This window comes from Agrobacterium salinitolerans, from assembly GCF_002008225.1.
Taxonomy (GTDB): Bacteria; Pseudomonadota; Alphaproteobacteria; order Rhizobiales; family Rhizobiaceae; genus Agrobacterium; species Agrobacterium salinitolerans.
Genome location: NZ_MRDH01000022.1, coordinates 1 through 57,671, shown reverse-complemented (window position 1 = coordinate 57,671; position 57,671 = coordinate 1). Strand labels below are relative to the sequence as shown.

The window sequence follows — 57,671 nt, the reverse complement described above, 5'->3', positions numbered from 1 at the left end:
AGCCGTCCCGGTCCACCTTGGCAAAATAAGGCGCGTCATCGGCAAGCAGGGCGACCGGCACGCGCGCCTTTGCCAGACGAATGCGCTCGGGTCTCGCCAAACGGGCGGCAAGGTTGGGAAACAGGGAAATATCGTTCATGGCGGGTCTCTATCGGGTGGGTGCCGGGCAGTCAGCTCTCGTCGAACGAGGCAAGCAAACGCTCCTGCGCAAATTGCATGAAATGGCTGCCGGCAGGCGAGAGTGAGCCGCGGGCGCGGTGGAGGATATTGAGCCGTTGCAACGAGCCGGTTCCGGTCAGCGGGATGAAAACCAGTTCGCCGGTCGCAGTCTCGCGATCCACATCGAGTCTGTTGAGGAACGTGATGTGAGGCGCTGTCCGGGCAAGGCGTTTCATCAGCTCCATCGAATTGGTCTCTACAACGGGAACGAGGGTGGCCCGCGCCGGTGCTGTCGCCTCAACGACCTCGCGCAGCGACAGTGACCGATCCGCCAGAACCAGCGGATAGAGCAGGCAATCGGACATGCGCACGCTGCTGCGGGTTGCGAGCGGATGGGTGGGAGCGACGACCGCGCCCAGCGCGTGACGGAATTCCGCGGCGCGTTGCAGCCGGGTGTCGTCGGGCAGGTTGTAGGCGATGGCGAGATCGGCCTGGCCGAGTGCCACCATCTCTGCGACGGTCGTCCGATCGCCCACCATGATCCGCAGACTGACCTGCGGATGTTTTTCACGGTAGGCTGCAACGATCTCGGCGATCCGGCCGGCAGCAAGTGTTGCCATCGTCGCAATCACCACCTCACCGCGATTCAATCCCTTGAGCGACTGGATTTGAGCACGCATTCGCTGATGAGCCTGCAGGGTTTCGCGAATATGCTGGATCAGGATTTCACCGGAGCTGGTCAATTTCAGTCCGCGGGGCAGACGCTCGAAAATGGGCGCTTGCAGCTCTTCTTCAAGTTCCAGGATGTAGCGGTTCACCGCAGAGGCGGCGACATGCAATGTCTTTGCCGCCTTGCGGATAGAGCCCTGTCGGGCAACCTCGTCGATATAGCGCAGCGCGCGTCCATGAAGCATGATGGGTCCGTTGCCTGACGGGAGTCGGATTGACTGTTCCACGATGTCACCGCAACGGACCATCTTCAACGTCACTTCTTGGCGAAATTGGCGTTGATGCGGCGGGTCAGGTACTCGCCGGCGGTGATCGGCTCGTATTTACCGAGCGGACCCTGCATGACCGCATCGCGGTTTGCCTGGCAGAAGAAAGGCAGCGACAGGCGCCGCCCCATGTATTCGCCCTCGCGCGGCATGCGTACCCGATGCAACGTCGATTGCAGTTGGTCGTCCGACCAGCGCATCAGCATGTCGCCGATGTTGCAGGTGATATAACCCTTGCGCGGCGGAACATCCGTCCATTCCTTGAGGGCCGCATCTTTGCCCGGGCATACCTGAAGCCCGCCTTCGCCTTCCTTTTGATGAAGGATGGTCAGGCAATCGAAGTCGGAATGGGCGCCGGCACGCCATGAGGTAAAGTCTTCCGGCTTGGCACCTTCCATCGACATGTAATGGATGAGCCGCAGCGTCGACTGGTACTGATCCGAAGATGGGTCATGCGCCACGGTGAAGAAATCCTCGGCAAAGCCCATCTTCAGCGCGAAGCAGGAGAGGATGCGCATGCCGAGTTCCCAGTTCTGACGCTCGAAGCGGAGCATCTTTTCCCGAAAGCCTGGAAGATCCTCTTCGCTCGGCCAGAGATTGAGGCGGATCATGTCCGGCCGGGTGAGCTGGAAACTCTCCTTGTTGTCCGGCGTGCCGGTGGAGGGACGAACCTGCGCCTTGAATTCCCAGCCGGCATTGATGCCCTTCGGCATCGGGGTTTTTGCCTTCACCTCTGCCGGCAGTTCAAAGAACGTCCATGCCGTGTCGAAGGCCGCGTCGATGTCTTCCTGGGCGATGCCGTGGTTGTATACCTGGAAGAAGCCGATATCGATCGAGGCCTGCCAGAGTGCATCGGCGATCTCATGCTTGCGGTTATCGAAGTCGGAAAGGTCGATGACGGGGATTTCCCGGTCAACGGTCGTGCCCATGCCGCCGATGGTTGCTTCCTTGGCGAGTTCTGCAAGCGTGTCGGTCTGGATATTCATACGATTCTCCTTAGGTGGATGCCGGCGCGCCGGCGGTTGAGGAGCAATGTCCGGGCAAGGCCCGACTGCTTCTACTCCGGATGGGCTCAGCTGCTCTTCGGCAGGCTCCAGGGAAAGAAAAGTTTCTGCGTCAGCACCACGGCCTGAAACAGCAGCAGCGACATAGTGGCCAGCACCAACAGACCGGCCCAGGCCTGCGGCAGCTTGAACAGCGAGGTCGAAAGCTGGATGAAGTAACCGACGCCTGCTTCCGAGGCGCAGAATTCCGCGACGACGGCACCTATGACGGCGAGCGTGATCGAGATTTTCAAGGCCGAGAAGATGTAAGGCACCGCAAAGGGCAGACGGATCTGGGTGATTTCGCGAAAGCCGGAGGCGCGCAGGCTTCGCGATAGTTCAATCAGCTCGGGCGGGGTCGCGGCAAGGCCCGTTGCGGTTGAGACGACAAGCGGAAAAAAGGTGATGAGACAGGTGATGACGATGCGTGGTGCATCGCCGGCCCCGAGCACCACGATGATGATCGGCGCGATCGCCACCACCGGCGTCGATTGCACGACGACGAGCAGCGGATAGAGCGTTCGCGACAGGAAGGGCGAGCGCATCATGACGACCGCGAGCGGAATGGCGATGACGATGGACATCGCGTAGCCGATCAGCGCCACCCGCAGCGTTGCGAGGATGTGGCCCATCCAGCGTTCGAAGCCAATAGAAGAGAACGAGCCGAGGATCGCACTCGGTGGTGGAAGCAGATAGGTGGGGAGAGACAGGAGCCGCGCCGCCGCTTCCCACAGAAGCACGGCACCGATAAGAGCCGCAGCGGTCGTGATGCCCGGCCATGCGAGCACCTGCTTGAGGAAAGCAACTGGTGACGTGCGGGTCTGCATGGCCTCAAGCCGCGTGGCGGGTGAGGAGGAGATCGCGGAGGTGGTTGGAGAGGTCATGGATCGCCTTGTCCTTTGTAGTTTCAGGGCCACGCGGCCGGCCCACGGGTACGGTAACTTCGGTCAGGATCGAACCCGGTCGGCCGGTCATCACCAATACCCGGTCGGACAGAAGCGCAGCCTCGCTGACCGAATGCGTAATGAAGACCACGGTCTTCGGGCGCTCGGAGAAAATACGCAGAAGGTCGAAGCCCATCACCTCGCGCGTCAGCGCATCCAGGGCCGAGAAGGGTTCGTCCATGAGCAGGATATCTGGATCCATGAGCAGCGCGCGGGCGATACCGACGCGCTGCTGCATGCCGCCAGACAACTCGTCCGGCAGGCGTTTCTCGAAGCCGGACAGCCCGACCATCTTCAGGAGTTCACCCGCGCGCTCGCGCTCCTGTGCGGTCACCCGGCCGGTCTTGTGGCGGGCGGGAAATACGACATTGTCTTCGACGGTGGCCCAGGGAAGCAAAGTCGGTTTCTGAAAAACGATGCCGATGTCATCACGCGGGGCCGTCACCGGCAGGCCGAAAACCTCCACCGAGCCGGATGTCGGCTTCAGCAGGCCGGCGATCATGCGCAGCAGGGTCGATTTCCCGCACCCTGAAGGACCGAGGATCGAGACGAACTCATGCCGTGCCACATCGAAACTGACGTCGCGTAGGGCTTCCGTGCGTCCGGATCGGGTCTCGAAAACCTGTCCCAGCCTCTCGAAGCGAATAGCGGGCATCGCCATGAGCGTTACTCCGTTACCATGAAGGTGCGGTTGACCATGGTTTCCGGATCGAGCTTGTCCGGGTCAATGTTCTGCGCTTGGGAAACACGGCGCCAGGTTTCAGCGAGGCGAGCTGTTTCAAAGGCGCCGAGGCCGTCCTTGTCCGTCACCTCGTTGAAAATGAGCGGCAGCGTGTCCTTGAGCGAACCTTGAACATCTTCAGAGCCGAGCTCCGGCACGATGGCGGTGACGGCCGAAGCCGCCTTCTCCGGATTTTCCTTGGCGAACTCGACTGACTTCTTGTAGGCCGCGACGAAGCGCGCGGCGACCTGCGGGCGCTTGGCGAGGAAATCATCGCTGGCGATGAGAGATGCGGAATAGAGCTCGAGACCGGCGGCCGACCACGGCAGGGCAATGATTTCCTTCCCGGCTTCCTTGCCCTGATTGCTGTAGCGCGTGAGGTCGGTCATCCAGGCGATGATGCCGTCGGCATTGCCGGTCATCAGCATGGGTCCGAGCGCGCCGGGATCAGCCTTGATGAGTTTAACATCCGCCATGTCGATGCCGGCATCCTTAAGCACCAGTGGCAGATAAACATTCGACGATGTGAACGGCGACGTCGCGATCGTCTTGCCCTTGACGTCGGCGACACTTGTAATCGCGCCGCCCTTGGTGACGTAGAATGCATGCGGCCCCTTGTTGAACAGCGACATGACGGCGGTCACCTTCACGCCCTCATTGGCGCGGGCGGCCATCAGGGCACCGATATCCGAAACGCCGATGTCGGAGGATGCAGCGGCGAGGCGCGAGATGGCGTCGGTCGAGCCGCGACCGGAAGCGATCTCCACCTCAAGGCCGGCTTCCGAACAGAAACCTTCCTGGAGGCAGACATAGATCGGCGCCTTGTCGCCGCCCGGCAACCAGTCAAGCTGAAAGATCACCTTGTCAGCGGCGGATGCCGCGCCGGCGGCAAGGGTGGCGGCAAGTGCATAGGAGGCAAGCTTGGTGCGGCACATAGGGCGACCTTTCACATCTAGTGTTCGGTTTTTAAGGACGGATAGGGCGTGGTGATGCGGTCCGGATGGAATCCATCCGCAAGGAACCTGGCAATGGCGCAATTGCGTTTTTCAGGACGCTCGCTGCTCAGGCATGCAAAACACCGATGCGCATGAAGATGATAAGCTCCATCATCGATTTCTGCGGAATTTGGAATAAGGTTACTGACTTTACACGGCATTTAGACATCTCCCCGACAGATTTATCCGTCGAGCAATGTCCAGAACCCAAGCTCAGACCGCTTCTACTCGCAGGTCATTTGTCTCACGAGGAAGCCGACTTTAGCAAGAGCTTCGATGAAATCTTATGCCTGCAAAAAATTTAGGCAAAAAGCGCTTTTGCCTGATGGAGCATTGATCGAAGATTTCGTAAGATTCTGAATTCAAGACGAAATTCTTATTGAGAGGTGTTCCGTCGTTGCCCAAGAAATTCGCGTCCTAATAATTAGAACGAATAGAGCGGAAATCTCTTCCTGGCGGTTGGCGAAATCGACCGCCTGTCGCGGTGGTAACAATGCCGTGTCGGTCAGTTAGCCCGGGAGAGATATCCGCAAATTCATATTTGGGGCTGTGTAGCATGGCGGAGTTCATGCCATTGCCCAGGCGCAGGAACCTGCTTGGCTTCTTATCGAGAAAATAGGAAAAGTCTTCGCTGCCAGGGATGAGAGGGCAGGTGGCGACTTTGTCGCTGCCGATCCCCTTTCTTCTTCTTCACCATGTGCCGGAATGCGAAACGGTCGTGAACGGCTGCTCTCCGATGTTGACGGTACTGCCTGCAACCGTTGCGGCATTAACCGGGGAAATTCCATTCTCCGGTCAGAGCGCGGTGGATTTCTCGTGCGGGCGAGCCCTTATAGATCAAGTGATCGCGGTTTGACGTCGGAAGCAACACGGCGAAAGGTTGTTTCCTAACGGCCCGCTGTCCGCATCATAGCGACGAGGACTGCTCGACAAAAATGGCTATCTTCGTGCCGGAAGTTTCTCGCGGTCTCCCAATTGAAGGACCGCGGCCGACGTCGCTCAGATGCATGGTTAATATTCACTCCACATGGTTAATTCTTTGTTAACCGCGTGTGCCTAGTCCTGATCCACGCCGAATTTATATCGGCAAATCAAATGGCCACGATCTTGTTCCTCGTACTGGCAGCTTGCTCATTCTTCTCTTTAGAAGGTGGAACATTGAATGCCGTTTCGTTGGCTTCCAGCGCTTGCTTGCATCGTTACTGTGGGGATGTTGACGACCGGTTGCGCCAACCGCCCCGGTGCCAGCATCCGGCAGGTGGGCACAGGCTCTTCCAGTACTGAGATGGGAAAGGTGAGCGAGAGCCTTCCAGGCGTAGCCGATACCATGACTGGTCAGCTACGGTCGCCGAAGCTCGAAAAAAGCGAACACAAGGGCCCGCTTTCACTCGAGGCTGCCGTCAGGAAGGCCGTCGACTGGCATCCCGCAATTACAGAAACGATCGGTCGGCTTCATCAGCAGACCGAATCCGTCAACGAAGCCCGCGCAGGTTATCTTCCTAACCTAAGTTGGGGGCTGGATTCCTCCTACAATAACGACAGATCAGATCGGTACAGCCCGGACCTCAACTTCAGCGTTTCGCAGATGCTGTATGACTTCGGTAAGGTCGACAACCGGGTGAAGATTGCAACAGCAGGGATTGCGGGCCGGAAGTCGCAGGTTTTTATGGCGGTCGATGATCTGGCACGCGAGACGGCATACTCGGTTATCGAAATCCAGCGCAATCGAGCCCTGCGAAAAGTTGCGCTTGATCAGATCGAGGATGTGAAAGCAATTCTGGAACTGGTCAAGGCACGTACTGACAAGGGTGCGAGCACGCGTTCCGACCTTCTGCAGGCGGAGGCCCGTGTTCAGGCCGCGGAGGCGACGCGGCTGGAAATCGAAGGGCAACTTTCCCGCTGGGAAGCGACCCTGTCAAATTTGAGCGGCATTAACGGACGGGTTGATGTGATCGATGCGGTGCCCGCATGGCTTCCGAAGGCCTGCAGTTCCACAAATCTCGACTGGTCCCGCGTTCCGGCGGTCATGCAAGCGGAAGCCGATCGCAAAGCCGCAGCCGCACAGATCGATCTGGCCAAAGCCGAGGGGCTACCGACACTGTCCGTTGATGCGGGAATCGGTGTCGATGTCACAGAACTGAGCTCTTTCGACCCCGATTATACTATCGGCTTAAAAGTTTCGGGCAGCCTCTATAATGGGGGCGCAACGAGCGCCAGACGGAATATGGCGGTTCAGGCGCTCGGCGCATCACAGGCCGCGGAAGCGCGTGTGCGGGTCGACATTGTGCGCAACCTTACCGAGGCCAGCAGCCAGATATCGAGCAAGGAAAGTCTGCGCCGATCGCTCTCGACACGCCAGTCAACGATGAGGCAGACACGTGATCTTTACCGAACACAATATGTTGAACTGGGTACGCGAACCCTTCTCGACCTGCTCAACGCCGACCAGGAACTACATGCTGCAAGGTTCGATATCAGCAACATTCAGTATGACCTGCACAGATTGAACCTAGACTGCACGTTTAATGCCGGACGGATGCGCGAAGCCTTCGCGCTTCAAGGCCAGACAATTCAAGGTATATCCCTTTAGGAATGGCGGATTGCGTCGCTGGGGAGCGCATTTATCTAATTGATTTTGATATCTTTTTTAAATTTGATTGCGCCTGGTAGAAAGCCGTGTATCGCATTGTCGTCCGATCGCGTATCAGCCTCTTTTTTTGGCTTCCAGGGAAAGAGCCGGGACAGTGCCGCATATAGTCGGAGAGAAAACTGCTCGAGCAAAAGAATAGCCTGTTTTGCGGTTGCAAGCGGGCTTCGTCCCCCCGCGTTTCTGTAGAGACGGTTGCGCGTTAGCTCGAGCCCCAAGGCTCTTACCCCTCATTTTTGAGATGCCCTCATCGGTTGTTTTTTCTTGCGGGATCTCTTTTTTCTGCAATTATAACGATGGGAGAGGGGTCTCGTGAGGAAAACAACCCCTTATGCAAGAGACCAGAGCCGATAGAATTGAGGCTCTGCACTTTGCAGCGGTCAGCCGTTCGCAAAATCAAATTTCTTGAATGTTGCTTGGTGTTCCAGGCGGCAGTGGATTTCTGTCGCCGATGTTCCCGTGTCGCAGGAGGACAATTTTATGGTTGCAACGGTAACCGACAAAGTCTCAGGAAATTCCCGGACTGTATCATTCGACGAATTGGACATGGACAAACCCAGCATCGTCCAGATTCGCGCGGCCCGTAACGAGGTCTCCGATTTCGTTCGCGACGGCGATGATCTCCTCCTCCGCATGCGTTCTGGCGAGACGATCCGGATCGGACACTTCTACCGAGAGCTTGAGGGTGAGCACAGCGAGCTCGTTCTGGAGGACGAAGATGGAAATCTGTGGCTCGGCGAGCATAGCGATGGTTTGGCGGATTTTCGTTTTTCGCAGATTGAAGGCGTAGACGAACTGGTCGGCGCTTCAGCAAGTGACGGTTCCATTCTCGGCCTTGCCGCTTTGGGTCTGCTCGCCGGCGGGGGAGCTATCGGTCTTGGAGGGTCCTCTAGCGACGACAGTGACGCCGATGCCGACGCGGATGCTGATGCTGATGCTGATGCAGATGCAGATGCAGATGCGGATGCTGATGCCGATGCTGACGCAGACGCAGATGCCGACGCGGACGCGGATGCTGACGCAGACGCTGATGCGGACGCAGACGCAGACGCAGACGCAGACGCGGATGCTGACGCCGATGCGGATGCAGATGCTGATGCCGACGCTGATGCTGATGCTGATGCGGACGCCGATGCGGATGCTGATGCTGATGCAGATGCCGATGCCGATGCGGATGCCGACGCGGATGCTGATGCGGATGCGGATGCTGATGCTGATGCGGACGCAGATGCTGATGCTGATGCAGACGCTGATGCTGATGCGGATGCAGATGCTGATGCGGACGCCGATGCCGATGCGGATGCTGATGCGGACGCCGATGCGGATGCGGATGCAGATGCAGATGCCGATGCGGATGCCGACGCGGATGCTGATGCTGATGCGGATGCTGACGCAGACGCAGACGCAGATGCAGATGCTGACGCAGATGCGGATGCTGATGCGGACGCTGACGCCGATGCCGATGCCGATGCGGATGCAGATGCTGATGCGGACGCAGANGATGCAGATGCAGATGCCGATGCGGATGCCGACGCGGATGCTGATGCTGATGCGGATGCTGACGCAGACGCAGACGCAGATGCAGATGCTGACGCAGATGCGGATGCTGATGCGGACGCTGACGCCGATGCCGATGCCGATGCCGATGCAGATGCTGATGCGGACGCAGACGCTGACGCTGATGCGGATGCCGATGCAGATGCTGATGCGGACGCCGATGCAGATGCAGATGCTGATGCTGATGCGGATGCGGATGCCGATGCTGATGCTGATGCTGATGCTGACGCTGACGCCGATGCCGATGCCGATGCCGATGCCGATGCGGATGCGGATGCTGATGCCGATGCGGATGCAGATGCCGACGCGGATGCGGATGCTGATGCGGATGCTGATGCTGACGCAGATGCGGATGCGGATGCCGACGCTGATGCTGATGCAGATGCCGACGCTGATGCTGATGCTGATGCAGATGCCGACGCTGACGCTGACGCCGATGCGGACGCAGACGCAGATGCAGACGCTGATGCTGATGCTGATGCTGATGCGGATGCCGATGCGGATGCTGACGCAGACGCAGATGCTGACGCAGATGCCGACGCCGACGCCGATGCGGATGCTGACGCTGATGCGGACGCAGACGCAGACGCGGATGCTGACGCCGATGCGGATGCAGATGCTGATGCCGACGCTGATGCTGATGCGGACGCGGATGCTGATGCGGACGCGGATGCTGATGCGGATGCAGATGCTGATGCGGATGCTGATGCTGATGCGGACGCAGATGCTGATGCTGATGCAGACGCTGATGCTGATGCGGATGCAGATGCTGATGCGGACGCAGACGCTGACGCTGATGCGGATGCAGATGCCGATGCGGATGCCGACGCGGATGCTGATGCTGATGCGGATGCTGACGCAGACGCAGACGCAGATGCTGATGCTGACGCCGATGCGGATGCTGATGCGGACGCTGACGCCGATGCCGATGCCGATGCGGATGCCGACGCGGATGCTGATGCTGATGCGGATGCTGACGCAGACGCAGACGCAGATGCTGATGCTGACGCCGATGCGGATGCTGATGCGGACGCTGACGCCGATGCCGATGCCGATGCGGATGCTGATGCCGACGCTGATGCTGATGCAGATGCTGATGCGGACGCAGACGCTGATGCGGACGCAGACGCAGATGCGGATGCGGATGCAGATGCTGATGCTGATGCCGATGCGGATGCAGATGCCGATGCGGATGCAGATGCCGACGCGGATGCGGATGCTGATGCTGATGCTGACGCAGATGCCGACGCTGATGCTGATGCGGATGCAGATGCCGACGCTGATGCAGATGCCGACGCTGACGCCGATGCGGACGCAGATGCAGACGCTGATGCTGATGCAGATGCGGATGCTGATGCTGATGCGGACGCAGACGCTGATCTCGAACCAACGGACGATGTGGCCACGGCCGAAGTGACGCTTTTACCCACCGTGACGGAAGACGTTCCGCTTGGGAGCGATACCTATCTCGCTGTCGTCAGTCTTGCGGGTCTCGATCTGCAGTTATTTGCGGATACAATCGAATTTGATGTGGAGACCGGCCATACACAGGATCTCAACTTCGATTTCAGCGGGCTGATCGGTGCAGACGTGCTGGGCGACTACAGTCTTGTGGTGCAAAAGTGGGATCCCTCGACACAGCAATGGACCAGCATCGAAGGGGGAGGTCCCGCCACGATCCTGTCCTTGTCGCTTTTTGGCGGAACCAGCGGCACCGTGCCGGGCCTCGAACCGGGGGAATACCGTGCCTTCATGGGATTCAATGGTCTGCTCGGCGTGGGTGTCGGCGGCACGCTGACGCTTGATGGCACGGACTACGACTTTACCGAAATCGGCGGTTACGACCCTGTTGCTGTGAGCGGCAATGTCATCGACAATGATGTAGTCCCGGCTGGAACGACGGTACAGAGTGTCGATGGCCAAGCTGTCGATGAGGACGGAGTGACCATACAGGGTGATTTCGGCGAGCTTCTCATCCGTTCCGATGGATCCTACACCTACACGCCTTTCGCCAATGGAGCGGGGATCGGCCAGGTCGACCGGTTTGATTATGTCGTAACGGATGCCGACGGCAATACCGGTACCGCGACGCTTTACGTCCAGATCGGCAGCGACAATGTGACGATGACCTGGAGCGACACCGACCCGGGCCTTCCGGCGACGTTAGAGTTTGCCACAACGGGAGACAGCGCAGATGCGTCCGTCATCTGGAGCAATGTGACGGACGACGATTTCTTTACCGCCACCGGTTCCACGTTGCTTTCCGGTGGGCTGGGACAAACAAGCACCTATACCAGCAACAGCTTCGTAATCACCGACAGCATGGAGGTTTCCGGCAGCATCAACGTATCTGTTCTGCTGGCGGCTCTGTCGAATGGTGTACTTTATCTCGAGCAAGAAACAACACCAGGCAACTGGCAGCAGGTAGCAAGCGACTCCTTCAACATTATCGTTGGCGGGCTCGGCACCGTGGCGTCGATAGACCTGGCTGAACTCGATCTCCTTGCTGGCACCTACCGTGTCCGCTCAACATTGAGTGGTACTTTGGTGAATGTCTCGGCGACCATAACAACCGATATTGATGTGACATACACCGACCAGTATGAGGTCGGGACCACGACCGGTGACAGCGGCAATCTGCTTACCAATGATGATCTGGGTTCCACATTTACACAGTTCCAGATATTTGACGGAACAAGCTTCGTGGATGTGACGGGCACCAGAACGATCGACGGCGAATACGGTACGCTGACCATCAACGCCGATGGCAGTTACAGTTACGAACTGCACCCTGATCTCACGCATTTCACCACGTCGCAAACCGAGACTTTCGAGTATCAGCTGATCCATCCGTCCGGCGCGGTCGAGCAATCCTCTTTGGTCGTGACCGTCGAGCCCTCCGGTGCAGGCGTGCCGGATCAGGCCATGATGTTCGTTGCCGAGGACATAACCGGTCTCGACAGCATTGATGTGGCGGCAAGCGATGATCCATTCACCTCAAGTCAGGACAGTGACGACGAGCTTTCTCGCCTGATCGAGGAAGATACGGAGGAATTGACCGTCCCGCTTGATGGACTTGCGGCTCTCAGTGAGCCTGAGGATGGTGACGCTGATCTGGGTTCGACCGACGACAGTGCAGGTCTTGTCGAGGCGCCCGATCCGGTGGAACTGCCTGTTGATCCCTTCGGCCATCTGGTGGCCGAAGACGAATTGAATTCGATGCATTCGACTGTAATCTGAACGATCCAAGGGCGACATTGGGGCATGAACGCCCCCATGTCGTCACAAAGGAATACCCATGCCCCTTTCCGACATGACGACGGAACAATGGCCCGATCCTGACGCTGCTGGCGGCGACTTTGAGAGCTGGAGCGAGGCCCTTCAATATGTGGCGCGTCACTACGGTGTGCCTTTTTCGGCGGGTGGAGCACGACAGCTCGCCCAAGCCATGCAGGCGATCGAGACAGATGATTGTCTCGCGCGCCTGGCAAACAAGCTGGGCTTGCAGATCAAACGTGCAGCCCCGTCGCCGCGCCTCCTCACAAGCTGGCGCTTGCCGGTAATCGTGAAGCTCTCTGACGGTGCAGTTGGCGTCGTCACAGCCCTAGCCGCCAATAGGGACGTATCCATCGTCCTCAGCGGAGAGGCCGGCGTTGCCACGGTGCTGGCGCTTGATGTACTGCTGCAGCAGACCGAATTCGTCATTCTCGCGCGTCCGCAGCGCGGAACCGTCGATGAACGGGTCGATGGCTATATTGCCCCTTACCGGGAACATTGGTTCCGGTCGATCGCGTTTCGCGACATCGGATCTTATGGCCATGTCATGCTGGCATCACTTGTTGCCAACATCCTGGCACTGGCTGGCGTCATGTTCTCGATGCAGGTTTATGACCGGGTGGTTCCGGCCAAGTCCTATAACACCCTGTATGTCTTGTTCATCGGCGTGCTGCTGGCGGTGTTCTTCGACTTCATCATGCGTCGTCTGCGCACCCGCATTATCGACATTGTCGGCAAACGTACGGACATACGCATCTCCGATCTCGTTTTCGGCCATGCGATGCGCGTGAAGAACCAGGAACGGCCCACCTCCACCGGCACATTCATCGCCCAGTTGCGGGACTTAGAGCAGGTTCGCGAACTTTTGACGTCCACCACCGTTGCCGCCGTTGCCGACCTTCCCTTCTTTATCCTGTTCCTGTTCATATTCTGGCTGATTGGGGGGCCAATCGTCATCGTTCCGGTTGCGGCTCTTTTGCTTCTGGTATTGCCCGGCCTGATGGCGCAGCGCCGGCTGCGCGCTGCCGCCAGTGAAGCCATGCGCGAATCGTCGCTGCGCAACGCGATGCTCGTGGAGGCCGTTCAGGGCATAGAGGACATCAAGACGCTTCAGGCTGAAGACCATTTTCAGCAGCGGTGGAACCACTATAATGCCGTCTCAGCCGACGGGCAGCTGCGGCTGCGTGCCATAACCAATGGCCTCGCAGCCTGGAGCCATACCGTGCAGACGGGCACTTTTGCTGCGGTCGTCGTTATCGGTGCGCCACTCGTCATGGAAGGAGACATGACAACGGGCTCACTCGTTGCCTGTTCCATCCTGGGCTCCCGCATGATGGCACCCATGGCGCAACTGACACAGATACTGGGCCGGTATCAGCAGGCTAAGGTTGGGTTGAAAAGCATCGACGCCATTTTGCGCATGCCTTCCGATCACCCTGACAGCGAAACGCGCGTGAGTGTTCCCACCCTGCGTGGTGCTTACAGTATAAAGGGTGCAGCCTTTCATTACGGCAATGGTGCAGGGCGGCCGGCGCTTGCGATCGGGGAGCTGTCCATTACTGCGGGAGAAAAAATCGCCGTTCTCGGCAAGAATGGTGCGGGAAAATCTACCCTTCTGTCGGCCATGGCGGGCATGGTTGAACCGGCAGCCGGCGAAGTACTGATCGACGAGCTAGCGCTTTCACAGGTGGATCCCGCCGACCTGCGCAGGAATGTCGGCCTGTTGACGCAGGACTCACGCCTGTTTCATGGAACCATCCGCGAAAACGTCACTCTGGGTGCATTGCATGCGCCCGAGACATTGCTGCTCGAGGCGCTTTCCATGACAGGAGCAGACGAATTCGTGCGCAAGTTCCCGCGTGGCCTCGACCATCCGATTCTTGAGGGCGGACGAGGCCTCTCAGGCGGGCAGAAACAGGCATTGCTTCTGACACGGCTTCTCATTCGGGATCCAGCCGTCGTTTTACTTGACGAGCCAACGGCAGCAATGGACGAAGCAAGCGAGCGCCAGTTCATCGCGCGTTTCCGGGCCTGGAGTGCCGAACGAACAGTTATTGTTGCCACGCACCGCATGCGCGTTCTGGAACTGGTTCAACGCGTCATCGTCGTCGAAAACGGACAGATCGTGCTTGATGGCAAAAAGGAGGAGATTCTAAACACCTTGCGCGGTGTCAACAAGGTCGTGCCGCCGAGCAACGTGCGCGGAAAAATGCCGGAAAGGAAACCCGCAGCGACGGCGGCTGGCTTCCCCTTCAAGACGACGCAGGAGGTATAAATGGCAGCATTCAGCGAACGCGATTTCTCCGGACGTGGCGGATGGGCATTCGGCGACGATGAGGGACGGTATCTCACGCGTTCCGCGCGCGTTGTTCAGCTTTTCGTCGCTCTTCTGGTTGCAATGCTGGTCTGGGCCTATTTTGCCAGGCTCGACGAGGTCTCAACAGGGGACGGTCGTGTCATCCCGACGAGCCGCGAACAGGTCATCCAGTCGCTGGAGGGCGGTATTGTCGCGACGCTGCACGTGCGTGAAGACCAGGTGGTCGAGCCCGGCCAAATTCTCGCACAACTTGATCCCACCAGAAGTGAGTCTGATGTGGAGGAAAGTGCGGCGAAGTATAGGGCGGCGCTTGCGGCCGCTGCCCGACTTGAAGCAGAAGTCACCGGCACTTCCCTGCGTTTTCCGACGACGCTTCATGCATATCCCGTGTTGATCACCTCGGAGACGGAGCTGTACACCGCCCGTCGGCGGGCGCTCGAAGATTCGCTACGCTGGATCGAGGAATCGCTTTCGCTTGTCAGCAGCGAATTGAAGCTTAATGAAGAATTGAGGTCTGTCGGGGCGGCCAGCAATGTCGAGGTCATTCGCTTGCGTCGGCAGATCGTGGAACTTGAGCTCAAGAAGGTGGAGATCAAGTCGGAATACGTCGTAAAGGCGCGTGAGGAGCTGACCAAGGCGAATGCCGAAGTTAATTCGCTCTCACCCGTGGTAACCGGGCGGGCGGACAGTCTTGCCCGCCTCACGCATCGTTCGCCGGTCCGTGGCATCGTCAAGAATATAGAGGTTTCGACCATCGGTGGCGTCGTGCCGCCAAACGGCAAGCTCATGGACATCATTCCTTTGGGTGATGAACTTCTAATCGAGGCGCGGATTTCACCACGGGACATCGCTTATATTCATCCCGGCCAGCGCGCGAGCGTCAAGATCAGTGCCTATGACTATGCTGTCTATGGCAGCCTTGACGGCAAAGTGACAACAATTTCACCGGACACGATACAGGACGAGGTCGATCGGGAGATTTATTACTATCGCGTGTTTATCAAGACGGAGAAGGATGCCTTGGTCAATTCGGCTGGTCGGGAGTTCCCGATCGTTCCCGGCATGGTCGCGAATGTCGATATTCATACGGGTGAGAAGACCGTGCTGGAATATCTCATCAAGCCCTTCAACAAGGCCCAGGAGGCGTTGCGTGAACGTTGAGGCGAGAGTGTCTCCGGCAAACAAACCGCAGGATATACAAGAACGGCTTTCCAGCATACGAAGCCTCCTGGAAGACCGGATTCAACTTTTGGCATATCCGTTGCCTCAGGTGGCATTGTTCTTTTCGGTTTCCGATGGGGACAGGCGGGCACGGGTCGTCAATGTCTCGGGGCCGTCTCTTGATGCAGCTTGGCAACAGGGTGTGAGTCAGCTCCTTTCCATCATGGGTGCCGAAAACATTCAAGGGCGTTGGGTTCGCGTCGATTGGGTGGATATTGCTGAAAAGACCACGTGGGCTCGGCTGCGGTCACTGCTGGGCAAGGTGAAGCGCAATTATTTCCGCTTCGGAATCGCGCTTGATCCGGCATTCCGCCATGCCTTTACCGAACAGGAGTTGAACGCGAACGCGATGCTCTATGGCGGAAACACGCTGACCAATGCCGTATTGAACGAAAAGAATTTCAACCTCTACGCACGCGGGCGCTATCAAGATCTGCCTTCATTGAGCTTTCCGCAAAACAGCACGATCTTTCTCTTTTCGACGAAAGGCATCTTTTGCGACGAGGCGGGCGGGCTTCACCTGATTGAGGGAAGGGGACTTGATGCAGGGCGCCGGACATTGGGTCGGCTGGATGGCGGCGTGGTCCTGCAGTTGCTTCGTGATTCCTCCGCCTATCTTGCGCGGCAGGTCAATGCAGATGGTTCCTTCGTTTACGGGTATCACGCCTGCTTCGACCGACGTATTGAGGCTTACAATGCGTTACGCCACGCAAGCACGACCTACGCCATGATCGAGGCCTGGGAAGTCACACATGACGTGCGGTTGAAAAATGCTATTGAACGCGCACTTGTCTTTCTGGAGACTACGCTGATCAGGTCTGTCACCCTTCCCGACGGCACGGAGGCTGCCTTTCTGGTCGAGGCGGATGGCGAAAGCAAGCTTGGCGGCAATGCTGTCGCGATTCTCGCACTAACGAAATATATGGCAGTCACAGGGTTGATGGAACGGAGGGGGCTCGCCGAACGACTTGCATGCGGCATCCGTCACATGCAGGATGCGAAGACGGGCGCTTTCGTGCATGTCCTTCAATTTCCCGATCTTTCGATAAAGCAGCGATACCGCACCATTTATTACGAAGGCGAAGCGGCTTTCGGCCTCATGCGCCTCTATGATCTCACGGGGGATCGGCGGTGGCTCGAAATCGTGGAAAGGGCGTTCGGGCACTTCATTGCCAAGGAACACTGGAAACATCACGACCACTGGCTTGGCTATTGCGTCAACGAACTCACGCGTCACAGGCCTGATGAGCGATATTTCCGTTTCGCCATTCGCAACATCGCCAATTACCTGGACTTCGTGGAAAACCGGATCACTACTTTTCCGACGTTGCTCGAACTGATGATGGCGGCGCGCCAGACCCTGTCGCGGATTGCCGCCGAGCCGAAACTGCATGGTCTGTTGAACGAGATCGATCTGGCGCATTTCGAAAGGGCGCTTGAGAAACGCGCGCACCATTTGCTGAATGGCCACTTCTGGCCGGAATTGGCGATGTATTACCGCAAACCCGACCGAATCGCAGGTTCCTTCTTCATCCGTCATCATGCATTCCGCGTCCGGATTGATGATGTCGAGCACTATCTCTCCGGATTTGTCGCCTATCGCAGCTACCTTAAGGAGAGGGCGGCTTTCCGTGAAGTGATCCGCCAACACGCCGCGCTCGCCGGTCATCGCCGCCCTGGTATATCGAAGCACGCGGTTTGCCCCGATGCAAGACAGTGGGATGCGGCTCATGTTGCGGCGGCAACTGGGGGATCCTGGGTTCAGTCACCGCCAGAAGGCTGGACGGCAAAAGGGCTCTGTACATATGCGCCGGCCATGCAGCCCAACGATATTGTCGTCCTGCGCGGCGAGAAAGACACGATGGGGGTGCCGCTGCATACGCTCATCGATCGCGGAAAGCCGGCAGGTTCCATCACCACAGACCCGGAACTGGCTTCCGGTCTGGAGGGGCCGGTACTCCGGGTAGCGGATAATATGCAGGCCGTTTTGGCAATGGGCGATTACGCACGCACCCGGATGAGCGGTAATGTCCTTGCGGTAACTGGCAGTGCCGGCAAGACAACAGTTGTCGCCATGTTGGCCCACGCGCTTTCTGCCTGGGGCGATGTCGGCAAAAGCCACCATAATGCGAACCTGCCCGCGGGTGTGGCCTGGAACCTCGCCTCCATTCCGTGGGATACCCCGCACGTGGTGTTGGAACTGGCCATCGGTAAAATGGCGATCAGTGCCCGAATGGCGCGGCCGAAGGTCGCAATCTTCACCAATGTTCTGCCAGCCCACCTCGGCGAGAGGAGTACGGTCACGGATATTGCCCGGACCAAAAGCGCGATCTTTCTGGGCATGGCGCCGGGCGACAAGGCCGTCCTCAACCGCGATATGCTCGAGTGGGACACGGTGCATGATGCGGCGCGCAGGCGAAAGCTCGACGTTGTCACCTACGGAGCCTCGGAAGAATGCATTTGCCGGCTTCTGCGCTATGACGCGGCAAACCGGCAGGCTCAGGCGCGGATCGGAAACCGGGAAATCAGTTTCCGGATGGCCGCCGCCGGCTATCACATGGCACTGAATGGTCTTGCGGTCCTTGCCGCTGTTTCCGCACTGGGTCATCCACTTGAGCCAGCGATCGCACAGCTGGAACGGTTTGCGGCTCTGCCAGGGCGCGGCGAGGAAATTCATCTTTCGCTCGATGGACGCAAATTGACAGTGATTGACGACGCCTATAACGCCAATCCGGGTTCGATGCGCGCTGCTCTGGCCCGATTGGGTGATCACCAAGGCGCGCGGCGACGGGTTGCTGTCCTGGGAGAGATGGCGGAGCTGGGCCCCAACGCGGTCGCTTACCACACCGAGCTTGCAACCTTCATGCAGAATCGTTCGATCGATGAAGTCCATGTTTTCGGTGAGCTTTACTCCGACTTCTGGGAAGCAATTCCGCCTGCCTTGCGTGGTTTCCACGCCAGATCGCGGCAGGCCCTGAGGGATGTTCTGCGGGAGCAGCTGGCGGACGGGGACGTGGTTCTTTTCAAGGGCTCGCACAGCACGGGAATGCACGAACTTGTCGAGTGGCTAAAGAAAAGTGCTGAAGACAGCACTGCTGCGTAGGTCAATTTCCACGCAAGCGAGCAGAAATATTATCTGAGTTGTTCAAGTTCCATTTCGTGGACAGCGCGGCGGATGTCGACCGGCGAACGGCCCTGGGCGATCAGGGCGGCAGCAAGACGGCCGTGATAGGCAAGTAAGTGGCGCTGACGGTCTGTTGCCTGAACATAGATGTGGTGCGGTTCAAAGCCTGCGACGCGCAGGCGTCTGACATAAGAGAGCTGGCTGAAAAACGGAACGGTGCGGTCCTCCGGATCGGACAGCACGTAAATCTCCGGTCGATGATCGGTCGGAATCCGGTCAATTTCATCGATGGGATCGTAAAACTTCGCTGAATTGTAGAGTAGCTTGCCGGGAAGACGGCGCCGCCGTTCCCAAAAGGCCGATACCTGCTTTACCGAGACCAGGCCGGACGTGATGACCGCTGCCGAAATATCCCTGCGCCGGTTCATGAGACCGGCAACGATCTGTCCACCAGCCGAATGGCCGGTCAGAATAAACGATGACACGTTGTGTTTTTCTTTGATCAGATCGAGCGCGCGGTCCATAAGTGCGATTTCGCGGGGGTGACGACGTTGGTTGTGATCGCCAGAGGAGCCATAGATGCCGGGGCGCGCCATGAAGATGACGGGATGGCCAGCTTGTTGAGCCCAGTCGGCCATTTCTGATGCGATTGTGGCAGGCGACTGGCGGATATAGGAATCGGTTATAAAACGTACGCCTTTCGAATTGCGCAGCATCACGTCCCCGCCGAAATAAACCAGCACCGTTCGATTCTCACCATTGGCGAGCGCCTGCGGATAATAACGAATACAGTCGCCCTTGCCCTCTATTTCGACCCACAGCCCGTGGGGGATGGCAGCGCAGGACGCTCTGGATGTATAAGATCCGTTCAGCGCCTCATAGGGGCTGAAGGCGTGGTCAGTCTGAAAGGCGGTCAGTTCGCGCGGTCGCGGCAGTTCGAACGGACCCAGCCGGGGGGCATCGGCCAGTGCAGATTGCGACGCACCGGGAACAGCAAGGGCAAGCAAAATCCAGCGCGCGATCCACCAGGCGAACCTCGGCTCCTCCTTGCTCATGGTGTCACTCCGTCGGTCATCATATCCGTTTTACGAGAAACAGTAAGAAAAACAGTACTCCGCCAGCAGTCATAAATTTACTCTGCCAAATACGGACCGATACGTCACCTCATTACTTTTGCGACGCCCCGTCGCAGCAAACGCTGTCTTGGTCTCCTGGGGACGCGGCGTGCCGTCGCCGCCGTTTTTCGTGACCGATCAACCAAGCGGAAGGTCGTGCTGGAACGCCGTATTCCACCACCATCTGCGCCATGGTCGAAGGAACGCTCGGCATTGGCCTTGTCATGGGCGGTTACAAAAAAACCAAGAGAAATCAATTCCGCATTTACGGATGATGCTGTAGTCTTTTGCAGACTAGAGAGCAGCAAACAGGCACGGGTAATCTTCAGATCGACTGCGAGAGGCAGGCTTTCTGCCCGCACCGTCTGAAGAAGAGTGGTTGAATTTTCCCTATATGAAAGCGGATAGGAAAACGACGCTTAAGGACGTGGCGCGGGAGGCGAATGTTTCGCTGAGTACGGCTTCGCACGCCATCAACGGCACCGCACCCTTGACCACGCAGGTTCGCGACCGGGTGCTGGAGGCGGCCCGGGCGCTCGGTTATCTCGAGAACCGCAGACAGAAGGCGACGATCGCCACCCTGCGCGTGGTGCTTCTGGCCATGACCAATGATGCCGCACCGCAGAGCGATCTCAACATGGTCAGCTGGACCATGCTGAACGGTTTCCGGCGTGAATGCGAGCGGCGCGGCATTCGCATCGTTCCCTATGTCAGCGCAACGAGCCGGCTCGACCCGGTTGCGGTGGCGGCGGCGGCGGATGCTGAAAAGGTCGACGGTATCGTCATCCTGAACGATGACAGGCCGCAACTGGTCGAGGCGCTGTCTGCGCGTGCGCGGCCGGTGGTGCTGATCAATGGCGAGGACCCGGCCATGATCGTCGATACGGTAACGGCCGAGAACCGTTTTGGTGCGCGGCTCGGCATCGAACATCTGCTGTCTCTCGGGCATCGCAATATTCTTCACATCACCTGGAAGGGCCGCACGACGATCCGCCGCCGTTACGATGGCTATAGCGACGCGTATCTAGCGGCAGGTCTCGCTGTTCCCGCCGATATGGTCATCGAGGTGGAGAGCTATGAGCCTGAATGGGGCGAGGCTGCCATCCGTCGTCTGCTGGCCCAAGACAAGCCGCTCAGAAACGCCACCGCGATTTTCTGCGCCGCCGACAATCTGGCGCTCGGCTGTCTGAAGGCCCTGACGGAGGCAGGAATCCGGGTGCCGGACGATGTTTCGGTGCTGGGGTTTGACGATATCATGCCGGCGGCCTTCAGTGCGCCGCCGCTCAGCACCATCCAGTTGCCCGCCGACCGGTTGGGCGGTGCGGCGCTTTCGCTGCTGGAGCAGCGCCTTATGGCGGCCGATCCGACACGTCCAGCGCACCGGCTGGAACTCGGTTGTCGGCTGGTGTTGAGGGGCAGCATTGCGCCGCCCCCCAAATGATTTGTCGTTTTATTTCATGCCCGTGCCCGCAATGCCTGTCGTGATGTAGCGCTGCAGGAACAGGAATACGACGGTGACGGGTGCGAGGCTGAGGAAGGTCATGGCCAGAATATAGTGCCATTGCACCGAGAACTCCCCCTGGAAGGCGTTCAGCCCCACCTGCAGCGTGAAGTTTTCACGGCTGCTGAGAACGATCAGCGGCCAGAGGAAGTCGTTCCAGCGCCAGAGCACCGAGAAGATGGCGAGGACCGCAAGCGCCGGGGCCGTCAGCGGCAGGATGATGCGCCAGAATATGCGGAATTCGCTTGCCGCATCGACGCGAGCCGCCTCGATCAGTTCGTCGGGAATGGTCAGCATATATTGCCTGAGCAGGAACACGCCGGTCGGCGTCGCGACCGTCGGGATGATGACGCCCCAGAGATTGTCGACGAGGCCGACGCCGACGATCACGAGATAGGCCGGCACCATGACGACGGTGAGCGGGATCATGAGCGTCGAGATGATCAGCACGAAGATCGCCTTCTCACCGCGGAAACGGTATTTCGACAGCGCAAAGGCGGCCATGGCGTTGACGATCAGCGTCAGGACGGTTGCGACGAAGGTGACGAAGACCGAGTTCTTGAGGAAGGTCAAAAAGCTGAACCGGGTGAGCGGATCGGTAAAGTTCTCCGTCGCAACAGTCAGTTTCTGGACGGGCGCTATTTCGCGGGTATCGACGCTGACGGGCGGGCCGGGATTGGCAGGGTCGACCATCTGGGCTTTCAGGCCGATGCGGCGGATCATGGCCATTTCCCGCTCCATACCGTCGATGGGGGCTTTCCACAGGCTGAGAGGTTTGTCGTAACCCTGGACTTCCACCTGCACGGCGGCGCGCGGCAGAAGGCTCGGCGGAAACCGGGTGATTTCGGCTTCCGGTTTCAGCGATGACATGGCGGCCCAGACGACCGGGATGAGGACGGCAAGCGTGCCGCCGATGAGCCAGACCCAAGAGAGGATATCGGTGAGGCCGATCCGGCCGGGGCGGCGGGTGCGTGTGAGGAAAGAGACGGCGTTGGACATGGTCAGGACTCCATCTTTTTGCCGAGGCGCAACTGCACGAGGGTGAGTGCAAGAAGCACAAGGCCCATCAGAACCGATGCGGCGGATGCCAGGCCGAAGAGCCTCAGATCGCTGCCGAAGGCCATCTGGTAGATATATTGCACCACGAATGTATTGGCCGTGCCCGGTCCGCCGCCATTGGTCAGAACCCATGCTTCATCAAAGATCTGCACGGAGCGGATCATCAAGAGGATGAGCACGACGAGCAGGTTGGGGCCGAGAAGCGGGAGGGTGATGCGCAGGAGGGTGCGCCGGGGTGAGGCGGCGTCGATGGCGGCGGCTTCATAGAGGTCCTTCGGGATGGCCTGAAGGCCGGCGAGCAGGATCAGCGTATAAAAGCCCATGTGGAACCAGACCGAGACCACAACGACGAAGAACCGCGACCAGCCGACATCGAGCAGGAAGATTTCCGGCGGCACGCCCAGCATCTGGAAGAAGGCGTTGAGGAGGCCGTTGCGGTCCAGAAACCATTTCCAGATGAGGCCGATGACGACGGGCGACAGCAGGACCGGGTAAAAGAACATGGCGCGAAAGAAACCGCGCGCGGCAATCGCCCTGTTGAGGATGAGCGCGGTGATGAGCGCGACCAGCAACGTGGCGATGACGTTGAAGCCGACGAACCACAGCGTGTTCCAGATTGCCGTCCAGAACAGCGATTCCCGGCAGCTGCCGGGGTCCATATAGCTCTGGCAATCCAGCAGCTTGCCGAAATTCTCCAAACCGACGAAGGGGCGGTCGGTGATCAAAAGTTCAGTGCCGCCGGTGAAAGCGTAACCGACGGCAATGGCAATCGGCAGGAAGGTGAAGATGCCGAAAAGAACGAGGTTCGGCATCAGGAAGATATAGGGCATGCGCCTTTTGCCGATCAGCCGCTCGATGAAATTGAGCGGCACTTCGGCAATCGCCATCACGGCATCGAGCGCGCGGTCGGACAGTCTCGCAAGCTTCGGATTGGCCATGCTAACCTCTCCCTTCGCTCGCGATGCGCGGAAGTGCCAGTTCGGTGGCCGGATCGAAGACGTGCACCTTTTCCTGCGCTGGCATGATCTTCAGCACCGAGCCGGAAGCGGGGGCGAAATGGCCTGCCTGGTGCACGATGATCTGTTCTTTCTCGCCCTTGATATTGCCGTAGAGATACGTTTCGGTGCCGAGGCTTTCATGATACTGAACCTCGAACGGCAGGCCGGTATCCGCGATGGTGAAATGCGAGGGGCGGATGCCCGCAAGAACCGCCTGCCCTGGACTGACGGCCGCCGGATCGACAAGGCAGGGCAGGGACACGCCGTAACCGGCATCGATGGCGATGCCGCCGTCTTCGCCCTTGGTGATGGTGCCCTTCAGCATGTTCATGCGCGGCGAGCCGAGGAAACCGGCGACGAAGAGATTGCGCGGATTGTCGAAAAGCTCAAGCGGGCTGCCCACCTGCTCGATGCGCCCGGCGCGCAGCACCACGATCTTGTCGGCCATGGTCATGGCTTCCACCTGATCGTGGGTGACATAGATCATCGTTGTCTTGATATCGCGGTGCAGCCGCGTGATTTCGGCGCGTGTCTGCACGCGCAGCGCCGCATCGAGGTTGGAAAGAGGTTCGTCGAACAGGAAGATGTCAGGCTCGCGCACGATAGCGCGGCCGATGGCGACGCGCTGGCGCTGGCCGCCGGAAAGCTGTTTCGGCTTGCGGTCGAGATAGGGCTCGATGGCGAGCATACGCGCCGCCTCGTTAATGCGGCTTTCGATCTCCGCCCGCTTGAAACGCAGGTTCTCCAGCCCGAATGCAAGGTTCTTGCGCACGCTCATATGTGGATAAAGCGCATAGGACTGGAAGACCATGGCGATCTTGCGCTCGGCCGGCGACAGCGCGCTGACATCGCGATTTCCGATGGCGATGCTGCCCGACGTCACGTCTTCCAAACCGGCGATGATGCGCAGCAGCGTCGATTTTCCGCAGCCCGAGGGTCCGACGAAAACGACGAATTCGCCGTTTTCGATCTGAAGATCGATATCATGCAGTACATGAACGGCGCCGAACGCCTTGTTGAGGTTTTCGAGTTGCAGACTTCCCATCATATGCTCCCTTCAACCGAGCTCGCCGTCGCGACGATCTCCTGACCGTTCCATCCCTCGGGCAAGGGCATCGCTCTCTTGATGGCGACATCATCAGCCGAAAAGTCGTGAACGCCTTCCAGATAGATCGCGGGCATGCCGCCCGGATAATCCTCCATGCCGACAATCCGGCCCTCAGCATCCTGCGTCCAGGCATTGGCGCGACCGGCCGCATCGGCGCTTGGCGCTATATCGGCATTGGTGGGGCGCAGATCGTATTGCAGGCCGGTGCCGAGCATGCCTGGCTGCTGCGCAAGTGTGATGCGCTCGAGCCTGACATTGTGAATGCCGGCCGCCGAGGTGGAGACAAGATTGATTGCTCCTTCCATCGAACCGCTTAAGTCTTCCACGATCAGATTGTCGACTCTGCCAGCCTGACGCTCCGGGCGGCGGTCGACAACGGTGACGGTGACCGCTTCGCCAGAACCCCAGAAACCGCCCGGCGTTTCATGGCACTCGGCCTCGATCCTTGAAAAGCGGATGTTCCGCATCGTGCCGCCATCACGGGAGAAAAGACCCATGCCGCGGTTTGACTGCACGACCTTGCAATCCTCGAACACCACATCGGTAAAATCGCCGAAGGATTCCGTGCCGAGCTTCAGTGCGCAGCTCATGCTGGAAACGGTGCAGCGGCGAACGGTAATATCGGCGCACATGCCCACTGCCTTGCCATCCGGCCCGGCGCTGGTCTTCAGGCAGATGCCGTCATCGGCGGTCGAGATGAAGCAATCCTCGATCAGCGCGCGCCGGCAGGCGTCAAGCACGATGCCGTCCGTATTGGGCAGCCGGCGGTCGTTTTCGATGCGCAGATTGCGGAAATGAAGGTCTTCGCAATCGACCATATGCAGCGTCCACATGGGGGAGCCACTAACGTTCAGGTTTTCAAGACGGACGTTGCGGCAGCTTTCAAGCACCATGACGCGCGGGCGCTTTTTCGCCGGGATATAGGTGCCCATGGCCTTGTCGTCGCCGATGATGAAGTTTTCACCGCCGGCCTCGATGCGGCCGTGACCGGTGACGGCGATGTCATGGGCGCCGTTCGCGATGATCATGCCGCGATCGGAGTCTTCGGCAATCACCGAAACCCGGGTCAGGCCATAGGCGTCGTAATCGGAAACGGGGGTAAGCACCGCATCTTCGGCAAGGTGCAGTTCTACGCCACTTTTGAGATGGAGGCCGGCGCTGACGTGACGCCCGGCCGAGAGAGACACGCGCCCGCCGCCTGCGGCTGACGCGGTGTCGATAGCCTGCTGGATGGCTGCCGTGGCATCGAGGCCACTGGCCGCAACTGTGATGTCCTGACTGATGTTCATGATGCTCACGATGCCTTTGGCCTTTTCAGAAAAACGTCGATAAGAAGCAGCATGGTCAGTGCCTGCCCATAGGGCGTGGGCAGGTTGGGAATGCGGCGGTAGAAATCGAGATCATGGCCCATCGGCGTGCCGTCGGAGACGCCGTGAACGACGCCTTCGTCATCGATATTGCCGAGCACGGCTTTCAGCGCACGTTCCGCATGGGGACGGTTCTCTTCACCGAGAATGCCGGCCTCGATGCCGCGCAAAATGCCATAGGCGATGCCGGCCGTCGCCGATGTCTCGACCGGTGAGGTCGGGTCATCGAGCAACGTATGGAACATGCCGTCTTCGCGCTGATATTTTCTTAGCGACCGCACCTGGCTTGCCAGCACATTGGCGAGGAAACGTTTGTCTTTCCCCGCAAGCGTCGGCACCAGTTCGAAGAGTTCGGGAATGGCGACAGTGATCCATGAATTGCCGCGCGCCCAGAAGGCGTCCGCGAAATTATGGCGCCCGTTGAAGGTCCAGCCGTGATACCAGAGCCCGGTGACGGGGTCGGAGAGATACCGCGCATGGATCATGAACTGGTAGACGGCTTCATCAATCCAGTCCTGACGTTTGCAGACGATCCCGGCGCGGGCGAGAAACAGACAGGCCATGAACAGCGTGTCGTCCCAGAGCTCCCCGTCATTCAGCCGTTCCTTCACGACATGCTGGAAGCCGCCATCTTCGGTTTTTGGCAATTGATGCACCAGCCAGTCGGCCCAGTCCTCCACCAGCGCCCGGAAATCCGGCCGGTCGACATGTTCGGTCAGAATGACGAGCGGCAGCATCGGCGCGGAACTGTTGATCTGGCGCGGCGGCAGGCCACGGTCGATCTGCCAGCCATACCATGTCACGAGGTCGTCCAGTGCCTTCCGGTCGTTGGCGGCGAGCGCCCGCCGCAGGAAGCCGTAAAGACCGACACCCACTTCCCAGTCCCATTCATCGAACTGGATCTTGCCGTCGGAACTGCCGCTGACCAGACCTTCCTGAATGCCTTTGAGGCGGCTGAAGGCGGCGGCGACATTGTCGATGGTCGTCCTGAGAGTGTCTTTTTCCATGCTTGGCTGGTTCATTTGTCAATTCCGCTTAGGAGTAGAAGGGTTTTGCAGCGCTGCCCGAAGCTGGGTCGGCACTGTTGAAGGTGATTTTCGGTTGTGGCTGGTCATGGTCGAACGCCATGGCCTGTCCGCCGATGGTGAATGCGCCGTCCCAGTTGAGAGTGAGTTCCGGTCCGCCGGGTGGCGTGACTGAGAGCAGCCTGCTTTCGGCATCGAAGGTGATCTTCGTGGCGAGAATTTTCTCGCGGAAACGGGCGAAAGCTTGCGTTTCGCCGCAGCCGATGACACCGACCCAGCCGGCGCGGCGGCCGGGTGATCTGATCTCGCGGTTGGCGGTGGCGCCAGAGGTGACGGGTTCAAGGCCGTTCGTGGCGTAAAGGGCGGCAAAGCCGCGGCCGGAACGGGTGATGAGCCAGTTGCCTTCCACAAGCACCTCCTCCAGCCCGTCGCGGCCGAGATAGGCGTGGGTCCAGTCGTTGCGGTGATCCTCAGTGTCGAAGATCAGCATCGCCAGATCGCGATGTTGCGCCACGCGCGGCAGGATGCCGCTTCCCGCCCAATAGGAGGGGCGCTGGCTGCCCCACGGATCGTCCTCACCGGGATGATTGACCCACAGCCGCGCCATGGGGTGGCCGGAAAGCTTGATGTCCATGACGTGCTGCTGGTGACCCTTGCGGCCGGTCTTGTGATCGACAACGGTGGAAAGCTGGGCGGCCTCGTTCTTGAACAGTACGAGCTTGCCGGGCTCCAGCCCCTGCGCATAACGCGCTTCGACAGCACGGCCGCTTTCCAGCTGGGAGAGGGCGGCAAGATGCGCCGGCGGCAGGTAGTTGCCGCAGCAGAACATCGGTAGCGAGGCGACGCCATTGTTAAGCCAGCCCTGACCGAAGGCGACCTGCGCAAACGGCGCCAGTTCCGTCAGCGGCCCGGCGCGCAGCTCCTTGTCATAAGCCCGCCCTTGCGAACCGGAGGGAACGCCGCCAAGCGTGTGCAGCGCGATCATTTCGAAAATGAGATCGATCTGATAGCGCGCGCGGGCGGCAAGCTCCGGTCCTGCCCAATGTTCGATGGCGAGAAGGCCGATGAAATCTACCGGATAATAGGCAGCGGAGTTCCATTCGGCCAGCCCATGGGCCTCGACGCTGTCGAACCAGCGCTCCAGCCGGTCGGCCGCCAGCGCCGCCTGTTCTTTGCCGGTGCGGCCCGACGCGGCGAAGACGGCATCCGGCAGATATTCGCCGGCCAGCAACTGGCTGGTGTGGAAGCACAGAACATGGTTCTCGCTCCAGAACCACATGACGTCATTGCCCGGTTCGTCCACCCAGTAGCGATAGCCGAGGATCGAGGCATCGATCCGCGCCCGCATCTCTGCCGGCAGGCGATCACCATAGGCGCGCACCAGCCACAGAAGCGGGATCATGACGAAATCGGAGCAGTCTTCCCGCCGATCAATGGAATGCAGCGTCGCATCGACGATGCCGCCGATCTTCTCGATGTCATCGCTGCCGGTGGCGACCATCGCCAGCGCGCGGCCGATGCGCCAGGCGCCGAAGCGGGCGCTGAAGGAAAGCGCTGCCTTTTTTCGCTCGATGATATCGGCCTTGGATGCTTCCGGCGCGATATCATGCATGAAAGCGGCGTCGATGACGCGCGTTACCGTTCCCGTTTCCGAACCCATGGTGATTTTGACACCGTGATACCCATCCGAAATGCCTGTCGTTTCGGGGATCGTCAGCGAGGATTGCCCCGCCTTCAGCACCATATTCACCTCCGCAAGCGTGGCGCGCTCATGGCCATGGCTTTTGACGGCGATATGCACCGGCAGATCGTGCGAAGGCGGCGCCCCGAAGACCAGTTCGAGGGCCGAGCCGGAAAACACGTCCCGCGCCGGGTGAACATCGCGCACCAGCGCAGCAAGGCGCTTCGTCTCCTCGCGGTCGAGCGGCACGGGCAGCACGACGGTCAGCGGCACGGCGTCGACGACCTCAAGCTCGAAGAACCAGATGATGTCGCGCTCCGCCAGATCCTCGCAGAGCAGCAGCACCTCGTTATCGCCGGCCGAAAGATCGAGCGTGATGTCACGGCAGCTTTCGACATTGCGGATGAAGGGTTCGAAACGGACCTGCTCGACGCCGCCGACCCAGATGCGGACGCCACCGCATGTGCGCAGCCGAAAATGCGCCTGTCTTGCAGCTTCGCTGCGGAATGTGCCCTTCAGCCAGCGCTGCACGTGGGTGGGAACATGCCAGAAGCCGGTGAATTCGACGCGGCGGTTGGAGCCCGGCAGGTTGAGGTGCGAAACCGCAAAGCCATTCTCGGGTGCGATATCGCGGTCGATCATGGTCTGCTGGAAGGCCTTGCGGCAGGGCAGGTCGCCCACATCCACGAAACCGTTGATGAAGCGATAGTTCACGCGGTCTTCGGCGGGGGCCGCGGTCCCGGGAAAAGACGTCTCTATCAGATCGGAGACGATCCATGCGGTCACCGTTTCGCCGTTTGCAACGGTATATGTCGGCTGCGACGCGTTCGCCGCAAATGGCCCATCCGTCATAATGGATCGCCTCCCGTCGATCTTTATGAAATTATTTTCACAAACCTGTTTTCGCTCTTTCGCTTCGATTTGTGCGATTTCGCCAAAACAAACAGCTTGACGTTTATTCTGTCAAGCCGCAAAACATTATAAATCGAATTAAGAAGAGGAGCTTCCGTTCGATTTATGAAAATATTTTCATTGGGAGGATGAGCATGATGAAATTGTTTTCGGGCGTCAGCGCCCTCGTAGTGGCCTCAGTCGCCGGTCTTGCGACGGCCCAAGCCGAGACCCGAACGATTACTTTCCTTTTTACGGATGACGACCAGGGGTACGTGCAGCGCATGGCCGATCTCAGCAAGGAGTTCGAGGCTGCCAATCCAGGTGTGAAGATCAATTTCGTGTCTTCGGGTTATGATGCGGTTTCCAAGCAGCTGCCGGTGCAGCTTGCGGTCGGCGAAGGTCCTGATATCGCCAAGATCACCGATTGGCAGCTTGCACCCTATTATCTCGACATGCGCCCTTACATGAAGGATGCGGATGCATTCGCCAAGCTGCACGGTTCGAGCCTCGATCAACTTCGTCTGCCGAATGTCAACGATCCGCAGTCGATCAATGGTTATATGGCGTCGCAGACGCTGAACTTGCCCTTCGTCAACAAGACGCTGTTCGAGCAGGCGGGCGAACCCTTGCCGGGCCCGACCGCCAAATTCAGCGAGATCGTCGAGGCTTCCGCCCGGGTCGCCAAGGCGACCGGCGTGCAGATCCCCTTCACCATGGATCGGTCCGGCCACCGTTTTTCTGGCGGCGCCTTTTCTTACGGTTCGACCTATGTGAAGGACGGCAAGTTCAGCTTCCCGGATGAGGCGGCCAGGAAATACATCGCCGATATCTATTCTTGGACGCAGAATGGCAGCTTCCCCAAGGAAATGTGGGGTGCGGCTGGCGGTTCGCAGTACAAGAACATGGGCGACGAATTCGTCAACGGCAATGTCGTGACCTATCTGGCCGGTAACTGGATGGTCAATCCGTTCCAGAACAAGATCGGCGACAATTTCGAATGGACGGCGATCAATGCGCCCTGCGGCGATGCCGGATGCTACGCCATGCCCGGCGGCACCGCCATTGTCGGCTTCAAGCGCACCAAATATCCGGAAGATGTGGCGCACTTCATCGAATTTCTCGGCTCCGAAAAGGTGCAGCGGGAAATCGCCGAGAACTACGTCATCCTGACTGGCGCAGAGATCGTCGATCCGCAATACAAGCTGAAGAGCGAAGACGCCAAGGCGGCGATGAGGGTGTTCCTCGACAACAAGAAGAACGTGCCGCAGGCGGCCCGCGATTTCGAACGCGTCAAGGGCGGCAGCGCCATGTATCAGCAGATCGTGCAGCGCATGAGCCAGCTCATCGTCGGCGAATTGACGCTCGACCAGACCTACAAGGTTCTGGAAGACGACGTCGCAAAGATCAACGAGGCGGTTGCGGTCAAGAAATAAGAGCGTCGCTTCGAGATAAAAAGTCGATCTGCCCGGAGCGAGCTTCGGGCAGATCGCGCCGCCATCTGCCGGCCGTTCTCTTACATGCGATCTATGTTGATCAGCATATCGAAAAAAAACTGCAATATGCCCGGCTTAAAGCTGACGGCGCGGTGCGCCGAACCTTTGCGCGCGCCTGCTTTCGTCACGCGTCAAATCACAGGATCCTCCGTCATGGCCAAACTGAAGATGTCGTCCATTCCCTCCGCACGCTCGGCCCTGCTTGCCTCCGTTGCATTGCTGGTACTCGTTTCGAGCGCCGAAGCATACGATAGCAATGCACTGGCAGGTCAGGGTTATACCATCGCGGTGCCTGAGCCGGTCGCCCCCTATCCGCTGCCGCTTGCCGACAATTACCGCAACCAGACCGGCAAGAATGAGAAGGGTGAGGCGGTTCGCGCCTATGACGACCGGGACAATCCGATCATCGAAATCCTCTCCGGTTTCAACCGCATCTGGACGCTTGGCGATGAAAAATGGGCGGATGGCGGTGCCAATGGCGATGGCCCGGCGGATTTCAGCCATGTGCAGATCGTCGATCCCGCTATCTGGCAGGAAAACATGCGTTACGTGCTGTCCGTCACCGGCGAGAACCGCACGCGCGCCGCCGCTTTCGAAGCCTATATGAACGACCGGCGTTCGCAGGGGTACAGCGTCATCGACGGCATGGGGCCGCTTGCCGCCTGGTATCGGGAAGGGGCGGGCGCAACGACGACGATCAATCATACGCGGGCGGATTTCGATCCGAACGAGGTCATCGCTCTCAAGGAAGACGACAAGGGCACCGAGGCGGGTGCTGCCGATAGCGAACTGAAGGATTTCGTCGCCTTCATGAAGGTGATCCGCGGCCCGGAGGGCACGACCTCGCCGGCAAAATATTTCTATTCCTCGCCACGGCCCTGGCGCATGAACGACAAAGGCGAGGTGATCGAGACCGGCAAGGAAACGATTGGTGACCGCAGCTTTGAAGGCTATGAAAGCGATCGTGGCGTCATCGTGCCGGCGCTGAAATACGTGCGTGAAACCCGCGGTCGCGGCAAGGATGGCGGTTTTCCGAGCGGGCACACCAATGCCGCCTATCTGGCCGCCATCGCTTACGCCTATGCGGTGCCGGAGCGCTTTTCCGAATTGCTGACGGCGGCCTCCGAACTCGGCGAGAGCCGCATCGTCGCCGGCATGCATTCGCCGCTCGACGTGATCGGCGGCCGCATCACCGCAACCGCCATGGCCGCCGCCATGTTGCAGGACCCGAAAAATGCCGAGGTGAAGAAAGCCGCGCATGCGGCCTTGCACGCCTATTTCACTAAGCGCCTGCCGCAGGGTCAGTCGCTCATCGATTTCGCCCATGGCGCAAAGCCGGATGTCGACCAATTTGGCGATGCGGCGAAGAACGGGGCGGATTATCGCCGGCGCATGACCTATTCCTTCAGCCGCGACAAGGCCGCAGGCGATGCGCCGATGGTGGTGCCGAAGGGGGCGGAGGTCCTGCTGGAGACACGTCTGCCCTATCTCGATGCCGCCCAGCGCCGCGCCGTGCTGTTTTCCACCGGCATTGAGGCGGGTTATCCGCTGCTGGATGACAGCAATGGCTGGGGCCGTATCAATCTTGTGGCCGCTGCCGGTGGCTACGGCGCGTTTGACGGCGATGTCGAGGTGACGATGGATGCTGCCGCCGGCGGGTTCAATGCGGCGGACACATGGGCGAACGATATTGCCGGGGCAGGGCGTCTCGTCAAATCCGGCAGTGGAGCGCTGACGCTTGGCGGCCATAACAGCTATGGCGGCGGCACGATCGTCCGGGAGGGAACGCTGGTGGCGTCCTCCGCCAATGCGCTGGGAGCCGGCGGCGTGCTGGTGAGCGGCGGCAGGCTTTCGCTCGGGGGAGAGAAGCAGGTCGTCATCGGCGGTGACTATCACCAGTCTGGCGGCACGCTGGCGATCGACCCACAGAAGACTAAGCTTCGGATCAAGGGCAATGCGGTGCTGGATGGCGCAACGCTGAAGCTCGTTTTCGATGACGGCGCGCCAGTCACGGGCACGCGGCTTGACGTGATCTCCGCCAACGGTCTGACCGGGACATTCGCCACGATAGATGCGGGCAATGTGAAGGTGCGGCCGGTTTATACCGGCTCGGCACTGTCGGTGGTGGTCGAATAAGCCTACGCAAAATATGGTTGGGCGCGGCATGCGCAGCCGCGCCGCTCGCTCTTGACTTTAGGTGCCGTAGGCTAATTGGCCTCCCTACAGGAAATAGCAAACCCGGAGCGGCTGCAGAGCGGTTCCAAATTGCGGACGGATCGCCCGAACGCGAAGCTATCAAGCTTTGGCCGGGGTCACCCCTACCTCTGCAATCGGGGATGAGGAGACCTCGTGCCAGATTTCGGCATCGATCTTCCCGGAGAGTTCCGGATACTTATGTGGATCAAAGACCGGGTTCTTGGACTGTTTCTGTTCGAAGTAGTCGCGTGTCAATTTGACGACCAGTGGCGACAGAAGACAAATCGCGACGAGGTTGATGGATGCCATCAGGCCCATCGATGCGTCGGCAGCGTCAAAGACCGTGATGGCACTTTCGTAAGACCCCCAGAGTACCATCAACAGCAGGCCGATACGCGCTGACGTCAAACCGATCTTGTTGTCCAATCCAAGATAGACCAGAGCATTCTCGGCATAGGAATAGTTGCCGAGCACCGAAGTCCAGGCGAAGAAGAAGATCGCGATCGCAATGAAGTAATGCCCTGCACCGCCGATATGGGCAGTCAAGGCAGCCTGGGTTAGTGGCGTACCGGTCAACTCGCCGCCCGGCACAAGCACCCCGGACAACACGATCATCAGCCCTGTTGCGGTGCAGATCAATAGCGTATCGATGAAGACGCCAAGCGCCTGCACCATGCCTTGCGAGGAGGGGTGATGTGGATTGGGTGTGGCAGCTGCGGCAATGTTCGGCGCCGAGCCCATGCCGGCCTCGTTTGAGAAGAGGCCACGCTTGACGCCGTTCAGCATTGCGCCGGCAATGCCGCCAACTGCCTGTTCGAAGCCGAACGCGCTCTTAATGATAAGCATGAATGCCGCGGGCACATCCGCGATGTTGACGATCAGAACGTACAAAGCAACGCCGAGATAGGCGACCGCCATGAAGGGGACTACATATTCTGCGCAACGTGCGATCTGCTTGATCCCGCCAAAAATGACCACACCGGAAATGATGGCAATCACGACACCAACGGCAAGCTTGGGTACCCCAAATGCGCCATTCATCGCCTCGGCGATCGAATTTGCCTGCACCGCGTTGAACACGAGGCCAAAAACCAGGAGCAGGCATACCGCGAAGATTGTCGCTGCCCAGGGGGCGTTCAGGCCGCGAGCGATATAAAATGCTGGGCCGCCGCGATACTCGCCGCTTTGCCCGCGAACCTTGAACAATTGCGCCAGCGTGCTTTCGGCGTAGGCTGTTGCCATGCCCAGTGCTGCCACCAACCACATCCAGAAAAGAGCGCCTGGCCCGCCCAGCGTCATTGCAACCGCAACGCCCGCCAGATTACCTGTGCCGACCCGCGAGGCGAGGCTGGTGCAAAGCGCCTGGAACGGCGTGATGCCAGCTGAATCCGTCTCAGGCGCACGCATGACGACGCGGATAAACTCCGGAAAATGACGTATCTGCAGGAAGCCCAGGCGAAATGTGAAGAACACGCCTACAGCCAGCAATCCGTAGATGAGAACATAGCCCCAAAAAAACGTATTGAGAAATCCTATGATCGACGTCATGCCAGTCTCTCCTGTTCTCGCGGTTGCACTAAAGTTGTCTGCTATGCCTTAGCCGTCGCTTTCGTCCGGCCGATGACGTCAGGTTTTCGGGGGCGTATCTGGAATGCCTCCCGAAGATGGAGTTGCGGCGTGTGCTTGATGCGCGACGTCATCTGGGTTTCGATATCGCTGATGTGGGTGATCATGACGCACGCGCGTGCCGCGTCGCGCCGTAACCAGGCCGCGGGACTGCAGTCGTGTCAGAGATTGCCGGACGACCGTGCGTGACACATTAAACAAGGTCGTCGGTTTCTGTTCGCCGAGCCGCATTTCAGGTCGCAACCGACCGCAGAAGATCGCGTCGATAATTGTCCGGTCGATGTGCAAGGACAACGGCTCCAATGCTGCTCTTCAGAATGTCTGCCTATAGTTTATACATCCAAACTGAACTATCACCTTGGAGACAAGAAAGAGCAATAGTTGCGCCAACCGAATTGATTCCGAACAAACGATTTACATTCAAGTTTGGCGTGCGCGAGGAGCGGCCGTGCCGGTATAGGCGCGTTCGCTCCAGAGCAGGGATTTGCGCAAGGGACCGGACATTGCTTCGGTTATGGCGCCCACGAACAGGATGTGGTCTGCGGCATCGATGGAACCGACAAGTTCGCAATCCATTGACAGAAGCGCATCGGCAAGTCTGGGGCTTCCTGACGGCCAGACATCCCAGTCTCCGATGCTGAACCGGTCCGGGTGATTTCCCTTGCCCGCAAACACGTCGGCAATCTCCTCCTGCCCTCTGGCGAGCGCCGCAACGGAGAAGCGTCGGCTCGCTGCGATGAGATCGACCATGCGGCTGCTGGCGTCGATGGAGATGATCAAAAGCGGCGGTTCTGCGCTGAGCGGCATGAAGGATGTGATTGTGCGCCCGATCCGTTCACCGGCCTTGGAAGCCGCAGCCACCGCCACGGTGAAGGCGAGGCCGGCCATTACATCCTTGAATTCACGCGGGGAGATCGTCGGAGAAGAGCACGACTTCAGCGGAATATGCGCATGATTAACCGCACCGCCATCGATCAGCCTGAGATTGTGAGACATGATGTGCCGGGCTACCCGCCCGCTCCTGGATTTTTCGAAAAGATGGACATTTTCGCGGCTGCGCCATTCATGATGTCGGCATTGTCTGGCGGTGACTTTTTCTGGTGTACTCTTGGCCAGATGCCGGAATAATGGCGATTGAGGTCGAGCCATGCATGCAGTCCGGCTTCGGTATCCGGCCGGATCGCTGCGGCGGGACATTCGCGCTCACATATCCCGCAGTCGATACATTGGTCCGGGTGAATGACGAGCATGTTCTCGCCTTCATAGAAACATTCGACAGGACAGACTTCCACGCAGTCCATGTATTTGCAGGCGATGCAGTTTTCGGTGACGACATAGGGCATGGGAATGCTCGAAGAGAGTTGCAGCCGGACGGCGGCTGTCCGGCTGCGCCTGATCCGGCGGGCCGCTCAAGGGCAGCGGGACCGGCCGGATCGGTGGGGCTCAAATTAAAGGCGGGCCGCGACCGCCTGCCAGTTCACCAGTTTGTCGAGGAAGTTTTCAAGGTAAGCGGGGCGTTTGTTGCGGAAATCGATATAATAGCTGTGTTCCCACACATCGCAGCCAAGAAGGGCCTTTTGCCCGAAGCAGAGCGGATTGACCCCGTTTTCGGTACGTGTGATCTTCAGCGAACCGTCGGTATCCACCACCAGCCACGCCCAGCCCGAACCGAATTGCGAGGCGCCGGCAAGGGCGAAATTCTGCTTGAACAGCGCGACCGAGCCGAAGGACTGCGTCAAGGCCTCTTCCAGTTCCTTGGGGATCGCATGGTTTTCCGGGCCCATGATTTCCCAGAACAGATTGTGGTTCCAGTGCTGGGAGGCATTGTTGAAGATGCCGGATTGTGCCACCGCACCCTTCTCATAGGTGCCACGGACGATCTCTTCGAGGCTGCTGTTTTCCCATTCGGTGCCTGATATCGCCTTGTTGAGATTATCGACATAAGCCTTGTGGTGAAGATCGTGATGGAACTTCAGCGTCTCCTCGGACATGCCCGCGTGGGCAAGCGCATCATGGGCGTAGGGGAGGTCGGGAAGCTGGAAAGCCATGGGTGTTCCTTTGTCACTGTTTGCTCAAGAGCATGTAAAAAGCCTTGCGAAAACAAGGTGACAATATGTCTAGAACTTCAACCATGGTTGAGGTCAAGCAGTTTTTTGGCGCTGCCGAGAGAGGTGCGCCGTCGGGAAGGTTTCGTCATTCCAGCCCGCGGGCGGCGGCTTTGGTTTGCCTTGGGTTTCGCGGCCTAGAACTTTTTGCTGACTCCAAGTTTTGCGCCGGCCGATGTTTCCCCATCACCCTCGAAGTTGATAAGCAGTGCTGCATCAACTGACCAATTTTCCACCGTCTCCATGGAAACGCCGGTTGTGATGGAGCCAAACGCGCCGGTTCCGTCGAGACCTGAAACACCGACCGTACCGCCGAATTTCGGCGTGACGATCGAGCCGTTCTCAAGCGCCACCTGACGGGCGACCTCCGCGCCGAGGCTGACGCGCAGCTGTTCTTCCCGGAAACCCTCGAGATCTATCCTATCGCCGGCGCCATTGGCCACGGCGTAATCGTCAACTGTCTCGGAAAAATAGACACCGCGGAGTTTTGGCGTGAAGGTCGTGACGTCATCGATATCAAAGCGTCCGGAAATCGATGTGTCGAACAGCCAGCGTGTGGTGTCGAAAGAGCCGTCCCAGAAGGGCGTATCAATGTCATTCGCGGAGCCACCGTAGAGAAGGCTGCTGTTCCAGAAGATTCCCTTTGCGATTTCCAGTGACGCATTGGGTCCGGCGAGCCATCCGTTGCCGGTCAGTTCGTTGTCGCCATCAGTGGGGTCGGTCATCCGGTCGAAATGGAAGGAAAAACCAAGCAGGGCTTTGTCGGAAATCAGATAGTCCGCGCCGGCCGAAATCATGGCGAAACTGCCCCACTTGCTGCCGGATTCCTCGCGATTGTGGACGAGGAACGTGCCGTCGAGCCAGATATTGAATTCCGGCAGTTTGCTCTCCGTCACGCCGTCGGCCTTGTTGCGCGCAGCTTCGATCTGGGCGAGGCTGGTCGAGAAACCAAACACCATTCCCTCACCGGACGGTGTCGCACTGGAGGTCACGGCCTCCGTTGCATTGGCCATCTGTCGGCGCTCCAGAAGGCCGGGTATCTTGACGGTTGAGGCGATGAGGTTCTGTCTCGTGCTGACGAAACCATGCACTAGGTCGTTGATCTCATTTGCTACCTGAGCGGCGTCATAACCCAACTTGTAGGTGATGGTGCCTTGATTGGATGAACCAAGGGCGCTTGTGAGGCGAAAACCAACCCGGGCCTGACCGGAAAACGCCGGGTTCGGAATGAATTTCAGATAAAATCCGGTTGCCTGCGGGCCGCTTGCCTGTGCGAACTCGCCATTGACGATGCTTGCCCTGCCCGCATTTGGCGGACTTACGAAGGTCAGGTCCGCTGCGGTAAACGGGCCGCCGGTTGCGCCTGCGGCCAGATTGACATTGGGCGGCGTGGCGCCGGGGGCAACGGAAATTTCCCTGTCTGCCACATTAACCTCGCGTGGGGTCACCTTCAGCGTATAGGCGGCTGAGAGGGTGCTGCCGCGGGTGTCGCGAACCTGGACCGTGAAGCTGTAATCGCCTTCAGTCTCGGTTTCGAGCGGTCCTGTCAGTTCGCCGGTCGAGAGGTTCAGCACCATGCCGCGCGGCAATGTTCCGCCAGCAAGACTGTATATCAGCGGCGCGGTGCCGCCGGAGGCCGTAATCGCCTGGCTGTAGGCTTCACCGGCCATTGCGTCTTTGAGCGCGCCGCCGGAAGGCGACAGGGAAAGCGCGCCCGGCGGCGGCGTTACCGTAACAGTAATCGTTGCAGTGGAACTGCCGGTAGAGTTGCTCGCCGTATAGGTGATGCTGTCGGGACCGGAATAGCCGCCGGCGGGGCTGTAGGTAAGCGCGACACCGGTAACCGTTGCCGTCCCGTGCGATGGGCCTGCAACAACGATGATCGTGTCAGCCTGACCACCGGACAGGTTCAGCGGGACAGGATTGCCGCTGCTGTCGGCTGCCACGGTCACTGCGCCGTCAGTTGCGACCGGCGCCGGCGCCAGCACTGCAATGTTGTAGACTGCTGATGCCGTGACATTATCTGCGTCTCGCGCTGTGACACTGAAGCTTGAGACGCCTGGCGTCGTTGCCGTCCCGGTGATTTCACCCGTCGCCGTATTGAAGTTCAGGCCGTTCGGGAGCGTACCGCTAATCGTATATTGATAGGGAGCGCGCCCCCCTGAAATCGAAATGGTCTCGTGGTAGGGCACCGCTGTGAAAGCATCTGCAAGCCGACCCGGGGCAGGGGAGAAAACCAGTGTCGTTGCAGTCACCTGAATGTTGACCGTTGCCGGCGCGGACGTGCCGCTGACGTTGGTTGCGGTATAGGTGAAGCTGTCCTGGCCACTATAACCCTGCGCCGGCGTATAGCTGATCGTGGTTCCGTTTGCGATTGCCGTACCGTGTGTCGGTGCAGTCGCCACCGCGACAGCCGTCGCTGCGCCTCCCGTCACATCAAGAGGAAGAATGTTGCTGGCCGAATCAGGAAGGATCGTGACCGAGACATTGTTTGCGATAGGCGCCGCTGGATTGACCGTAAAAGATCGTGAGACCTGAGTGGCTGCAAGGTAGTCGTCGTTACCTGGCTGGTCCGCGTTGATCGTGCACGTTCCGGTCGACACGAATGCAAGGAGGCCGGTCGTTGTAACCGTGCATACGGTCGTGGTGCTGGATGTGAAGACAGGCGTAAGGCCGGAATCGCTTGTCGCTAAAAGCGTGGGCGTTGTACCGAATGTCTGCGTGCCGGGATTGGGAAAGGTGATTGTCTGGGTTGCACGCGGCGTAACGCTGTTTGATGCCGCTGAGGGAGAGCCCGAGCCCACACTGTTTTCGGCTGTCACCGTAAACGTGTAGCTTTGGCCGTTTGTCAGGCCGTTAACAATGATTGGACTGCTCTGGCCCGTTACAGGTGCGACATCCGGAGGGCTCGTGGTTAGTGTGTAGGACGTAATAGAGGTACCGCCAGTTCTCTGCGGAGGCTGAAACGATACCGAGGCCTGCGTATCGCCAGCGGTAGCGGAGATGCCTGTCGGTGCATCGGGAATGGTCGGGGTCACGCCGATGGAATAGGCCCGGCTGCCTGTTTCGCCATTTGCATCTGTCGCGGTGATGGTGAAGCTCGTATTCTCTGCTACTATAGGTGTGCCGGAGAGAACGCCAGAGGTCGACAGTGTCAAGCCATGTGGGAGAGAGCCGGTGGTCACCGAAAAGACGAGGGGGAGCGCGCCGCCTGAGGCAGTCAACGTCTGATTATAGCCGACATCGTATGTGGCCGCAGGAAGACTGGTTGGATTTATCTCGATGGCAGGCGCCGCGATCGCCAGAGTATAGGATTGCTCCCCGGTGCTGCCGGCCGAATCTGTTGCCGTCACCGTGAAGGCGAACGTCCCGCTCCGGGTAGCGGTACCGCTCAAGTCTCCGCTGCTCGTCAGCGACAATCCTGTCGGCAAGGAGCCAGCCGATACCGCAAAACTGTGCGGCCCTGTACCGCCAGCAGCGGTCAGCGTAATCGGTCCGTAGGGCTGATCGTAAACAGGCGTCGAGAGCGTGACAGGCGTGACTTTTATCGGGTCATATGTGACGGTGTTGTCTGTGCTCGTAGACGCCTCGTTCGCGAGTCCCGCCGGTGTGGTTACTCGCCCCGCCGGGATTGTTGCCGTGACGGTTCCTGCCCCGCTCATGCCAGAGACCGCAATACTGTAACTGGGGCCGGATCCCGTTATCGCGACGCTAGTGGCGCCGGCTGTACCGGCCAGCTGAACGTCTGCAGAAGAAAAGCCCACAATGGGTTTGTCAAAAATGACGTCGAACATGATTGGAGAACGGGACGTCGGGTCAGCCTGGCTTGCAGCCTGGTTGATCGTGACGGTCGGTTTCGTCTCCACCGTGTGGTTGGAGCCGGAACCGGTTCCCGTGCTGCAACCGCTGCCGCCCGAATAGGATGCGCTTATCGGATAGGTGCCGGATGCGAGGCTGGAGGTGCGAAACGTTGCTGAAGACGCCGCACTGACCGGGGCCGTGGGTGACAGACCGAAACTTTCCGATTGCGACCCGATCGAAATGGTGACACTTCCTGGAGGCGACTGGCCGGCGTTACAGCCCATTGAGGAAACCGTCGCGGTGACCGCTACTTCCTCTCCGGGCTGGGAAGGGTTTGGTGACGATGTCACCGAAATGATAACAGGTCCCCCCGCGGCAGCACGGACCACCACAGTGTTGCTTGTCATGGTCACGCTGTTGTTGCCGCCAATTCGTGAACCGGTGAAAGTCGCAAAATCAGAGAATTGCCCCGACATGACGTCCAGGGAATCCACAGAGTAGGTTGCGGTGCATGTCAACTTGTTCGGGGACTCGAGACCACCGCCAAGGCTCGGACAGGACACACTTGCACCCTTGATCGAGGTTGAGGTGGGATTAATGCTCGTAATAGTGTAAGAACCGGGGTCGATAACGTAATCAAAACGGATCACGTCCCCTTCGGCGTTAAATGTCGCTGGCGAGGCCGTAACCGATACAGACTGGGCCAGGCTTGCTGTTACCGAAAGAGTGACGAGCGCCAAAGAGAGCGATGCGGTCTTCAGGATCGCGTGAAAACTCGACGCCGCACCACGGGCAACATCATTCCACCAACTATGCCCGCTGCCCATATGCCCCCCAGCATTAGAATATTCGAATATGCAGGCATTGTGCTAAGGATGATTGGGAGTGAGAGTCAACCTGTGCGTGAAAAAATCACAGGCGTTTTTTGATATTTGCGGATAGCGTGTCGTTTTTGCCCCATCTGAAAGCGAGAAAGTCAATGAACCCTGCGCAAGACGGTTTTGTTTGCTTCTCGTGGACTGAGCTGAAACGATTGCGACTTTCGCGTTCTCACAAGTCGGGAGGTGCTCATGGCCAGAGTCGTTGGAATTGGTGGCGTATTCTTCAGAGCAGCAGATGCTGCCGGTCTGGCCGAATGGTATGAAGAACATCTCGGCATCGATGATCTACATAAATCCGTGTGGCATCAGGAGGCTGGGATGACGATTTTTGGGCCTTTCGCCAGAAATAGCGAATATTTCGGTCGTGCTGAACAGCAATGGATGATCAATTTCCGGGTGGATGATCTCGATGCTCTTATCGCGAAGCTGACGGCAGACGGCGTCGAGGTTGAAACCCGCGCCGAATGGGATTCGGAGGTGGGGAGCTTCGCAAGGATACATGATCCGGAAGGTAATCCGGTGGAATTGTGGGAGCCCGCTCGGAGCTGATGATATTTGTGCCGCGCACGGATATGACTGGAAGGTGAGTGATTTCTCTCGCGCCAGGGTTGATGCCGGATCGATGGCCGCGCTGTTTCGACATGGGCTTTCCGAGGAGAACGGTCGCTCAGATTGGGATAAACACAATTCTGACCGACAGATTCTGATCTCTGTCCGGCGCGTCATTCCTTCTCAATCAATTGCTCATATGCCTTGCGGCACGATCGGCGCCCTCAAAGCCCAAGGAACTTGAAGGGTTTGGTGTCCTTCAGGCTCTCATTCGCCATACCCGAATAAATATGGATCTGATTGGGGCCGAGATCGAGTTTCTTGACCGCACCGGTTTCTTTCGAGAGATCGAGTTTCGTCATGTCGATCCAGAAGATATTCGGCGTCAGAGCCGATTCGAAGAAATAGAGTTTGCGTTTGTGATCAATCACCGTGCGCCAGCGGGTTGAGGAAATATTCGGCTGGTCCGGTGTGGTGATGCCGTAAGGAACGGAGACGTTGCGGATCACGCTGAAGACGCTGGCGATGGCTTCGACAGGGTTCTCGCTCTTGGGAATGGCGTTGGCGTAGAAAGAGGCGCGGGCGAACCGGTCCGATGCGCGGTTGGTGCCCGGCAGCATGACAGTGCCGCCGATCTGCTGCCAATATTCGTTGAGTGCCAGCTGGTGGTCGAAGGTCGGCGAATTGGTCATCACCTGATACTGACGCCCGTGATGGATGACCTGCTTGCCATCGATATATTCAACGATCGCGCTGTCGCCGCTCGCATCCGAAAGGGAAAGGTGCAACGTTGCCAGACGCTCTTCGCCGGGCACATTGTCGGTCACGATTGTGAAGGGGTTTTTCTCGAGCGCAGCGACGGCCTCTTCCACCGTCGCGAAATTGTCGAGCACGTATTGCGCCCAGGCCGCGATGGACAGGCCCGGCGATTTGCCGTCATAGGCGGGATAGCTCGACTCAACCAGCCAGAGGACGTTCGCAGCAAGCCCCGCCTCATTCATGCCGTCGGTCGTCGAAATATCATAACCGGAAGCAATGACGCTACCGTATTTCGAGGTCCATTTGACCGAATTTGGTCCGGCCTCGCCGGAGCGCTCCATGCCGCGGGGGAAGACCCAGATGTTGGTTCCGACATCCGTTTTCCAATCCATCGACCGGGCCGTCATCACCTGATCATTTTCGCCGAGATAGACGAACCGCGTGCAGGCCTGCGCGACAGAGGTTGTGAGCGTCGCGATGGAAAAGATCGCGGCGGTGCAGGCGGAAAAAAACGGAAGGGTGTTCAGGCGCATGGGAACGTCTCCGGTTCTCGCGGTACCAATACAGCGTAAGATAGAAAATCGGACTTGTTGGCGCGTGTCAAATAGGTTTAGCTGCAGGCGATCGGTTGGGGAGACGTCATTGCTAAAATTATCAGCTTTGGTGGCCGTTATGGCTTTTTCTGCAAGCGCGGCCTCAGCCGCGGATCAACTCGGCTCCCTGCCCGCGAGGGTTGATGGCGCGGATTGGGCGTTTCAGGCAACGGGTTATCTGTGGGCGACGGGTTTGAACGGCAACATTTCGCCCTTCCGTCGCGCGCCGACGCTGCATGTCGAAAAATCCTTCTCCGACGTCATGGAAGATCTCAACTTCGGCGGGTTCTTGAACATCTGGGGCCGTTATGACCGCTTTGTCCTGTCCGGCGATCTAATGTATGTCGACACCACGGACAGCAAGGCGGCCGGGCCGCTGCCGGCGCTGCAAATCCCGGGTTTGCCCACCCTTCCGGCTGGCGCGGCAATCGATGCGAACGTCGATACGCAGGAATTCATGGCGACGCTGCAGGCCGGTTACCGGATCGTGGATGCAGACGGATTTTCGCTCGACGCCTTGGCGGGAGCCCGCTTCTGGCATATCTCCAACGAGGTGGCGGTCACTGCCAGCCATCCCCTGATCGGCAGCGTATCAGCCACGCATAAGGAAAGTTTCGGTTGGGTTGATCCCGTGATCGGCGCGCGCGCCTTTTTCAGTCTGACGGACAAGCTGTCCGTCCAGGGGCAGGTGGATATTGGCGGTTTCGGCGCGGGATCCGATCTCACCTGGTCAGCGCTCGCGACGGTGAACTACATCTTTACCGATACATTGTCGGTCTCGGCGGGCTACAAGGTTCTCGATGTCGATTATTCGGATGACGGGTATGTTTTTGATTCGAGGCTGAGCGGGCCGGTTGTCGGTCTGACCTATCGGTTCTAGCCATTGAATTGCGTTGTCTCGCCACCGTTCATATCCCATCTGAGAAACAATTTTAGTTTCCCCTTAACTTTGGTTTTCATCCAGTCTTGCAGACCAACGCTTGTTGCAATAACTTTTGGTTGTTGTTTGGCTCGAAGAACCGAATGGCTTGAAATTGGCGGACCGCGCTTAAAATTCACGGATGAAAAATGATATGCATGCCATGGTGTTGGTATGATTGATTATTACGCGAATTTTTAATGTGTACGGTTCTTTGAGCAAATGATCGGGACTATCGTCTCGTAAGGAAAGATACTACTTTAACGCTTCTTGGATCAGATGAACTGATCTATGCACCCGGTAGGGGATCGACAGCAAGGACAGCTGCAGAGTGAAGCATGGGCGGCATTGCCGCGACAAACTTCATTTCAGATGCAGGCCTCCGAAATATGTTACTTGCTACTTTCATCCCTGGTTTCCGACGGCTACTCCCTCCTGATTTTTATCTCGCAGTTGCGCCGGTCACTCGAATCTTCGCAACATCCCCGGTCGCCGTGCGGGCAGAGCGGAATGCCTCCGTTAAGTCGACGGACGCTTTCAAGAGGACCTTTGTCATTGCGCTTTTTGCAAGCCTGATCGCGTCAGGGCAGGCAAGTGCACAGTCACCCGCCGACGATTTTTCCCGTCGGCAAGAACAACAAGAACAGTTGCAGCGGCTGGAAAACCTGAAGCGGGTCACGCCTGGTGGCGTCACTAGCCGTGCGGACAGGGCATCAGGAGGCGAGGCGAAGTCCAATGGCCCATGCTTCAATATCTCACGTGTAGAGATCGAAGGTGCGACAAGGCTGTCTGCCATTGATCTCAGAAAAGTGACGCGGCGTTACGACAGTAGATGCATCGGTGTTGCCGATATTACCATCCTGCTCAAGGCCATTACCGACCTCTATCTGGACAAGGGATTTGTGACGTCACGCGCCTATGTTCCCCCTCAGGACATAGCCGGAACAGGGTTGCTGCGGCTGGTCGTCGTCGAGGGCACGATCTCGGATATCTATCTTAACGGTCAACCGGCTGGGCGAAACGGTTCATTCGCGACGGCTTTTCCCGGCGTGAAGGGTGAGGTGGCCAATATTCGCGATATTGAACAGGGGCTGGACCAGATCAATCGCCTGTCATCGAACGACGCGAAAACGTCGATGTTGCCGGGCAAGGAAGATGGAACGTCTATCCTCAATGTCGAGAACAAGACGCGCAAGCGCTGGTATGCGAGCATTTCCAACAACAACCTCGGTCAAGAGAGTACCGGTCACTCCCAGACCAATGTTTCTGTCGGCTTAGACGACCTGTTGGGCATCAATGATCAGTTGGGTTTCTCCTACGGTCGGAGCGGCCCGGACTATCCTTGGGACGATTATGGTCGCGGGCACAGCAATAGCTATTCGCTCAGTACGAGCATACCTTATGGCTACTGGAGTTTTTCAACTAATGGGTCCTGGTACGAATATGAGAGCACCATCCCGGGCAATTTTGGACCGATCGAAACATCGGGCAATTCCGGTCAGGTCGGATTTGGCATAGACCGCGTCATTCTGCGCGACAAGGATTCCATCACGACCCTCAGAGGCGGTCTCACCTACAAGCAGACGGACAACTTTCTTCTCGGCAATCGAATTGAGGTGGGAAGCCGTCGATACACGATTGGCAGTCTGGGCTTGTCGCGTTCACAGAGAATTCTGGGTGGCGTCATCGCTCTCGATTTTGCCCTTGATAAGGGCCTAGATCTCTTCGACGCCGTGGAGGCCGGCGAGCCCGGAGCCGGCATGGCCGATCCTCGGTTTGTGAAATTCACCACAACTGTCAGCGCGACGCGGCCGTTCGAGGCGGCTGGCCAGCGGTTCGAGTTAACGACGCTCCTCAATGCCCAATATTCGCCCGACAATATGTTTGGCGCAGAACAGATCGGACTTGGTGGCTCCAGCAACGTACGGGGCTCAAGGGAAAGTGTCATATTCGGCAACAACGGGTTTTTCAGCCGTAACGAACTGACGTGGCGGACAATGCCATGGGAGGGTACAAGTCTGGCGCCCGTTCTGGGCGAATTACGCCCATACCTCGGTCTCGATTACGGCCGCGTGTTTTCACAGGATCGCTTCGATATCTCCGACGGCCACCTCGCAAGCTGGACCGTTGGCGCGAAACTCGTAGGCGGAAACATCAGCGCCGATTTTGGCTACTCCCAGGCATTTTCCAGCAGCGTCAATGGCGGGCGCGGAAATCTCATTTTCGCCAGCGTGACGGCACGCTGGTAGCTTCAAAAGAGAATATTATGATCAGCTCTTCTTTTCACACCCCCAAATTATCTTTCATCTCCGCCCTGGTGGCGACAGCTATTGTCGTATCCGGTTGCGGTGGCCGGGCGGCACATCCGGTGTCTTCCACCAATCCGGCCGACAGTGCTTTCGACTGCGCCGGCATAAAGCGCGAGTTCGAGGCCAATGAGCGGCAGGTGCTGGCGACGGTGAAGGAACGATCCGACGCGCAGGGTAAAAACGTGATCCTTGGTGCGACAGGTGTTCTTCTGTTCTGGCCGGCCCTTTTTTTCATGGACCCGAAATCGCCGGAAAAACTGGAGATCGACGCCTTACGTAACCGCAATCAGGTCCTTGCCGAGATTGCCAAAAGCAAAAAATGCCCAGCTCCGCAATCGAAGCTGGCAGATGTCTACAAGAAACTCGACAGCAAGCCATCCCCGGCCGACACGAGCAGAAAAGACCGCTAAGCCCCAAATTCCGTCTGCCACGAGAGGCGAGCAACAATGACATCACAGTTTAAGCGTCTTCCACGCAAGACAATCGACCTCGCGTTGTTCGCTGGTGCCGGGACGCTGGCTCAAAAAATCATTGCCACCGTTGTCAGTTTTACGCTCGTGCTTCAGCCGGTGCTGCTCCATGCACAGGACATAACGCCCGAAGCTGGAGGCTCTTCCGTAAATCGCCCCGGGATAGGGGCTGCCCCGAACGGCGTGCCGCTCATCGATATTGTCGGGCCCAACGGTCAGGGCCTGTCGCACAATAAATACAACAATTTCAACGTCGGCGCGCCCGGCGTCATCCTCAACAACTTCAACGGTGAGATCGGCACGTCGAAACTGGGTGGCGTGACGCCTGGCAATCCAAACCTTCAAGGCAAAGGTTCCGCCACGGTCATCCTCAATGAGGTCACGTCGCAAAACCGCAGTTCGCTTCTCGGTCCAACCGAAGTGTTCGGTGGCCGGGCCGACGTCATCATCGCCAATCCGAACGGGATCACCTGCGACGGCTGCGGTTTCATCAACACGCCACGCGCCACGCTGACGACGGGCGTACCCGACATTGGCACTGACGGACGTCTTAATGGATTCACGGTCAACGCAGGGGATGTCACTTTCGGCCCTAGGGGTGGGAATTTTGCGCTCGGTGATGGTGCAGTCAGTCTGTTCGATGTCGTGTCCCGTACCATCCAGATCGACGGAACGATCTATGGCGAGGACCTGCGTCTGACCGCCGGTAAGAGCAAGTTCGATTATACCACCGGGGAGGCAACAGCGCTCGATGCCACCTCCGGTACACCTGAATACGCAATCGATGGTTCAGCACTCGGGGCTATGCAGGCCGGCCGCATCAAGATGGTTGTCACGGAAAAGGGCGCTGGCGTTCGCATGCGCGGCGACATGGCGGCCAATGCCGGTGAGCTCTCGCTGTCGGCAGACGGTAAAATTTCGATCGGCAATGCCTCTGGCAATAACGGCGTCAGCATCTCTTCGAAGGGGAGTGTTTCGGCCGGTCGTCTGACCTCAAAAAAATCGGTGTCGGTCAAGGCGGGGAAGGACGCCAGGTTCGCTTCTATCGGTACAGAAGAGGATATCCTGATTAATGGCGGGGCAGGCTTCATCGATGTCAGCGGTACTCTCGGGGCAAGTGGCGCACTCAACCTTCTGGCAGACGGGCGTATTGCCTTGGCCGACGCGTCGGCTGCCGGCCCTGTTTCGCTATGGTCGGGGGCTAGCTCCATTGCCATCAGCGGCACGGCCCAGTCTGGCGCGGCGATGTCGCTTACGGCGGCCTCGGGAGCGATCACGGCGGGCTCACTCCTTTCGAAAGGCGACCTGGCTCTGCTCTCCGGCCTTGATCTCGGGATTTCCGGGCTTGTGCTTGCAGAAGGGGGGTTGCAGGCTTCGGCTAGCGGCGACATCCGCTATGACAGTCTAGAGGCAAACGGAGACATTTTGCTGTCTTCGACAAGTGGTGTCATCAGCTTCGATAAACGCACGGCAGCAGGGGGCGACATCAGGATCAGGCAGCAAAATGCCGATCTTTCCAATAACAGGAGCAGACTTGCCACATCCGGCACGCTCTACATCAATGCCAATAATATCAATCTCACCAACAGCACGCTGACGTCAGGTGGTATCGATCTCACGTCATCTGGAACGACAAATCTGACGGGCACGCGGCTCAATGCTGTCACCGCGAGCAGCGCAGCTCGTTCCGTTCAGGGGTCAGGTGACATCGCGATCACAGCAGGTAGCCTTACTGCGAATGACGCCACCAATATTCTTGCGGCCCATGATCTGACGCTGTCGCTTTCACAACTTGGCAACTCCGGTCAGTTGGCTGCTGGCAATGATCTTACACTCAATATCGCCGGCAACCTGACCAACACCGCCACGGGGCTCATCTATGCCGGTAACGACGCGGCGCTTTTCGTGGGCGGCGTGCTAGCCAATGATCAGGGGGCGATTGTCGCAGGTCGTGACCTCACAATTGCTGGAAGTGCTTCTGGCGGGCGCAATGCTGCTACGGTCAACAGTTCAGGTCTGATTTCCTCTGGTCGCAATATCTCGATCCTGACGGCAAATCTGCGTAACGAGAAAAGCGTGGCTCCGACCTATACGAGCCAGCAAATCTCAAACGCACTCGTGTCGGCTTATGACACTTATTATGCGCGCCTGTGTGGAGATTGTTCATCTTCCGTCTCTTTTGCTGATAAGCAGTTCGTCATTGGTGCCCCCATTCGCCATGTCTATCGTGATGAGACCGAGGACCGCCTCACATCGGCTGGAAGCCCCTCGGCGACGATCAAGGCGGGTAATACGCTTTTTATCGATACCGTCGATCTTACCAATGCCTATAGCAACATTGAAGCCGGCTCCGGCATGACGTTTGTTGGCACAGGCACGCTGACAAATCTCGGCTTGCAGCTGCAGCGCACGACGTCGGTCAACTGCAATCAAAGCTCGGGTTGCCAATATTATCCTGATGTCATCTTCCAGTGGGAAGAAAGGCGGGACAGCGGCGATACCGGAGGCCATGAATTCTCATATCAGGTTTCCATGCCTGGCCCCAGCCCGTTTGGAACGCGGGATGCGTCAAAGGATATCGGCCCCGGACGAACCGTAGAAAGCGTCGAGGCGATCGGCGGGGTTCCAGCGGCAATCCGCTCGGGCGGAACACTTGGTATCACCGGCTTTGCTGCCGTCAACAATACCGCGATTGCCGGATCGATCGCCGACCATGTTGCCGTTGCAGCGCCTGCGCCTTCGAACAATCCGACCGCATTACTGTCCAGTATGACGGCAAGCGGAGCGCTGTTCACGCTTGGCGGCGTCGCCACCCCACAGTCCGGCGGCTTTGGCGGCACCATTCCCGGCCAGACATTCCTCTATGAGACCCGCGCCGCCTTCCTCGACGTCTCGAAATTCTACGGGTCCAGCTATTTCCTTGGCCGCATCGGTTACCAGCCGGATCGCCAGGTCCAGTTCCTTGGTGACGCCTATTTCGAGAACCAATATATTGAGCAGCAGCTCAGGCTGGCGACAGGCTCCGGTTTTACGGGGCAAGATTCGATTACCCAGATAAAGCAGCTGCTTGATAACGGAGCCGCCTATCTGGGAGCGATCCAGCGCCAGTTCGGCCAACCGCTGACGGCTGAAGAGATCGCCAGCCTCACCGAATCCGTCGTCGTTTATGAGTGGCAGACGGTGAACGGTACGACCGTTCTTGCGCCGGTACTGCATCTCGCCGCCAATGACAGGGAAAGATTGAATTCTGCTGGCGCACTCATCGCGGGCGATCAGGTAACGATCGATACCGGCCTGCTTGCAACATCAGGGATGATTGCATCGACCGGTGATCTTAGCGTTTTCGGTTCGTCGATTGCGGCAATCGGCGGCACCTTCACGGCGGGTGGCAATGCCTCGCTGAAGGGTAACGAGAGCATTCTGCTCGCCAATGCGAAGGTGACGGCCGGCGGCAATCTCGGGCTGACGTCGAATGGAGACATCAATATCTCCGTCACCGAACGGTCAACGACCAGCACTTTGCGCGACAAGCGGAGTTCTACGACAGTTGTCAGAACCACAAGTCAGGGCTCCGAGATCACCGCGGGCGGATCGGTCTCAGCCAATGCAGGTGGTAACCTCAACGTCCTCGGCAGCACGATTGCCGCCGATGGGACTGTGGGTCTGAAAGCGACCGGTGACGTGACAATTGCCGAAGCTGTCGACACCACCACGATCGATTACACCTACAAGAAAAAGGGCGGTCTGTTCAGCGGAAGCAAACAGACGACGAGCCACACGGAAACGCAGACCGTCGTCGGATCATCGGTTAGCAGTGGGAAGGGCGTGTCCATCATCTCAGGTGGAGATACCGTCGTCTCCGCCTCGAAGGTGACTGCCGGCGACGAGACCGACAAAGCCGATATCAATGTCAGCGCGGGCGGCGATCTGCTGATCGCGTCGGGCAAGAATACGGCGGAGTTCGAGCAGAGCTCCTCATCCAAGGGCTTTCTCTCGAAAAAGAGCTCGACGCAGTACAACTACGACGAAGCCACAGTGGGCTCCGAGCTTTCCGCCTCCGGTAACATCAAGCTGGATGCTGGCGGCAACGCCGTCATCGCCGGCTCGAATGTCATGGCAGGCGATGCGATCAGTGTCGCGGGGGATAGTGTCGCCATCATCGGGGCCGAGGAGCAGCATGCGCTGGAAAGCTCGAGCAAGAAATCCGGCCTGTTCGCCGGTTCCGGCGGCGGCTTCCTCTCGCTATGGGGCAAGGAACAGAAAGAAAAAAGCCAGTCGTCCATCCTCAACGTTGGCTCCGCGCTCAGCGCTGGAACCGATGTCACGCTCACTGCACGCGAAAACGACGTCAATGTCATCGGCTCCTCCATCGAAGCCGGTCAGGATCTAACGCTTGATGCAGCCCGCGACGTCAATATCACTCCCGGGGCAGAAAGTGCCTCATCGCAGGAGAAGGAAAAACGCTCGGGTTTCGGTATCAGCGTCTCCTCCGGCAGTGGCGGCTTCTCGGTGGGTCTGGGAGTACAGAAGACCAAAGACAGCAAGGAGCAGCAGTCCAACAAGAACGCGGTTTCAGTTCTCACTGCCGGTCGTGATCTCCTTGTTTCCGCAGGAAACAACGTCAATCTGCAGGCGGCAACCGCCTCCGCCGGGCGTGACGTCGACCTCTTTGCAGGGAATGACATCAATCTCCTGTCGGCCAACGACCGCACCAATTATCAGGAGATGCACGAGAAAACCTTTGCCGGTGTTACGGTTTCCGTGTCCAGCCAGGTTGGTAAGGCCGCCCAGAGCATCATGAACTCGGCTGAACGGCTGTCGGACGGCGGTGGGGTCAACGCCATCACAAATACGGCCATTGCCGGGCTTGGCTTCTATCAGGCCTACAAGGATCTGCAGGGCGTATCGTCGAACCTTTCCGCGGGCAACGGTCTGTCCTTCAACGTGGGTATCAATGCAGGCGTCAGCCACCAGGAGAACAGCACTTCTTCCTCGTTCTCCACGCCTGTCGCCACCGACATCCGTGCCGGCCGCTCCATCACCATGGAGGCACAAAACGGCGATATCACAAGTGAGGGGGCGCAAATCCTCGCCGGCTACGGGAAAGACGGCCTGCCGGTCATCTCGTCCGATGCGCTGACCGGCGACATCTTCCTGTCCGCCGAGAATGGCGACATCAATCTCAACGCCGCCACCGGCACGTTCGATGCGGCAAGTTCGAACAAGTCCTGGAGCGCAGGCGTCGGCGTCAACTTCGGATGCAGTACCACGGGCGGCTGCCAGCAGACCGGCGTCGGTGTCAACGCCTCCTACGGCAAGGGCGGTTCGGAGACCTCCGGCAGCAGTCATACCAACACCCATGTCAACGGCACGGGCGATGTGACCATTGTCACCAATGATCTGGCGCTGAAGGGTGCCACCGTCACTGGCAACTCGGTCGTGGCTGATGTCCGAAACCTGACGATCGAAAGCCAAGTGGATACGGCCACAGCAAAGGCGGACCAACTCAATGTGTCTGGCCAGCTTGGTTTTGGAAACACTGGTGTCTCCGGCTCCACGCAGAAGGCCAAAGGCGATGCGGCGGTCATTACCGAGCAATCCGGCATCCATGCCGGAACGGGTGGCATCGATCTCAACATTGAGCAACACACCTCGCTTATCGCTGGCGTGATTACCAGCGAGGCTGGCGCAGGACGCAACAACCTCTCCACTGGCACCCTTGAGGCCACCGATATAGATACGCATTCAAGCTGGAAGGCCGAAACCTATGGCGGCTCGATCGGTACTGGCGGCCTCTCCATCGCACCGCCGGTCAAGGCTGGCGAGAGCGAGACCGGCAAGGCCTATTCGGCCATCGGCGGCAACATCTCGATCACCATTACCGATCCGGCCAACCAGACACAGGATATTGGTACAATCCGCCGCGATACCGCCAATACCAACATCGCGCTACCCGGTCTGCCAGATCTCGAACACATTCTGCGTCAGCAACACAGAACGCAGGCCGATCTCCAGGAAGCGCAGAAGACAATGGCCGGTTTGGCCGGGGATATTGCTTCCAGTCTTTACAACGACGCGACGACTCAGGCCGAACGTGATCTCTGGGATGAAGGTGGCGCAGGTCGAGCCCTGCTTCATGCCATCGGCGGCGGTATCCTTGGCGGTGTCAATGGATGGGAAGGAGCGCTCAGGGGTGCGCTTGGCGGCACCGCATCGGCGCTCATGGCGCCAGCTATCGCGGATTTGGTCAAGGGCATGCTCAAGGACAGCAGTCTGTCCGATCAGGAAAAACAGACACTTGCCACGTTGATCGGCGCAAGTTTAAGCGCCGGGGTTGGCGCGGCTGTGGGCGGCGGAGAAGGCGCGGCCTACGGAGCTGCGGAATATCAGTACAATTATCTATATCACAATGAACAGCTGGCCCGGGAAAAAGCGAAGGAGCAGCTTGCAAAATGCGAGGCGGAAAACGCCTGCACAGACGCTCAAATTGCAGCGCTACAGGAGCAGATCGGCTATTGGGATAAACTTGATACGCAACGCGATACGGTTCTTGCGGATGCCTGTAACGCTAACCGAACAAGTCCGGCCTGCGTTGCCGCAATTACTGATGCGCTGAAAGCCGTCGAGTATCTGCGTGACCCTACCAACCCCATGGACCCCTCATCCATGGTTGCGGGCGGCTATGCCGATTTGGAAATGCGGTTGGTCAATGGCGCGTTTGGTGGCTTGTCGAATCAGGATCTCGCCGCAGCCGTCTACGCAGAACGTCTTCGGACCATCGAGTTGCTGACGCGATACCCGGATTCCGTCCAAGCCGCTCTCAGCGGATTTGTTAATCAATCAATTGCCAATGCAGCTATCGCTGTTCTCACATTCGGCATTGCGGAAAGATTGGGACAGATCGGGTCCCAAAGCGGTGGGTCGAAAGGCACCACTGGACAAACTTCGGGTGAGGCCCCAAATAGACTACCCGTACCTGATGATCTCCGAACCAGCATCCATCCAGGAGCGCAAGACAAGCATATACCGGGAACGAATAACTATGATCCGGCCAGAAGCACTTTAACGGCCAATCCTCAAACTCTGCTGGATGGTCTCCATAGCGGCCAGTATCCAATCGTTCGCGAAATACCGAGAGGGAATACAACCTCATATATTGTTGATTTTGGATCACCTATTGGGGACTTCAAGAGTAACGGCACCCTTGTTGGACCAACTCAGTACGGACAGGTTGTTCAAGGTAAACGCGGGGTTCATATCATTCCCGCAAATCCAAATCAGTTCTAGGGAGGTTGTGTTGAAAAGAGCTCTACCAGACTGGCTTCGTTTGTGGTTTCAGAGTGCGTTAATTTCTGAGGTATACCCGCAGATTAGAGCTATTGCCGTAGCTTATTCTGAAACGAACGAATTGACGGTACGATATTATCTCGACAGGAGCCCATCCGATTTTGATTACGAAAGCTTGTCGATGGTCGTTAGCGCAGTTTTGAGCAATACCAGTTCAGGCTCAGAGATAGTGGCTGTTGCCGAAGAGTGCATTTATTCAGATCAGCGGATTTCGGATATTGATCGTCTCGATGGATTGGTCTTTGCGCGCCGTGAATATGAGATTCAGGACAATCCGTCTCAAGCGCCCAACTACATTTGATGTCTGAAGTATGTACCTACTCCGAACCTTCACCTTGCTGTACACAGCGTTTGGGGGCTCTGTTGCAAGTATTCCTGATGACTGGCGAGGACCTGCTTAATCCACCCTCACGCGGGCTGCCCCTCAAGGTTCTGCGTGAGTAAAGCTACAGCTTCCGTAAAGGCGCTGGGTCCGATGCTAAATGCCCGTTCAACGATGCGGGCTTCGCCACAGATGTCGCCGGTCAAATTGAAGATGGATGCCTGGCCCTTCCGTAAAGCGCACATAACCTCGAAACCTTTGATTGTCGCATAGGCCGTCTTCTGCGTCTTGAACCCTCTCACAGGCCTGATCAGTTGCTTGAGCTTGCCGTGATCGGCCTCAACGACATTATTCAGATACTTGACCTGCCGGTGCACAAGCTCTCCTGGGCACTTGCCTTCGGCCTTCAGTTCCGAAATCGTGATCCCGTAGGCCGGCGTCATGTCGGTGTTGCTGACCGTTGGCTTTTGCCAGTCCTTCAAGCGATTTAGAGCCTTGCCCAGAAATCGCTTGGCTGCTTTGGCATTGCGCGTCGGCGACAGATAGAAATCGATCGTGTTGCCGAACTTGTCGACGGCCCGGTCCAGATAGGTCCATTTGCCACGCACCTTCACATAGGTCGCATCTACGCGCTGCTCTGATTGCTCTGAGACCCAAGGTTGGGTCTCAGAGCATTCTTCAGGGAAGCGGGCAGTCTTGAGCTGATAGGCAGTCGATTCCACTTCCCGTTCGCCGTTTCCGCTTTCAGAAGCTGCGACAGGATTGGAATGGCGGCCTAGAACGCCGGCAATCCTTGCTCTGTGAGTTCACCAAGGACTTGTGCCATGCCGTGCGTCTTCAGTTGCCGCAGCATGATAACGATCGCACCACTTGCTGGATTAGGACGCATGGCGGGCCTCCGCCTTTCTAAGGGCATCGTATTGTTCGACATCGGCCTTTGGCTCGTTGATGAGCGTCAGGGCTTGCGGCGCATCGATGTTCGGCGCCGTGAAGGATTTACCGTCGACAAGACGATGCAGCAGGTTCAGGACATGCGTTTTGGTCGGAACGCCGGACTCCAGTGCCATATCGTCGGCGCCACTATCGACTCGGTCCAAGCCCCTGTGACCGGTTAGGCTGCCGTCTCAGTGCGTGGTTATGGCTAAGCTCGGCCATGCGCGTTCGGTTCACAATGCGGGCGATTGTTCTGATCTGCTCAGCCTGTTTTGCGAGCTCCTGGCGTGTCTCGAGCTCTTCGGCGAACCTGCGAGGATCAGAACTACCAAACCGCCGCGTGAGTGCTTCGGCCACCAGCTTGGCCTCATCGAGCGCGGCTTGCCCCTCAGGTGACGATCTCAGCTCCGCGACAAACTGGCCCCGCTTCTCGACCGGCGTCTTTTCCACCTTGGCAATGATCTCGGCGCTGCGGGGCGTGAGACGGGGAACCTCAATCACGTCACGCTGTTCGCGTTGCCATTGTTCGCTTTGACGTTCCTCACCAAGCCGGCGCTCCCATGCCTCGGAGACATAGCCGATATGGGCAGACAGAGACCTGACATAGTCCTGCGCCTCTTTCCGCTCCCGGTTGTTTCCGAACAGACCTGACTTGCCGCGTAGCTCCCCGAAGCGCTCTGGCTGCCCGGCCATGGCTTTCGCCATGATCTTGCCATTGCCTTCCTTCTCCGCAATCGCGGTGCGCAGTCTCGCTGAGACTTCGGACGGGTCACGGAACACGTGCCGCACGAGAGATTCCACCGTATCGAATTTTTGATCGATAACCGACAACGCCTTTTGCTGCGCCACCTCTTCGATGCTGCGTTGGTATCGGGTGATGGCTGGCACGAGCGGCGCTGGCTTGCCGGGTTCCAGAGAATTTTGCTGGCCTGCGGCTTCTGTGGGGGCAGGGACGGCCTCGTCTCGCGTCATGAGGTCGGACCACCGGATGCGGCGATATCCTTTGTTGTCCTCTGTCCGGTCGTCCCGCCGCCCGTCATCGATATTTCCGGCGAACTGATTGCGAGGATCTTCGCGGCGAACAGGGCAAACCAGATCGCTGTCACTTTCCTCGTAAACCCGCTGGCGCTCTGATGGCCGGTCCTGCTGCTCCCGTTGCAGATGGGCCGCACGGGACAAAACCTCTTGACGCCCATTTTGGGCGGAAGCAAGTTCGATCTCGCTTTTCAGCCCAAACTCCTGCCCGACCGGTTGGTCGCCGGTGATCCGTTGGGCGCTCGCGATCCCCCGCCGCTCGGCAAAGTCCCTGATGTAATCCAGCGTGGTTTCCTTCGCCCCGGGACGCGACAGTCGGTTTGCCAGCTTCTGGTAGGTCAGTTCATTACCCTGGACGACACGCCATGCATTGCGCTCGGCCTGCGTGCCATCAGGAAGCGTGACAGGCGTGGCGCCCTCATGCTGCAGGCCAATCCTGTCTCCGATCTTTGGCGAGGCCTCCTGCATGGCCCGCTTGAGATCGACGCCCCACACCGTGCGCTGTTCGCCCCAGTCATTCTCCAGCGTCACAAAATAGCTCTCGCGGGACTGCGGATTATGCTCGTAGGGCGCAACGCCGTGATCA

At 58.5% G+C, this 57,671-nt stretch carries 36 protein-coding genes and 4 pseudogenes (1 of these 40 running past the window's edge); 16 read left to right on the top strand and 24 right to left on the bottom strand.

All coding sequences use genetic code 11. The features are described 5' to 3' along the window. From BS627_RS15115 to BS627_RS15090, 6 genes are all read right to left on the bottom strand, one after another. Positions 1 to 139: the start of a cytosine deaminase gene (locus tag BS627_RS15115; RefSeq protein WP_077984006.1), read on the bottom strand. 1,214 nt of this gene lie to the left of the window's left edge; the window shows 139 of its 1,353 coding nt (coding positions 1-139); the start codon lies at positions 137 to 139; the stop codon falls past the left edge of the window. Between the two features lie 31 nt (positions 140 to 170). After that, positions 171 to 1,142, bottom strand: a complete 972-nt coding sequence (locus tag BS627_RS15110) for a LysR family transcriptional regulator (RefSeq protein WP_077984005.1) — start codon at positions 1,140 to 1,142, stop codon at positions 171 to 173. A gap of 2 nt (positions 1,143 to 1,144) precedes the next feature. After that, the gene (locus BS627_RS15105; RefSeq protein WP_077984004.1) at positions 1,145 to 2,140 is read right to left on the bottom strand and encodes an isopenicillin N synthase family dioxygenase; all 996 of its coding nucleotides are present in this window, start codon (positions 2,138 to 2,140) and stop codon (positions 1,145 to 1,147) included. 86 nt (positions 2,141 to 2,226) lie between these two features. After that, positions 2,227 to 3,024 (bottom strand): ABC transporter permease, encoded by a 798-nt coding sequence (locus tag BS627_RS15100; protein ID WP_077984003.1) that lies wholly within the window; start codon positions 3,022 to 3,024, stop codon positions 2,227 to 2,229. Positions 3,025 to 3,028: 4 nt separating this feature from the next. Beyond that, positions 3,029 to 3,802: an ABC transporter ATP-binding protein gene (locus tag BS627_RS15095; RefSeq protein ID WP_077984002.1), complete on the bottom strand. Its 774-nt coding sequence runs from the start codon at positions 3,800 to 3,802 to the stop codon at positions 3,029 to 3,031. A gap of 5 nt (positions 3,803 to 3,807) precedes the next feature. Continuing rightward, positions 3,808 to 4,797, bottom strand: coding sequence for an ABC transporter substrate-binding protein (locus BS627_RS15090; RefSeq protein WP_077984001.1), 990 nt, complete (start codon positions 4,795 to 4,797; stop codon positions 3,808 to 3,810). Between the two features lie 65 nt (positions 4,798 to 4,862). Here BS627_RS15090 and BS627_RS15085 point away from each other — a divergent pair, with 65 nt between their 5' ends. After that, positions 4,863 to 5,162, top strand: a complete 300-nt coding sequence (locus tag BS627_RS15085) for a hypothetical protein (protein ID WP_077984000.1) — start codon at positions 4,863 to 4,865, stop codon at positions 5,160 to 5,162. A 112-nt stretch (positions 5,163 to 5,274) separates the two neighbouring features. On the opposite strand, the pseudogene BS627_RS24845 reads toward BS627_RS15085, so the two are convergent. Then, positions 5,275 to 5,532, bottom strand: a pseudogene (locus BS627_RS24845) (hypothetical protein); the annotation flags it as partial. A 487-nt stretch (positions 5,533 to 6,019) separates the two neighbouring features. Here BS627_RS24845 and BS627_RS15080 point away from each other — a divergent pair. From BS627_RS15080 to BS627_RS15060, 6 genes and pseudogenes are all read left to right on the top strand, one after another. Beyond that, on the top strand, positions 6,020 to 7,447 hold the full coding sequence (locus tag BS627_RS15080; RefSeq protein ID WP_089153259.1) for a TolC family outer membrane protein: 1,428 nt from the start codon (positions 6,020 to 6,022) through the stop codon (positions 7,445 to 7,447). 537 nt (positions 7,448 to 7,984) lie between these two features. Further along, positions 7,985 to 8,266 (top strand): annotated as a pseudogene (locus tag BS627_RS25075) (BapA/Bap/LapF family prefix-like domain-containing protein); the annotation flags it as partial. A gap of 2,193 nt (positions 8,267 to 10,459) precedes the next feature. Then, a complete protein-coding gene (locus BS627_RS24600; protein WP_165691262.1) occupies positions 10,460 to 12,301 on the top strand; it encodes a BapA/Bap/LapF family large adhesin in 1,842 nt (613 codons plus the stop codon). 58 nt (positions 12,302 to 12,359) lie between these two features. After that, positions 12,360 to 14,612, top strand: a complete 2,253-nt coding sequence (locus BS627_RS15070) for a type I secretion system permease/ATPase (RefSeq protein WP_077983999.1) — start codon at positions 12,360 to 12,362, stop codon at positions 14,610 to 14,612. Further along, on the top strand, positions 14,613 to 15,815 hold the full coding sequence (locus BS627_RS15065; protein WP_077983998.1) for a beta-barrel domain-containing protein: 1,203 nt from the start codon (positions 14,613 to 14,615) through the stop codon (positions 15,813 to 15,815). It abuts the gene before it with no gap. Continuing rightward, the gene (locus BS627_RS15060; RefSeq protein WP_245307137.1) at positions 15,805 to 18,978 is read left to right on the top strand and encodes a UDP-N-acetylmuramoyl-tripeptide--D-alanyl-D-alanine ligase; all 3,174 of its coding nucleotides are present in this window, start codon (positions 15,805 to 15,807) and stop codon (positions 18,976 to 18,978) included. Before BS627_RS15065 ends, BS627_RS15060 begins: the two co-directional genes overlap by 11 nt. Before the next feature lie 29 nt (positions 18,979 to 19,007). On the opposite strand, the gene BS627_RS15055 is transcribed toward BS627_RS15060, so the two are convergent. After that, positions 19,008 to 20,054: an alpha/beta hydrolase family protein gene (locus tag BS627_RS15055; RefSeq protein ID WP_077983996.1), complete on the bottom strand. Its 1,047-nt coding sequence runs from the start codon at positions 20,052 to 20,054 to the stop codon at positions 19,008 to 19,010. A 454-nt stretch (positions 20,055 to 20,508) separates the two neighbouring features. Here BS627_RS15055 and BS627_RS15050 point away from each other — a divergent pair, with 454 nt between their 5' ends. After that, positions 20,509 to 21,555, top strand: a complete 1,047-nt coding sequence (locus tag BS627_RS15050) for a LacI family DNA-binding transcriptional regulator (protein WP_193600486.1) — start codon at positions 20,509 to 20,511, stop codon at positions 21,553 to 21,555. 9 nt (positions 21,556 to 21,564) lie between these two features. On the opposite strand, the gene BS627_RS15045 is transcribed toward BS627_RS15050, so the two are convergent. Genes BS627_RS15045 through BS627_RS15020 form a run of 6 tightly spaced genes read right to left on the bottom strand, consistent with a single transcriptional unit; the run spans position 21,565 to position 29,705 of the window. Then, positions 21,565 to 22,614: a carbohydrate ABC transporter permease gene (locus BS627_RS15045; RefSeq protein ID WP_089153258.1), complete on the bottom strand. Its 1,050-nt coding sequence runs from the start codon at positions 22,612 to 22,614 to the stop codon at positions 21,565 to 21,567. A 2-nt stretch (positions 22,615 to 22,616) separates the two neighbouring features. Further along, positions 22,617 to 23,612: a carbohydrate ABC transporter permease gene (locus BS627_RS15040; protein WP_004433473.1), complete on the bottom strand. Its 996-nt coding sequence runs from the start codon at positions 23,610 to 23,612 to the stop codon at positions 22,617 to 22,619. Between the two features lies 1 nt (position 23,613). Continuing rightward, positions 23,614 to 24,717: an ABC transporter ATP-binding protein gene (locus BS627_RS15035; RefSeq protein WP_077984131.1), complete on the bottom strand. Its 1,104-nt coding sequence runs from the start codon at positions 24,715 to 24,717 to the stop codon at positions 23,614 to 23,616. Further along, positions 24,717 to 26,069: a polygalacturonase PglB gene (gene pglB, locus BS627_RS15030; protein WP_165691264.1), complete on the bottom strand. Its 1,353-nt coding sequence runs from the start codon at positions 26,067 to 26,069 to the stop codon at positions 24,717 to 24,719. Before pglB ends, BS627_RS15035 begins: the two co-directional genes overlap by 1 nt. A 5-nt stretch (positions 26,070 to 26,074) precedes the next feature. Continuing rightward, positions 26,075 to 27,169 (bottom strand): beta-galactosidase BglB, encoded by a 1,095-nt coding sequence (gene bglB / locus BS627_RS15025; RefSeq protein WP_077983993.1) that lies wholly within the window; start codon positions 27,167 to 27,169, stop codon positions 26,075 to 26,077. Positions 27,170 to 27,182: 13 nt separating this feature from the next. After that, positions 27,183 to 29,705, bottom strand: a complete 2,523-nt coding sequence (locus BS627_RS15020) for a hypothetical protein (RefSeq protein ID WP_077983992.1) — start codon at positions 29,703 to 29,705, stop codon at positions 27,183 to 27,185. Positions 29,706 to 29,899: 194 nt separating this feature from the next. Here BS627_RS15020 and BS627_RS15015 point away from each other — a divergent pair, with 194 nt between their 5' ends. Both BS627_RS15015 and BS627_RS15010 read left to right on the top strand, forming a co-directional pair. Then, positions 29,900 to 31,180 (top strand): ABC transporter substrate-binding protein, encoded by a 1,281-nt coding sequence (locus BS627_RS15015; protein ID WP_077984130.1) that lies wholly within the window; start codon positions 29,900 to 29,902, stop codon positions 31,178 to 31,180. Between the two features lie 213 nt (positions 31,181 to 31,393). After that, a complete protein-coding gene (locus tag BS627_RS15010) occupies positions 31,394 to 33,376 on the top strand; it encodes a phosphatase PAP2 family protein (RefSeq protein ID WP_077983991.1) in 1,983 nt (660 codons plus the stop codon). Positions 33,377 to 33,535: 159 nt separating this feature from the next. On the opposite strand, the gene BS627_RS15005 is transcribed toward BS627_RS15010, so the two are convergent. The 6 genes from BS627_RS15005 to BS627_RS14980 form a co-directional block, all read right to left on the bottom strand. Further along, positions 33,536 to 34,984, bottom strand: coding sequence for an alanine/glycine:cation symporter family protein (locus BS627_RS15005; RefSeq protein WP_077983990.1), 1,449 nt, complete (start codon positions 34,982 to 34,984; stop codon positions 33,536 to 33,538). A 78-nt stretch (positions 34,985 to 35,062) separates the two neighbouring features. Then, positions 35,063 to 35,350, bottom strand: coding sequence for a GntR family transcriptional regulator (locus BS627_RS25070; RefSeq protein ID WP_165691263.1), 288 nt, complete (start codon positions 35,348 to 35,350; stop codon positions 35,063 to 35,065). 132 nt (positions 35,351 to 35,482) lie between these two features. After that, positions 35,483 to 36,058, bottom strand: a complete 576-nt coding sequence (locus tag BS627_RS14995; protein ID WP_077983988.1) for a flavin reductase family protein — start codon at positions 36,056 to 36,058, stop codon at positions 35,483 to 35,485. A gap of 11 nt (positions 36,059 to 36,069) precedes the next feature. Further along, positions 36,070 to 36,405, bottom strand: coding sequence for a ferredoxin FdxA (gene fdxA / locus BS627_RS14990; RefSeq protein WP_077983987.1), 336 nt, complete (start codon positions 36,403 to 36,405; stop codon positions 36,070 to 36,072). A 105-nt stretch (positions 36,406 to 36,510) separates the two neighbouring features. After that, entirely contained in the window at positions 36,511 to 37,110 is a 600-nt protein-coding gene (locus tag BS627_RS14985) for a superoxide dismutase (protein WP_077983986.1), read from the bottom strand. A gap of 194 nt (positions 37,111 to 37,304) precedes the next feature. Beyond that, a complete protein-coding gene (locus tag BS627_RS14980; protein ID WP_077983985.1) occupies positions 37,305 to 41,795 on the bottom strand; it encodes a putative Ig domain-containing protein in 4,491 nt (1,496 codons plus the stop codon). 243 nt (positions 41,796 to 42,038) lie between these two features. Between BS627_RS14980 and BS627_RS14975 the strand changes: the two genes are divergently transcribed. Then, complete coding sequence (locus tag BS627_RS14975) at positions 42,039 to 42,398, top strand: VOC family protein (protein WP_077983984.1); 360 nt, start codon at positions 42,039 to 42,041, stop codon at positions 42,396 to 42,398. Between the two features lie 224 nt (positions 42,399 to 42,622). On the opposite strand, the gene BS627_RS14970 is transcribed toward BS627_RS14975, so the two are convergent. Further along, positions 42,623 to 43,690 carry a linear amide C-N hydrolase gene (locus tag BS627_RS14970; RefSeq protein WP_077983983.1) on the bottom strand — a complete coding sequence of 356 codons (1,068 nt, stop codon included), beginning with the start codon at positions 43,688 to 43,690 and terminating at the stop codon, positions 42,623 to 42,625. Positions 43,691 to 43,829: 139 nt separating this feature from the next. Between BS627_RS14970 and BS627_RS14965 the strand changes: the two genes are divergently transcribed. The 5 genes from BS627_RS14965 (at position 43,830) to BS627_RS14945 (ending at position 55,096) form a co-directional block, all read left to right on the top strand. Further along, positions 43,830 to 44,630: a hypothetical protein gene (locus BS627_RS14965; protein ID WP_077983982.1), complete on the top strand. Its 801-nt coding sequence runs from the start codon at positions 43,830 to 43,832 to the stop codon at positions 44,628 to 44,630. Between the two features lie 377 nt (positions 44,631 to 45,007). Further along, entirely contained in the window at positions 45,008 to 46,918 is a 1,911-nt protein-coding gene (locus tag BS627_RS14960) for a ShlB/FhaC/HecB family hemolysin secretion/activation protein (RefSeq protein WP_077983981.1), read from the top strand. A gap of 17 nt (positions 46,919 to 46,935) precedes the next feature. Continuing rightward, positions 46,936 to 47,388 carry a hypothetical protein gene (locus tag BS627_RS14955; RefSeq protein ID WP_077983980.1) on the top strand — a complete coding sequence of 151 codons (453 nt, stop codon included), beginning with the start codon at positions 46,936 to 46,938 and terminating at the stop codon, positions 47,386 to 47,388. A 36-nt stretch (positions 47,389 to 47,424) separates the two neighbouring features. Next, complete coding sequence (locus tag BS627_RS14950; protein WP_077983979.1) at positions 47,425 to 54,735, top strand: hemagglutinin repeat-containing protein; 7,311 nt, start codon at positions 47,425 to 47,427, stop codon at positions 54,733 to 54,735. Between the two features lie 10 nt (positions 54,736 to 54,745). Beyond that, positions 54,746 to 55,096 (top strand): MafI2 family immunity protein, encoded by a 351-nt coding sequence (locus BS627_RS14945; RefSeq protein WP_205635502.1) that lies wholly within the window; start codon positions 54,746 to 54,748, stop codon positions 55,094 to 55,096. Positions 55,097 to 55,203: 107 nt separating this feature from the next. Here the strand turns inward: BS627_RS14945 and BS627_RS14940 are convergent. From BS627_RS14940 to BS627_RS14930, 3 genes and pseudogenes are all read right to left on the bottom strand, one after another. Further along, positions 55,204 to 56,006, bottom strand: a pseudogene (locus BS627_RS14940) (IS6 family transposase). Beyond that, positions 55,996 to 56,193: pseudogene (locus BS627_RS14935) on the bottom strand (IS21 family transposase); the annotation flags it as partial. The pseudogenes BS627_RS14940 and BS627_RS14935, both read right to left, overlap by 11 nt. A gap of 4 nt (positions 56,194 to 56,197) precedes the next feature. Continuing rightward, the coding region (locus BS627_RS14930; protein WP_077983976.1) for a BID domain-containing protein at positions 56,198 to 57,671 on the bottom strand (1,474 nt) is incomplete at its 5' end.

Excerpts from the sequence above, each read along its gene's own strand:
- BS627_RS15105 (WP_077984004.1), bottom strand. The coding sequence starts at position 2,140 with ATGAATATCCAGACCGACACGCTTGCAGAACTCGCCAAGGAAGCAACC.
- BS627_RS15100 (WP_077984003.1), bottom strand. The coding sequence starts at position 3,024 with ATGCAGACCCGCACGTCACCAGTTGCTTTCCTCAAGCAGGTGCTCGCA.
- BS627_RS15095 (WP_077984002.1), bottom strand. The coding sequence starts at position 3,802 with ATGGCGATGCCCGCTATTCGCTTCGAGAGGCTGGGACAGGTTTTCGAG.
- BS627_RS15090 (WP_077984001.1), bottom strand. The coding sequence starts at position 4,797 with ATGTGCCGCACCAAGCTTGCCTCCTATGCACTTGCCGCCACCCTTGCC.
- BS627_RS15085 (WP_077984000.1), top strand. The coding sequence starts at position 4,863 with ATGGAATCCATCCGCAAGGAACCTGGCAATGGCGCAATTGCGTTTTTC.
- BS627_RS15080 (WP_089153259.1), top strand. The coding sequence starts at position 6,020 with ATGCCGTTTCGTTGGCTTCCAGCGCTTGCTTGCATCGTTACTGTGGGG.
- BS627_RS15070 (WP_077983999.1), top strand. The coding sequence starts at position 12,360 with ATGCCCCTTTCCGACATGACGACGGAACAATGGCCCGATCCTGACGCT.
- BS627_RS15065 (WP_077983998.1), top strand. The coding sequence starts at position 14,613 with ATGGCAGCATTCAGCGAACGCGATTTCTCCGGACGTGGCGGATGGGCA.
- BS627_RS15055 (WP_077983996.1), bottom strand. The coding sequence starts at position 20,054 with ATGAGCAAGGAGGAGCCGAGGTTCGCCTGGTGGATCGCGCGCTGGATT.
- BS627_RS15050 (WP_193600486.1), top strand. The coding sequence starts at position 20,509 with ATGAAAGCGGATAGGAAAACGACGCTTAAGGACGTGGCGCGGGAGGCG.
- BS627_RS15045 (WP_089153258.1), bottom strand. The coding sequence starts at position 22,614 with ATGTCCAACGCCGTCTCTTTCCTCACACGCACCCGCCGCCCCGGCCGG.
- BS627_RS15040 (WP_004433473.1), bottom strand. The coding sequence starts at position 23,612 with ATGGCCAATCCGAAGCTTGCGAGACTGTCCGACCGCGCGCTCGATGCC.
- BS627_RS15035 (WP_077984131.1), bottom strand. The coding sequence starts at position 24,717 with ATGGGAAGTCTGCAACTCGAAAACCTCAACAAGGCGTTCGGCGCCGTT.
- pglB (WP_165691264.1), bottom strand. The coding sequence starts at position 26,069 with ATGAACATCAGTCAGGACATCACAGTTGCGGCCAGTGGCCTCGATGCC.
- bglB (WP_077983993.1), bottom strand. The coding sequence starts at position 27,169 with ATGAACCAGCCAAGCATGGAAAAAGACACTCTCAGGACGACCATCGAC.
- BS627_RS15020 (WP_077983992.1), bottom strand. The coding sequence starts at position 29,705 with ATGACGGATGGGCCATTTGCGGCGAACGCGTCGCAGCCGACATATACC.
- BS627_RS15015 (WP_077984130.1), top strand. The coding sequence starts at position 29,900 with ATGATGAAATTGTTTTCGGGCGTCAGCGCCCTCGTAGTGGCCTCAGTC.
- BS627_RS15010 (WP_077983991.1), top strand. The coding sequence starts at position 31,394 with ATGGCCAAACTGAAGATGTCGTCCATTCCCTCCGCACGCTCGGCCCTG.
- BS627_RS15005 (WP_077983990.1), bottom strand. The coding sequence starts at position 34,984 with ATGACGTCGATCATAGGATTTCTCAATACGTTTTTTTGGGGCTATGTT.
- BS627_RS14995 (WP_077983988.1), bottom strand. The coding sequence starts at position 36,058 with ATGTCTCACAATCTCAGGCTGATCGATGGCGGTGCGGTTAATCATGCG.
- fdxA (WP_077983987.1), bottom strand. The coding sequence starts at position 36,405 with ATGCCCTATGTCGTCACCGAAAACTGCATCGCCTGCAAATACATGGAC.
- BS627_RS14985 (WP_077983986.1), bottom strand. The coding sequence starts at position 37,110 with ATGGCTTTCCAGCTTCCCGACCTCCCCTACGCCCATGATGCGCTTGCC.
- BS627_RS14980 (WP_077983985.1), bottom strand. The coding sequence starts at position 41,795 with ATGGGCAGCGGGCATAGTTGGTGGAATGATGTTGCCCGTGGTGCGGCG.
- BS627_RS14975 (WP_077983984.1), top strand. The coding sequence starts at position 42,039 with ATGGCCAGAGTCGTTGGAATTGGTGGCGTATTCTTCAGAGCAGCAGAT.
- BS627_RS14970 (WP_077983983.1), bottom strand. The coding sequence starts at position 43,690 with ATGCGCCTGAACACCCTTCCGTTTTTTTCCGCCTGCACCGCCGCGATC.
- BS627_RS14965 (WP_077983982.1), top strand. The coding sequence starts at position 43,830 with ATGGCTTTTTCTGCAAGCGCGGCCTCAGCCGCGGATCAACTCGGCTCC.
- BS627_RS14960 (WP_077983981.1), top strand. The coding sequence starts at position 45,008 with ATGGGCGGCATTGCCGCGACAAACTTCATTTCAGATGCAGGCCTCCGA.
- BS627_RS14955 (WP_077983980.1), top strand. The coding sequence starts at position 46,936 with ATGATCAGCTCTTCTTTTCACACCCCCAAATTATCTTTCATCTCCGCC.
- BS627_RS14950 (WP_077983979.1), top strand. The coding sequence starts at position 47,425 with ATGACATCACAGTTTAAGCGTCTTCCACGCAAGACAATCGACCTCGCG.